Origin of the sequence: Paenibacillus sp. GYB004 (assembly GCF_036577605.1) — a bacterium.
Classification (GTDB): domain Bacteria; phylum Bacillota; class Bacilli; order Paenibacillales; family NBRC-103111; genus Paenibacillus_AB; species Paenibacillus_AB oceani.
On record NZ_JARBDB010000011.1, the window covers coordinates 57,672 to 115,342 of the forward strand.

General features: G+C 53.1%; 43 protein-coding genes (2 of these 43 cut by a window edge). 35 read left to right on the forward strand and 8 right to left on the reverse strand.

All coding sequences use genetic code 11. The annotated features are described in order from the left end of the window. Nucleotides 1-531, forward strand: the 3' portion of a protein-coding gene (locus PV433_RS06330) for an Lsa family ABC-F type ribosomal protection protein (RefSeq protein ID WP_332071338.1). 948 nt of this gene lie to the left of the window's left edge; only the last 531 of its 1,479 coding nucleotides appear in the window; the start codon falls outside the window, past its left edge; the stop codon is at nt 529-531. Between the two features lie 60 nt (nt 532-591). Next, nucleotides 592-1,443 (forward strand): phosphotransferase family protein, encoded by an 852-nt coding sequence (locus tag PV433_RS06335; RefSeq protein WP_332071339.1) that lies wholly within the window; start codon nt 592-594, stop codon nt 1,441-1,443. Nucleotides 1,444-1,807: 364 nt separating this feature from the next. Here PV433_RS06335 and PV433_RS06340 read toward each other — a convergent pair whose 3' ends face one another. Continuing rightward, nucleotides 1,808-2,626 (reverse strand): AraC family transcriptional regulator, encoded by an 819-nt coding sequence (locus PV433_RS06340; protein ID WP_332071340.1) that lies wholly within the window; start codon nt 2,624-2,626, stop codon nt 1,808-1,810. Between the two features lie 145 nt (nt 2,627-2,771). Here PV433_RS06340 and PV433_RS06345 point away from each other — a divergent pair, with 145 nt between their 5' ends. From PV433_RS06345 to PV433_RS06435, 19 genes are all read left to right on the forward strand, one after another. Continuing rightward, the gene (locus PV433_RS06345; protein WP_332071341.1) at nt 2,772-4,040 is read left to right on the forward strand and encodes a sialidase family protein; all 1,269 of its coding nucleotides are present in this window, start codon (nt 2,772-2,774) and stop codon (nt 4,038-4,040) included. 62 nt (nt 4,041-4,102) lie between these two features. Continuing rightward, nucleotides 4,103-5,401, forward strand: coding sequence for an ABC transporter substrate-binding protein (locus PV433_RS06350; protein WP_332071342.1), 1,299 nt, complete (start codon nt 4,103-4,105; stop codon nt 5,399-5,401). A gap of 79 nt (nt 5,402-5,480) precedes the next feature. Next, a complete protein-coding gene (locus tag PV433_RS06355) occupies nt 5,481-7,253 on the forward strand; it encodes a glycosyl hydrolase family 28-related protein (protein WP_332071343.1) in 1,773 nt (590 codons plus the stop codon). A gap of 79 nt (nt 7,254-7,332) precedes the next feature. Beyond that, nucleotides 7,333-9,573 carry an FAD-dependent oxidoreductase gene (locus PV433_RS06360; protein WP_332071344.1) on the forward strand — a complete coding sequence of 747 codons (2,241 nt, stop codon included), beginning with the start codon at nt 7,333-7,335 and terminating at the stop codon, nt 9,571-9,573. 476 nt (nt 9,574-10,049) lie between these two features. Continuing rightward, on the forward strand, nt 10,050-11,438 hold the full coding sequence (locus PV433_RS06365) for an extracellular solute-binding protein (protein WP_332071345.1): 1,389 nt from the start codon (nt 10,050-10,052) through the stop codon (nt 11,436-11,438). Between the two features lie 11 nt (nt 11,439-11,449). Next, nucleotides 11,450-12,778 carry an ABC transporter substrate-binding protein gene (locus tag PV433_RS06370; RefSeq protein ID WP_332071346.1) on the forward strand — a complete coding sequence of 443 codons (1,329 nt, stop codon included), beginning with the start codon at nt 11,450-11,452 and terminating at the stop codon, nt 12,776-12,778. A 70-nt stretch (nt 12,779-12,848) separates the two neighbouring features. Next, nucleotides 12,849-13,847 (forward strand): zinc-dependent alcohol dehydrogenase, encoded by a 999-nt coding sequence (locus PV433_RS06375; RefSeq protein WP_332071347.1) that lies wholly within the window; start codon nt 12,849-12,851, stop codon nt 13,845-13,847. Between the two features lie 47 nt (nt 13,848-13,894). Further along, on the forward strand, nt 13,895-18,622 hold the full coding sequence (locus PV433_RS06380) for a carboxypeptidase regulatory-like domain-containing protein (RefSeq protein ID WP_332071348.1): 4,728 nt from the start codon (nt 13,895-13,897) through the stop codon (nt 18,620-18,622). A gap of 161 nt (nt 18,623-18,783) precedes the next feature. Next, entirely contained in the window at nt 18,784-19,182 is a 399-nt protein-coding gene (locus PV433_RS06385; RefSeq protein WP_332071349.1) for a hypothetical protein, read from the forward strand. Nucleotides 19,183-20,361: 1,179 nt separating this feature from the next. Next, complete coding sequence (locus tag PV433_RS06390; protein WP_332071350.1) at nt 20,362-21,183, forward strand: AAC(3) family N-acetyltransferase; 822 nt, start codon at nt 20,362-20,364, stop codon at nt 21,181-21,183. Nucleotides 21,184-21,198: 15 nt separating this feature from the next. Beyond that, the gene (locus tag PV433_RS06395; RefSeq protein WP_190926806.1) at nt 21,199-22,098 is read left to right on the forward strand and encodes an amidohydrolase family protein; all 900 of its coding nucleotides are present in this window, start codon (nt 21,199-21,201) and stop codon (nt 22,096-22,098) included. Between the two features lie 557 nt (nt 22,099-22,655). Beyond that, entirely contained in the window at nt 22,656-24,704 is a 2,049-nt protein-coding gene (locus tag PV433_RS06400; protein ID WP_332071351.1) for a helix-turn-helix domain-containing protein, read from the forward strand. 215 nt (nt 24,705-24,919) lie between these two features. Then, nucleotides 24,920-26,263: an ABC transporter substrate-binding protein gene (locus PV433_RS06405; protein ID WP_332071352.1), complete on the forward strand. Its 1,344-nt coding sequence runs from the start codon at nt 24,920-24,922 to the stop codon at nt 26,261-26,263. Nucleotides 26,264-26,322: 59 nt separating this feature from the next. After that, a complete protein-coding gene (locus PV433_RS06410; RefSeq protein WP_332071353.1) occupies nt 26,323-27,897 on the forward strand; it encodes a hypothetical protein in 1,575 nt (524 codons plus the stop codon). A gap of 90 nt (nt 27,898-27,987) precedes the next feature. Then, a complete protein-coding gene (locus PV433_RS06415; protein WP_332071354.1) occupies nt 27,988-28,998 on the forward strand; it encodes a Gfo/Idh/MocA family protein in 1,011 nt (336 codons plus the stop codon). 192 nt (nt 28,999-29,190) lie between these two features. Then, nucleotides 29,191-30,138 carry an aldo/keto reductase gene (locus tag PV433_RS06420; protein WP_332071355.1) on the forward strand — a complete coding sequence of 316 codons (948 nt, stop codon included), beginning with the start codon at nt 29,191-29,193 and terminating at the stop codon, nt 30,136-30,138. 707 nt (nt 30,139-30,845) lie between these two features. Beyond that, nucleotides 30,846-31,676 (forward strand): class I SAM-dependent methyltransferase, encoded by an 831-nt coding sequence (locus PV433_RS06425; protein ID WP_332071356.1) that lies wholly within the window; start codon nt 30,846-30,848, stop codon nt 31,674-31,676. 241 nt (nt 31,677-31,917) lie between these two features. After that, the gene (locus tag PV433_RS06430) at nt 31,918-32,304 is read left to right on the forward strand and encodes a hypothetical protein (RefSeq protein WP_332071357.1); all 387 of its coding nucleotides are present in this window, start codon (nt 31,918-31,920) and stop codon (nt 32,302-32,304) included. A gap of 394 nt (nt 32,305-32,698) precedes the next feature. After that, on the forward strand, nt 32,699-34,420 hold the full coding sequence (locus PV433_RS06435; RefSeq protein ID WP_332071358.1) for a hypothetical protein: 1,722 nt from the start codon (nt 32,699-32,701) through the stop codon (nt 34,418-34,420). 101 nt (nt 34,421-34,521) lie between these two features. On the opposite strand, the gene PV433_RS06440 is transcribed toward PV433_RS06435, so the two are convergent. Next, nucleotides 34,522-35,337, reverse strand: a complete 816-nt coding sequence (locus PV433_RS06440; protein WP_332071359.1) for a helix-turn-helix domain-containing protein — start codon at nt 35,335-35,337, stop codon at nt 34,522-34,524. 187 nt (nt 35,338-35,524) lie between these two features. Here PV433_RS06440 and PV433_RS06445 point away from each other — a divergent pair, with 187 nt between their 5' ends. The 6 genes from PV433_RS06445 (at nt 35,525) to PV433_RS06470 (ending at nt 47,094) form a co-directional block, all read left to right on the forward strand. Then, on the forward strand, nt 35,525-36,676 hold the full coding sequence (locus PV433_RS06445) for an amidohydrolase family protein (protein WP_332071360.1): 1,152 nt from the start codon (nt 35,525-35,527) through the stop codon (nt 36,674-36,676). Beyond that, nucleotides 36,673-37,029 (forward strand): Rieske (2Fe-2S) protein, encoded by a 357-nt coding sequence (locus PV433_RS06450; protein WP_332071361.1) that lies wholly within the window; start codon nt 36,673-36,675, stop codon nt 37,027-37,029. The genes PV433_RS06445 and PV433_RS06450 overlap by 4 nt, the downstream gene beginning before the upstream one ends. Nucleotides 37,030-37,092: 63 nt before the next feature. Further along, complete coding sequence (locus tag PV433_RS06455; RefSeq protein ID WP_332071639.1) at nt 37,093-38,064, forward strand: Gfo/Idh/MocA family protein; 972 nt, start codon at nt 37,093-37,095, stop codon at nt 38,062-38,064. A gap of 1,270 nt (nt 38,065-39,334) precedes the next feature. Then, the gene (locus PV433_RS06460; RefSeq protein WP_332071362.1) at nt 39,335-40,909 is read left to right on the forward strand and encodes an extracellular solute-binding protein; all 1,575 of its coding nucleotides are present in this window, start codon (nt 39,335-39,337) and stop codon (nt 40,907-40,909) included. Between the two features lie 388 nt (nt 40,910-41,297). Beyond that, the gene (locus PV433_RS06465) at nt 41,298-45,974 is read left to right on the forward strand and encodes an Ig-like domain-containing protein (RefSeq protein ID WP_332071363.1); all 4,677 of its coding nucleotides are present in this window, start codon (nt 41,298-41,300) and stop codon (nt 45,972-45,974) included. A gap of 163 nt (nt 45,975-46,137) precedes the next feature. Next, on the forward strand, nt 46,138-47,094 hold the full coding sequence (locus PV433_RS06470; RefSeq protein ID WP_332071364.1) for an alpha/beta hydrolase: 957 nt from the start codon (nt 46,138-46,140) through the stop codon (nt 47,092-47,094). Nucleotides 47,095-47,308: 214 nt separating this feature from the next. Here the strand turns inward: PV433_RS06470 and PV433_RS06475 are convergent, their stop codons facing one another. Together PV433_RS06475 and PV433_RS06480 are read right to left on the reverse strand one after the other, a co-directional pair. Further along, a complete protein-coding gene (locus tag PV433_RS06475; RefSeq protein WP_332071365.1) occupies nt 47,309-47,533 on the reverse strand; it encodes a hypothetical protein in 225 nt (74 codons plus the stop codon). 93 nt (nt 47,534-47,626) lie between these two features. Next, nucleotides 47,627-47,848, reverse strand: a complete 222-nt coding sequence (locus PV433_RS06480) for a DUF2905 domain-containing protein (protein ID WP_332071366.1) — start codon at nt 47,846-47,848, stop codon at nt 47,627-47,629. A 120-nt stretch (nt 47,849-47,968) separates the two neighbouring features. On the opposite strand from PV433_RS06480, the gene PV433_RS06485 reads away from it, so the two are divergent. Continuing rightward, nucleotides 47,969-49,639, forward strand: a complete 1,671-nt coding sequence (locus tag PV433_RS06485; RefSeq protein WP_332071367.1) for a ribonuclease J — start codon at nt 47,969-47,971, stop codon at nt 49,637-49,639. 104 nt (nt 49,640-49,743) lie between these two features. Here the strand turns inward: PV433_RS06485 and PV433_RS06490 are convergent, their stop codons facing one another. Next, nucleotides 49,744-49,971 carry a hypothetical protein gene (locus PV433_RS06490; RefSeq protein ID WP_332071368.1) on the reverse strand — a complete coding sequence of 76 codons (228 nt, stop codon included), beginning with the start codon at nt 49,969-49,971 and terminating at the stop codon, nt 49,744-49,746. A 189-nt stretch (nt 49,972-50,160) separates the two neighbouring features. Here PV433_RS06490 and PV433_RS06495 point away from each other — a divergent pair, with 189 nt between their 5' ends. Both PV433_RS06495 and PV433_RS06500 read left to right on the forward strand, forming a co-directional pair. Then, complete coding sequence (locus PV433_RS06495) at nt 50,161-50,334, forward strand: hypothetical protein (protein WP_332071369.1); 174 nt, start codon at nt 50,161-50,163, stop codon at nt 50,332-50,334. 401 nt (nt 50,335-50,735) lie between these two features. After that, nucleotides 50,736-51,959 carry an MFS transporter gene (locus PV433_RS06500; protein WP_332071370.1) on the forward strand — a complete coding sequence of 408 codons (1,224 nt, stop codon included), beginning with the start codon at nt 50,736-50,738 and terminating at the stop codon, nt 51,957-51,959. Nucleotides 51,960-52,079: 120 nt separating this feature from the next. Here the strand turns inward: PV433_RS06500 and PV433_RS06505 are convergent, their stop codons facing one another. After that, nucleotides 52,080-53,420: an ABC transporter substrate-binding protein gene (locus PV433_RS06505; protein WP_332071371.1), complete on the reverse strand. Its 1,341-nt coding sequence runs from the start codon at nt 53,418-53,420 to the stop codon at nt 52,080-52,082. 208 nt (nt 53,421-53,628) lie between these two features. Beyond that, nucleotides 53,629-54,450 carry an AraC family transcriptional regulator gene (locus PV433_RS06510; RefSeq protein ID WP_332071372.1) on the reverse strand — a complete coding sequence of 274 codons (822 nt, stop codon included), beginning with the start codon at nt 54,448-54,450 and terminating at the stop codon, nt 53,629-53,631. Between the two features lie 304 nt (nt 54,451-54,754). Here PV433_RS06510 and PV433_RS06515 point away from each other — a divergent pair, with 304 nt between their 5' ends. From PV433_RS06515 to PV433_RS06535, 5 genes are all read left to right on the forward strand, one after another. Continuing rightward, the gene (locus PV433_RS06515; RefSeq protein WP_332071373.1) at nt 54,755-55,012 is read left to right on the forward strand and encodes a hypothetical protein; all 258 of its coding nucleotides are present in this window, start codon (nt 54,755-54,757) and stop codon (nt 55,010-55,012) included. A 249-nt stretch (nt 55,013-55,261) separates the two neighbouring features. Then, on the forward strand, nt 55,262-56,137 hold the full coding sequence (locus PV433_RS06520) for an aminoglycoside phosphotransferase family protein (protein ID WP_332071374.1): 876 nt from the start codon (nt 55,262-55,264) through the stop codon (nt 56,135-56,137). Nucleotides 56,138-56,159: 22 nt separating this feature from the next. Further along, complete coding sequence (locus PV433_RS06525; RefSeq protein ID WP_332071375.1) at nt 56,160-56,297, forward strand: hypothetical protein; 138 nt, start codon at nt 56,160-56,162, stop codon at nt 56,295-56,297. Beyond that, a complete protein-coding gene (locus PV433_RS06530) occupies nt 56,281-56,580 on the forward strand; it encodes a hypothetical protein (RefSeq protein WP_332071376.1) in 300 nt (99 codons plus the stop codon). The genes PV433_RS06525 and PV433_RS06530 overlap by 17 nt, the downstream gene beginning before the upstream one ends. Nucleotides 56,581-56,690: 110 nt before the next feature. Beyond that, nucleotides 56,691-57,248, forward strand: a complete 558-nt coding sequence (locus tag PV433_RS06535; RefSeq protein ID WP_332071377.1) for an adenylate kinase — start codon at nt 56,691-56,693, stop codon at nt 57,246-57,248. 228 nt (nt 57,249-57,476) lie between these two features. Here PV433_RS06535 and PV433_RS06540 read toward each other — a convergent pair whose 3' ends face one another. Then, nucleotides 57,477-57,671, reverse strand: partial view of a hypothetical protein gene (locus PV433_RS06540; RefSeq protein ID WP_332071378.1) — the end only. The gene runs 1,002 nt beyond the window's last position; only the last 195 of its 1,197 coding nucleotides appear in the window; its start codon lies off the right edge, out of view; the stop codon is at nt 57,477-57,479.

A 57,671-nucleotide genomic window follows, 5' to 3' on the forward strand; every position in this document is an offset into this window, starting at 1 on the left:
ATCTATTACGGTGAGAGGCAGGTTTGTCCGGAGACCAGCTTTACGATCGGGCAGGGGGATCGAATCGCGCTGGCGGGGAAAAACGGCTCCGGCAAATCAAGCTTGATCAAGCTGATTTGCGGTGAGGAGCTGAGCTATACGGGCACGTTCCGGAAAGGAAGCCAGCTGAAAATCTCTTACGTCTCCCAGGATACCTCGCATTTGCAAGGAACTTTATCGGATTATGCGAGAGAGCATGAGATTGACGAAAGCTTGTTTAAATCGATTTTAAGGAAACTGGATTTCTCCAGAGCCCAATTCGAGAAGGATATCTCCACGTATAGCGGCGGCCAGAAGAAAAAGGTGCTGATTGCCAAAAGTCTTTGTGAGAAAGTGCATTTGCACGTCTGGGATGAGCCGCTCAATTACATTGACGTTATTTCGCGAATGCAGATCGAGGAGCTGCTGCTCGAACATTCGCCGACGATCCTATTTGTGGAGCATGACAGCGAATTTTGCGACCATATTGCTACGAAAGTCGTCGAGCTGTAAGACTGCTCGGCCGGCAGGAATTCCGCGGTACTCTTAAGTCTGAAGACAGTGGGGAAAAGGATGAACGAGCAGTGGCTTGATCGAAAGCTGGACTTTGTGAAAGCCGAAATCGGAGATTTGCCGTATCGGGAGCTCAAGGTCATTACGACGGGCTGCGAGAAAGATGTGGTTATTTTGGATCGACAAACGGTTCTTTCGTTTTTTCGCGACGGTCTGCGGACAGAGACCTACGACGCAAGACAAGAGCTGATTCGCCGGTTAGCCGTGCAGTCGGAGGCGATTTTACCGGTGTGCCGGTATCGGTCGCAGGCGAATCATTTCACCGTGGAAACCTATGTCCCGGGAGAACGGATTACGCCTCGGCTTGTGGAGGAAAATCCGGAAGAGGGGCGGCGGATCGGCCGCGCGATGGGAAACTTTTTAAGACAGCTTCACCGTATGCCTGTACAAGGGCTCGGTCTGCGAAGCGGATTTGCGCAGGATGTGTCGAGGGATATGGTGTCCGGGCTGAAGCTGCTGGAGACCCGGTTGTCTGCTTCCGAGATTCGGCAGGTGACGGTATTTCTGAACGAGTACTATGAGAGCGCGGCGACGGTGGAGACCTGTGTTGTGCATGGAGATTTCCATTTCGATAACATCTTGTGGGATTCGGGTGCTGGCCGCCTGGGAGTATTGGACTTTGGCGAGGCGGGCGTGGAAGACCCGGCGCTGGATTTGATGTATATGCGTTATTATCGGGAGGAGTTCCGGCATGCGGTGTTTGAGGCATACGGTTCGGAGGATAGCGGGTTGTATGACAGGAGTCAAATGTATGACCGGATCTACGGTTTGTACGATATGATCGAGAACATCCGGAACGACCCCAGGAAGCCTGACTTCCATAAAGGGTATGCGAGGTTTTTTGAACGTTAAAGAGTGTTCAGCAATCGTGGAAAGACTTCGCTTAGAAGCATTACATGCCGAAGGCCTTGATTACTACGGATAAATAAGGCTCATCTTCGCCTACCCGCTCCTGCCTGACTGGTTACTCTTCTCGCTTCTTATGGTACCGAACTTACACTTCTGAATTAAAAACCGTCCGGCAGAATGCCGGACGGTCCATTGACGTGCAAACCCATTTGTGAGCACCTGGAACAAAGTGGTTACTCGCACTATAGCCGCTCGCCCATAGTCGCGCTAAGCCAGCAGAACCCCGCACCCCGCACCCCGGCACCCCGGAATCCCGCACGCATCACCCGCACCCCGGGATACGGGAACTCACCCCCCCGATGCCGCGTCAGATTTGATGGACGCTGCGGTACATGGAGGGACTCATCTCGAATTTTTTGGAGAAGACGCGGCTTAAGTAAAACCCGTTCTCGTATCCGCACAATTCGGCGATCTGGTCGAGCGGGTAGCTCGTTTCCAGGAGCATTTGCCGAACCTTGTCCAGCCTCAGATTCACGACGAAATCCGTAGGCGTTTTGCCAAATTGCGATTTAAACCTGCGGGTAAATTGCACGGGAGACAGCTCAAGCTCGGCAGACAGCGCTTTCATGCTGAACCGGCTATCGTATGCGCGCGTCTCCAACAGCCACACTGCCTGTTGCATAAGCGCATCTTCCGGCTTTTCCAGCTTCCGGGACGCTTCCGTTTCGAGGCAATATTGGAGCCACATGTCGTTCAGCAGCAAGTTTTGCCGGCGGCGATGGAGCTTGTCCCGTTTCGGCCAAAGCTCAAGCAAATATTGATAAGTCGACGATAACCGCCGACTGTCGCGAAGCGTAACCTTCCCTTGCGGGAGCAGCGTCAGTCTCGAAGTTTCCTCGATCGTCTGCCGCGAATCCGGCAAATTCCAGTGAAAATGAATGACGAAAAACGATAGCGTGCGCACCACTTCCCGCCATAACGGCACGCCAGGCGGGCAGATGACGAGATCTCCGCTCGTAGCGCTTCCGCCGTGATCGCCGATCCGGAAGTCGAAAATTCCTTCGCACACGGCAAACATCACCCAGGCGGGGTAGACGTCCGTGTCAATTAAAAAACGTTCCTTCCGGTCCCAATACAACACATGAACGAGCTGGGGAACCACATCGGCCGGACCATACGGCTCCATGCGACGGCCTCCCTTGAAATGAAATGGAGTATATGGTCGATGATAAACAATTGCATGGGAAAAGTAAATTGAATTTACTAGGCTAGACATATCCCTTTAACGCGCGGTAGAGGGACGAACCGAAGACAAAGGAGGCGCGGTGAACTTGGCAGAACGGGTCGGAGAGTTGGCTCGCGAATATGTAACGGTGTACGAATCGCCGGACCCCGGGAACGTGTATGTGTACAGCCCGGGAATCGCGGTGCTGCCGAACGGCAGACTGGTTGCTACGCTCGACATGAGCGGGCCCGGCATCGATGGAATCCCCGGCGAGAAGCGCCGCATCGAGGGAGGCAAGCTGTGGCTCGGCAAAGTGTTCGTCTCCGATGACAAGGGCCGCACTTGGCAGTACCGGACGGACTTTCCTTTCATGCACGCCAGACCGTTTACCGCTGGGAGAAGCTTGTACGTGCTGGGGCATTGCCACGATTTGGCGGTCATCCGATCCGATGACGGCGGCGATACGTGGACCGAACCGGTGCTGCTGACGCAAGGGCAGATGTGGCATCAGGCGCCGGCGAATGTGATCTACGCCAAAGGAAACGTGTACCTGGTCATGGAGCGGAATGTGCGATCGGACGGAGCGGGCTGGCCGGTCTCCGATCTGGCTCCGGTGCTGCTGCGGGGACGGGCGGATGCGGACTTGACCGACCGTAGCAACTGGACGTTCGCCTCCGAGCTGGCGTTCCGCGAGGCGGTGCCGGAGGAGGAACTGGACTATTTCGGAGTACCGTTCTACAAGGTGGAGCCGGGAACGTCCGCTCTGGTCGCTCCCGGACGCAAGTGCGCCCGCATGGGCTGGCTGGAGACGAATGTAGTCCGGTTTGACGATCCGGACCATTATTTCCATGACCCGGAAGGGAATACGTTTCATCTGTGGATGCGCTCCCATACGGGAGGCACCGGATATGCGGCGATTGCGAAAGCGGTAGAGCTCGAGGATGGCACGATCGAAACGAAACTCGAACAAGCCCCTTCGGGAAAAACGTTCGCCTTGATCCCATGCCCGGGCGGTCATCTGAAGTTCCATATCACGTTCGACGAACGCTGCGGCCTGTACTGGCTGCTCAGCTCGCAGGCGACGGACAGCATGACGAGGGCGGAGCGGCTGCCCGAAGACCGGTACGGTCTCGGCAAAAACGAGCGGCACCGGCTGCAGCTGCATTTCTCGCGAAACTGCGTGGACTGGTGTTTTGCCGGACTTGTAGCGGTCGGGGATGCGCCGAGGCAGGCCCGGCACTATGCGAGTATGGCGATCGACGGCGAGGATCTGGTTATCTTGAGTCGTTCCGGAGACGGGCGGGCGAAGGACGCGCACAACGGCAATTTGATTACTTTTCATCGAATCGAGAATTTTCGCCGCTTGATCTATTGATCTGCTCATCTGCTAATCTGTGAAACTGCTATTCATTAAACGATACAAAGGGGGGGCCGTCCATGCGAAGGACTGCCGTATATGTGGCTGTTGCAAGCATGATGGTGTTGTGGGGTTGTTCGGGCAGCGAGCCGCGTTCATCGGCCGGCGAGGAAGCGGGCAAGGAGGAGATCGTCCGGCAGGAGCCGGTTACGCTGTCGTTTTATTCGAAGCTGACGCCTGCCGAATTCGAAAGTTATATTGCCCGGCATGTCAGAGTCAAGTTTCCGCATGTGACGCTTGAGCAAGTGGAGCAAAAAAGCGCCACGATCCAGGATCTGATTACGGTCGGGAATGTGCCGGACATTATATGGGAAGGCAGCACCAATCTGCAGACGCTGACTCCGCTGAAGGTGATGGCGGATTTGCGGCCGCTTGCGGAGAAGCACAAGTTCGACTTTGGCCGGTACAGGGACGGGATCGTGGATAATATCCGGTCGTATTCGGAGAACGGGCAGCTGTATTTCCTGCCGTTTAATGTATTTGAATTCGCCTTGCACTACAACAAAGACGTGTTCAACAAATTCGGAGTTCCGTTCCCGAAAGACCATATGACGTGGGACGAGGTGATCGCTCTGGCGGGCAAAATGAACCGTCAGGACAACGGCATCCAGTATGTCGGGATGAGACCGCCGCTGAGCACGAACCGGACGCAAATGCAGCTATCCTTGCCTTATGTGGATGCGAAGACGGGCAAGGCCGCGATCCAGACCGAAGGCTGGAAACGGTTGTTCGACACGATCCGGAACATGTATCCGGGCCCGTCTACCGTGCGATCCTTCTTCGATTACAGGGATGAATTTCTTAAGCAGCGTACGGTCGGCATGATGCCGGACATTTTACAACTGCAGAATTCGGATATGGCCGCCTTCGAAAAGGAAGGGCTCGAATGGGACGTCGTGACGTACCCGGCTTTTGCGGACAAACCGAAGGTGGGGGCCGGATTGTTCTCCGACGGCATGGTCCTGTCGGCCGGCTCCAAGCACCTCGATCTGGCGTTCCAGATCATCTCGTTCCTCAGCACCGATCCCGAGGTGCAGTTGAACGCGACCCGGGACGGCCGCGTAACGGCGCTTAAGGACCCGCAACTATTAGCGCGTGCCTTCGAGAACAATCCGGCGGCGGCGGGGAAAAATCTGAAGCCGCTTAGCGAGATGCGTTACCCGGCCTCTTTCCCGATGTCCGATTACGATCGCAAAGGATTAAGCGTCGTCGAATCCAAGCTGAAAAATTATGTCGCCGGCAAAGGCGATGTCAACACGATGCTCCGCGAAGCGGAGGAACAGCTTGAGAAGGCGATCGCCGAGCAGAAAAGCCAATAGCCGGCACAGACGGGGCCGTCTGCGTGGGGACGGGAGCGCGCGCAGACGAAGCCGAACCTATCCGAAAGCGGGGATATGCATGGATATACGCGAGACAAGGACGGAAGCGAACGATTCGCCTCTTAGCCGGCCGTCTTCGCCGATGAGCCGGAGGAAGATGCTCTCGGCGCTCGGCTTGACGGGAGCGGCGTTATTAACTGCGGGGATGCTGACGAACGAGTCCAAGGGCGAGTCGGTGCACGATTCGGTGTACGGCGGAGACGGCGGCTTGGACCCGGCATGCTGTTCGTATACGACGATTGCCGGGCTCCGGGCGATGACGGGTCCGGTCGGAGAGCCGTACTGTTATGTGACCGACAGCGGTTGCGAAGGACCGTTTTTCTACGACGGGTCCGATACGGCTTCGCCCGACAACACGGGGCTTGTGATCGTCTCCGCATCGGGTGCCCGCTGGAAACGGATTCATCAGGGAGAGATCAGCATTGCCTGGTTCGGAGCGGTCGGAGACGGGGAGACGGATTGCACGGCCGCGATCCAAACCGCGCTAGACAGCGGACTGCCGGTATGGATGCCGCCCGGCACGTACGCGATCACCGGTACGCTGCGGGTGAAGGCGAACGGACAGCTGCTCCGGGGCGCCGGCCGCTTCGTAACGGTATTGAAAAACACGGCGAACGGCAGTCCGCTGCTGCACTTCGGCGACAATACGGACCCGAAGACGACGGGTTACGCGCTTTCTTGCGCTGCGCGGGACTTTACGCTCGAAGGGAACGCTTTATCGAGCGAAGGCGTAGCGTTTCTGGGGCCGCAGGACGATGTGGCGACCTGGGGCGGCGCATCCCGAGCCTGCTTGCTCGAAGGGGTCCGCGTGTCGGGGATCGGCAGCGGACCTGCGCTGCGGGTGTCCGCCTGGACGCCTACGGTAACGGGATGTGAATTCTGGAACAGCAAGCAGGGCATCCGGATCGGGCAGCAGGTGTATTCCGGGCGGTTTATAGCCAACTATATTAGCGGCCACGCCCAGGAAGGCATCTACTGCGACGTCCCTGCCAGCAAAGCGTCGGCGCTGCTCTTCTCGGGCAATGTGGTTCAGTGGTGCGGTAGTGCGGCGGGCATGATCGTGCTGTCGGGCGGCGGCGCCTGGACGTTCCAGAATACATACGTGGAAGTGCCGAACGCAGGCTGCAACGCGGTATGGAAGCTGTCCAATCCGGGCACGAACGTAACGATCGACGGCGTTCATTTCAGTTCGGGGACAGGGGAAAGCGCGATCGATGTCGTCTCTACTGACATCAGGCTGTGCACCGTCCGCGGGATGCAAATTTTCGGCAACGTCCGGCGCGGCGTCTACATTACCGGCACGCTGCCGATCACGACGATCGACAGCGTCCGGCAGCCGTCGGGAACGAGCAGCATCGCCTTGATCGACGATCAGTCGGTGCGCAAGATGACTTTCGTGAACAACGCCCCTACCGGAATCGAGATGGCAGCAGCCACGATCAAAAGCTTAACGTCGACGAATGCGATCACGACCGTAGATACGGCCACCGGTTTAACCCAATGGTTCGTGAAGGACGGGCGGGTATATTTCGGCGGCGATACGGCCGCTCCCAATATCGGCGTGTCGGGCATGTCGCTGAACGTCCGCGAAGGCACGGCGGAAGGATTTCTGCAAGCGGCGGGCGTGCTGCTTGGCGCGGACCAGATCGGGATACGGTACGGAACCGGCAGCCCGGAAGGCATCGTATCGGCTCCGGTGGGGTCGCTTTATTTGCGGGCGGACGGAGTGCCCGGGGCGACGCTTTACGTGAAGGAGAGCGGTACCGGAAGTACGGGCTGGACCGCGAAATGACGGATTAATTAAGCGGGGTAGCAAGGCAGCGGGATAGGAGAACGTCACCGGAACCAATCAAGGGGCATGGAGGACAGAGATGAGAGAAGAAACGATACGTTCGGATTTGACCGTGATCGGGGGAGGGCTGGCCGGGGTATGCGCCGCCGTGGCGGCTGCGCGTCTTGGAAGCCGGGTCGCGCTCGTACAGAACAGACCGGTGCTCGGAGGCAATTCCAGCAGCGAAGTTCGCGTATGGGTAAGCGGAGCTTCGGCCGGCGGCACGCACCGGTTCGCCCGGGAGACCGGAATCATCGGGGAAATGCTGCTGGAAAACCAATATCGCAATCCGCAGGGCAACCCGTATTACTGGGATCTCGTCGTTCTGGAGACGGTGCTGGCGGAGAAGAAAATCCGGCTGTTTCTCAATACGGATGTGCACGAGGTGGAGGCGGAAGGGACGGCCGAAGAGCGCCGTATCCGCTCCGTGACCGGATGGATGGCCGGTTCGGAGCGGAAACTGCGCTTCGAGAGCGAACTGTTCGCCGACTGCACCGGCGACGGGCTCGTCGGCTTTTTGGCGGGAGCGGAATACCGCATCGGCCGCGAGGCGAGGAGCGTGTACGGCGAAGCATGGGCGCCGGAGCAAGCCGACGATATTACGCTTGGGAGCACGATGCTGTTTTATACGAAAGACGCCGGGAAACCGGTGAAATATGTCGCTCCGTCGTTCGCCAAGAATATCGCCGAGACGCCGATTCCTTTGCGGCGTATAATCCGCACGGGCGATTCCGGCTGTCATTACTGGTGGATCGAATGGGGCGGGGAAGTGGATACGGTCCATGAGAACGAGCGCATCCGCGACGAGTTGTGGGCCGCCATATACGGGATCTGGGACTATATTAAAAACTCGGGCCGTTTCGAAGCGGATACGTTAACGCTGGAATGGGTCGGAGCGGTTCCGGGCAAGCGCGAATACCGCCGGTTCATCGGCGACTATGTGATGACGCAGAACGATATATTAAGCCAGGCTCCATTCGACGACCGGGTCGCGTTCGGAGGATGGTCGATCGATCTGCACCCTCCCCAAGGGATGTATGCGGAGGAGAGCGGGTCGAAACATTGGCATCCCGACGGAAACTACCATATCCCGTTCCGTTCGCTGTATTCGGTTAATGTATCGAATATGCTGATGGCCGGCCGCAATATTAGCGCTTCGCATGTCGCTTTCGGCACGACGCGGGTGATGGCGACGTGCGCGGCGATGGGGGAAGCGGCGGGAACGGCGGCCGCCCTGTGCGTCAGGAGCGGGACGACTCCGCGCGAGCTGTACCGCAGCCGGCTTCCGGAGCTGCAGCAGGCGCTGCTTCATCAGGATGCTTCGATCATCGGCTTGACGAACCGCGATCCGCGCAACTTGGCCCGGCGGGCTGTCGTGAACGCCTCCAGCACAAGGACGGTCTTAGCCGTGGAGCGGCCTGCAGAGCGCCTGCCGCTGGATACGGACATCGGTCTGCTCGTCCCGGTCGACCCGAAGCTCGGGGAGCTGGAACTGCTGCTGGATGCCGAGCGCCATACGACGCTCCATGTCGAGTTATGGGATACGGGCCGGAAGGAGAATTACGTTCCGTTCCGGAAAATTGGCGAGGCGTCGGTCGAAGTGCGCCAAGGGAAGCGGCAATGGACGACCGTTCCTTTGTCATGGGCTCCGGAAGAACCGCAGAACGGATTTATCGTCGTTAAGGCGAACCCGGCGCTGATGCTGTGGCAGTCGGATTCGCCGCTCACCGGTGTGCTCGTCTTCGGTAAAGTCGAGAGACCTGCGGACAGCAAGCCTGCGCAGCCGGTTCTCGAATGGAGAATGAAACGTTTTGTCCGCAAGCCGATCTGCTTCCGTATACACGGGGAGACGTTAGCTTACGCCCCGGGCAAGGCGGTGAGCGGAGTGATCCGGCCGTACGGCGGTCCGCAGCTATGGATGTCCGGACGGATGGCCGGCGGAAGCGGGGAATGGCTGGAGCTGCAATGGAACGAGCCGGTCACTGTCCGGGAGATCCATCTGACGTTTAACGACGATGTCAACGAATATTTGAACAACCTGCACTATCTCGTGACGCCGTTCGAGACGATTCCCGAATTGGCGGCCGATTATCGGCTGGAGGCATGGATCGCGGACGAATGGGTGGTGCTGCACCGGGAAACCGGGAACCGGAAAAGAAAGAGGGTGCACCTCGTGTCCCCGGTTGCCGCGTCCCGAATTCGTCTCGTTGTGGAGAAGACGAACGGAGGGGAGCGGGCGGAGCTGATCGACATCCGGGTGTACGATCACGAAACCGTCTAATCGGCTCAAGCCGTGTGGGGCGCCAAACCAATAACGGGGATGGAACCGGATACGGGTGATAGGTGCTGAGAATAAAGGGTGCCAGAGTGCCAGAGACTCTTATATGGTTGGGTAGCCTGTTACAAAAGCTTCATTTGAACGCTTTTCAAAATGAACGAAAAGACCGTTCCAGCCTGATGCATAACGGGCAGGAAACGGTCTTTTCGTAATTTCGCTACCCGTCCGCCGCATAATCCGGTTTATATATTTTAAATAAATATAAATCCCGGTTTACAAAATAATGGTTTTCAAACAGATATTGGGATGATATAATCGGACCAAGAACGGGAATGATGGGCGTGATGTTAACCGGTTTACTAAATGAAGTAATTATATAAACCGGATGACAGATCGTCGCTCGAGGAGGGATTGCCTATCGGGAGCCGAATAAGTAGGGGATAACATCGCATTTGCGATTGCAGGGAGAGAGCCGCCGGATGAGAGGAAGACCGACGAACGAACAGTTCCGCCACATGCTGGAGCATATGGTCCAAACGATAAAAAACGAAATCGTGGAAGGCTTGTACGAGCCGGGGACCGATTTGCCTTCTGAGAAAGCGCTTGCAGTCCGCTTCGGAATCAGCAATCTGTCCGTACGCAAAGGGCTGGAGATTCTCGCGGGCGAGGGATGGATCGAGAAAATTCCGAATGTGGGCAACCGCGTCCTCCGCAGAAGGCCGCCGGTCGTCCTGACGCTGGGCCTGAACGAAACAACGGTGCGCAATATGGCGCTGAACGAGCTTCTGAAAGACTTTGAGCGGCTGTACTCCTGGATTACGGTGCACGTAAAAGCTTACTCGGCGTCTAAGGAGTACGAACGTGCGGAGCCGAATGCATTTGACGTGTTCACTTTGAGCAACATGCAGTTTCAGCAATTGTGCGAGCAGGGAGGCACCGGTATTCTGGACCCGATCGAAGACCATCCGGACCTGTATCCGTTTCTGAACGAACTGTTCTCGCACGAAGGCCGCGCGGTTCTGCAGCCGATCATCTTTACTCCGGTCGTTTTGTGTTACAACAAGCGGCATTTCCGGGAGCGGGGTTTGGCGGAGCCGACGGGCGGCTGGACCTGGGACGATTTGGTGCGGAACGCGGAGAAGCTGACGGAGGGCGAAAGGTACGGCTTTTGCTTTCATCTGCCGGACGTGAACCGCTGGCCGATCTTCCTGCTCCAGAGCGGGGAGCGCCGGCGACCGCAACGAAGCCCGGATGAACCGGACGACGCAGCCCGACTGATGGAGGGCATTCGCCTTTGCAAGGAAATCGTGCATAACCACAATGTCTTTCCGCGTTATATGTCAGAGAACAACGCCGATATTGAACGGATGTTTCTTGAGGGGAAATTGTCGATGGTGCTTACGAGTTATATGGCGCTGAACGATTGGAAGCAAGCCGAGGTCGAATACGATGTCGCACCGATGCCGTTTCTGCACGAGCCTCGCACGCTAACGGTCGCTACCGGAGCCGGTATCGCGTCCCACTCCGGACATAAGGAGGAGGCGAGGCTGCTCGTCGACTATTTGACCTCCGAACGGGCGCAAAGCTTGATCCGCAAACATACGTTAAGCATTCCTGCGCGGCAGCGAATCGAACCGTCCGGCTGGAGCGGGGAGATCGCGAACGTTCCCGGCCGGTATATGCTGTACCGGGAGCTGATCTTCTCGTACCGGACGCACCGCGATCTGCCGATTGCCGTATCGTCGATGGGCAAGCTGGCCCAGCTGTTGAAGTCGTATTGGGCGAACATGACTGCGGAAGAGGAACTGTACCGGGGCATCGGCGAACTTCTCGATCATCAGGGAGGCGAAAAGGAAAACGGAACATAGGGGGATATAAGATGGCATTCAGCAGGAAATGGAAGCTGGCGGCATGCGTACCGCTTGCTATGGCGGTATTAGCGGGCTGCGGTTCGGACCCGAAAGGAGCCGGCGATCCCGGCGGAGCGCCGGGGACGGGAAGCGGCGATAAACCGCCGGAGCCGTTCACGATGACGATTTACGCGGCGGGAGTGAAGCCGGAGGAATTCGATTCCCGGTTCAGAGGGGCGCTGGAAAAAAAGTTTCCGCATATCAAATTCGATTATCAGACGAGCGACAAGGGCAATTCGATTACGGAAAAGGTGGCGCGCGGCGAAGTCCCGGACATTATCCGGACGGATACGCCGACGATGAAGTCCGGTTACCTCGATCTTCAGCTTGGTTACGATCTGCGGGAGCTTGTAGCCAAGCACAAATACGACTTGAATCGCTTCGTGTCGGCCTTCATTCAGGATAATATCGACACAGGTCAGACAGGCGCGCTTTACGGATTGCCCGTGCCTCCATATTTTCCGGCCGTTCTGTATTACAATAAAGACTTGTTCGACAAATTCGGGGTTCCGTATCCGCGCGACGGCATGAGCTGGGACGAGGTGTACGATCTGGCCGTCAAAATGTCGCGCACCGACGGCGGCAAAGTGTATCGCGGCTTCAGCTCAAGCCTGATTGCACTGCTGCGCGACAATCCGTATTCGCTCCCCATCCTCGATCCGGAGAAGGACGGCTTGGCGGACCAGACGAAGTGGAAAGCGATATTCGATAACTTCAAGCGGTTCCACCAGATTCCGAACAATGCCGTCGAGAGTACGTTCGCGCTGGAAAATGCGGTGTTCACGAAGGGACAATCCGCGATGTATTTGGGACAGCACAGCATCTACTTCGTCGTCCCTCCCGAAGTGAACTGGGATATCGTCTCCGTGCCGACGCTTGCCGGAGCGCCGAAGCTGATGGGGCAGCGGAGCCCGGCCTACTGGTCGATTACGCAGCAGAGCAAGCATAAGGACGAGGCGTTCCAGGTTATTATGGAGATGCTTTCGGACGAGGTGCAGATGCAGGATTCGCGTAACGGCATTCCGACTACGCTGGTCAAAAAGGAGATTCGCGACGCGCTGGGGAAGGCTCATCCGATCTATTCCACGAAGAATATGAAAGCGCTAACATTATACGAGCCGACCACTCCTACCCCCAAACGGGGCAAAGACAAGGCGAGTGTACCCGGCAGCCTGCAGGAAACGATTATTTGGCAATCATTCGTCAAAACCGCGCAGGGCCAAGCCGACGTCAATTCGGTGCTGCGGGAAGCGGACGAAAGGCTGAAGCAGGAACTGGAAAAAGATAAGAACAAATAACGGCTGGTCAGACTGCCGGAGTGAAACGACATAGCGGCGCATAGCCGTCGGATAGAGGGAGAGAACAGCTGTGCAAAAGGCGACAATGACCATAGCGCGTTCAGGCAGAATCGTATTGGAGGAAAGGGAACTGCCGGTCCCCGGCGAGCATCAGGTGCTGATCCGGACCGAATGCTCCGCAATCAGCACCGGCACGGAAACGATGGTACTGCGGGGCAAAGCGGACGGAACGAGACTCGGCTATAATTCGGTCGGGATCGTCGTAGCCAAAGGAGCGGGTGTGGAAAATGTGGAGATCGGCCAGCGCGTAGCCTGTTATGGCGAAGGAGCGCATGCGGATTACCGGCTTGTGCCGAAATTTCTCGCCGTCCCTGTCCCCGATCACGTCGATCCTGAGGAAGCGGCTTTCGCCGGTCTCGGCGCCATAGCGATTCATGCGCTGCGTCAAGCGGGCATGCAGTTCGGGGAAACGGCCGTGATCGTCGGTCTGGGCATCCTCGGTCAGATTGGCGCGCAGATTGCCAGCGCCGCCGCTTACCGGGTCGTCGCGCTGGATCTGCTGGCGGCCAGGTGCGAACTGCTAAGAACGATACTTCCGGATGCGGCCGTGTACGAACGGGCGGAGGAAGTGCAGCCAGTCTTGAGTCATATTGCAGGAAACGGAGCGGATAGTGTGCTGTTGTTCGGCGGCGGCAAAGGAGACGGTCTGATCGACCGCGGAATCGGCTGGCTGCGCGACCGGGGCAATATCGTGATCGTGGGCGTGCCGGACACGACGTTTACGCGCAACGCTTTGTTCCATAAGGAGGCGCAAATCCGGATCTGCCGCGCCGGCGGTCCCGGAAGGTACGATGCGAGGTACGAGCAGGAAGGCTTTGATTATCCGGACGGATATGTCAGATGGACAGAAGGCAGAAATGTGGCTGAATTCGTCCGGCTATTGGCAGGAAGAAAGCTATCTTTAAAGCCGCTGATCCGGCATCGCTTCGATTTTCAGGATATCGATCAGGCGTACCGGTTATGCAAGGAGGCGCCGGAACAGACGATGGGCGTACTGATCCGGTATTAGAGGCGCGCTTCTTCCTGTACTACATGTTCCCGAAAGGAGCCTGAGGGATGAACAAGCTGGCGAAGGTGGGGATTATAGGCTGCTTGGTGACGACATTCGCAGGAGGGCATGAGCTGCATGGACCGGAACGCAGCGTGCGGGCGGAGTCTGTGTCCGTTCCGGCCCCGATCCCGTATTATACCGACAAATGGACGATCGTTCCCAAGTGGAGCGCCTCTCCCGCGATAGACGGCATCTTGGACGAGACGCTGTGGAACCAGTCTTCCGTGCTGGACGGTTTCGCAACCGCTTATTACGAGTATCCGCTTCCGCATCAGGTCGAGTACAAGGCAGCCTACGACGAAGACTACTTGTACATCGGCGGAATCATGGACAACGCCGAATCGGACACACTGGCGGATATCGAGATTGTGATAAGTCCGCAGATGGAAGGCGACACCCATTATGTCGCCCGTCTGACGGTAGACCCGAACGACCATTCGGTCACAGACACGACATGGAGTCCGCAGCGCGGCGATCATACGGCCAATCCCGGACGCACGATGTTAACCGGTGTGAATTACGAGATAACCGCGGCCGGGAGCGGCGTTACGGTAGAGGCAGCCATCCCGCTTGCCGCTATCGTTCCCGGCGGCGCCGCTACTGGCGACGAATGGCGGGTGAACATCATTCACGTCCATCGTTCGCTGACCCGGCCGCTTACCGCGTGGGTGCCGATCCGCCATTCCGATCATTGGGACCGCTTCGGCGAAGGAGGGCGGCTGTACGGTGGAGTCGTCAATCAAGGCCGGATGGGCAGCCTGTTTTTCGGACAATTTCCAGGCTCGCAAGCGTCGGGAGCGAGTGCCGCCGTACCTTGGATGCTGGAACAGGCCGAGCTTACTTACAACGGTTTTACCGGGAAAAGGCTCCGATTCAAGCTTCCTGGCCCTATTCTGAATGAGGACAAGTTTCGGCTGATGTGGAAAGGTCCGGATAGCGGCTGGCAGCAATTGGAGGAATTCGATCTAACGAAGTCGGGTGGAGTTTACGAACTCGACTTTGAGCATCCCGCGCCGCTAAAGGACGGGGCTTACCAATTGCGTCTTGTCGTGTCGCCTTCGGCTCAGGCGCAGCCTAGGGCGACGACGCTGCTGTTCGACCGCGAGAGTATGATCGCTTCGGGCTTGTCGATCGCACCGCGGATGCAAGGTTCCGATGAATCGCCGGTCGCAGTCGTTCCGTCCGCTCCGTCTGCGAGAGTGCAGCAAGCATTATCGCTTATTCCGGAGCAGCCGGGATACCGCTATGTCGGCTTGCCGGAAATGCCGGAGCTTTATCCCGATAATCTGTACACGTTGTCGGCTGACGGTCAGAGCCTGATCGCATCGAGGACGGGCACGGTGTATCCGAACGCTTCGTTTGCCGAAAACAAAGAGTATGTGACGACCAACGGCAAAGGCGAGACGGTACGTATTCCGTATTACGAAGATGGCGATGGCAAACAGTACTTCATTACCGGACATCTGTGGTATTTGCAGAAAAACAAGGCGCTTAGCGAGACGAAGGCGATCGCTCAGACCGATCCGCTTGGAGCGGCGCGATTGTTATACCGTTTCGCCCAAGCCTACGAAGGCTACAATCCGACGATCGATCAGGCGTGGAACTACCACTCGATCAGCCGCCCCGCGGGCCCTCCGTATTCGTATTGGGGCGGGATGTGGTACCGCTGGTACGGCTCCGATCTGTTGTACTTGACGTCGCTTTTCCAGGCTTATTCGCTGGTCAAGAAAACCGATGCGTTCGAAGTGCTCAGCGCCGAGGCCGGCGAAGACGTGGAAGCCAAGTTGCTCCGCGATATGTTCGGTCCGTCCTTGGACTATGTACTCGGCTATACCGTACATCTCGGCAATTTGTCCTATACGAACTGGAACGGCATGATTGAGGCGGGCAAAGCGCTAAACGAACCGGATTATATTCACTTTGTCGTGGCGCAGATGGAAGAGTTCATGTCGACTTTGTTTTTGTCCGACGGTTTCTGGCAAGAGGTGTCGTTGTCTTATCATATGGAATTGATAAGCGGCATCAAGCAGGCGGCCGACAAACTGAAGGGCTGGACCGACCCGGTTGGCTACGTCTCTCCCCGTACGGGAAAACGACTGGTAAACTTGGATATGGCCAGGGATTATCCGATTATCGGCAAAGCGCTGGAGTACCAGAAGCGGCTCGTTTATCCGGACGGCCATTATTATCCGATTCAGGATACTTGGGCGTATACGAAAGTTTCGGCACCCGGGGATACCGGCTCCACACTGCTGCCGGCAGCGGGGATCGGCCGGCTGTCCGGCGGCCAGGGACTCGATCAGACCCAGCTGTATATGAGCTTCCAGCCCAAATATCCGACCCATATCCATTACGACCCGTTGAATCTCGGGCTGTACGCATCGCGTCAGGAACTGCTGCCCGACTTGGGCTACACGTTCAATACGTTTTACCGCTGGTATACATTGTCCACGATGGCACATAACACCGTTGTCGTTAACAGCCGCAATGCGGTCGTCAGCGGAGATGCGGTCCACGGCGGCAATGTGGAAGCGTTCGTTCCGCAAGAGAGCGGGTTCAAGGCCATGCGCGCTTCCTATGAGAGCGCCTATCCGGTAACCGAGGAGTACAGGCGGGAGCCGTGGTTTGTACCGTTTGCGGACGGAGACGGCCAGCAAGGCTACGTGCTCGACCTGTTCCGCGTATCGGGAGGGAACCGGCACGAGTATACGCTGCAGGGCGACGCGAATCGGGATGCTTATTTTGACACCGGAATGACGCTGAACGACTATGGGCCTTACTTGCTGCCGCCCGGTACGACAGTGGTGCCCCCGGTCAGCAACAGCGACAGCGGGAGTGCGGAGGGGAACTACCCCGGATACATCTATGTGCGCGATGTGAAGCAAGCGGTGCTGCCTCACGACCGGTACGAGCTGACGCTAGTTACCGCCAAAGACGGCTCGCCCGGATCGAAGCTGAATATAACCGGACTGCTGGAGCCGGGAGTAAACGAGCTGTACTTGGGGCGCTCGCCGTCGCTGAAGTCGGCCAGGCTGGAAGGCCGGAATATGGACAATAACGACGAGGCGGTCAAGTATACGCTGCCGAAGCTGGTGTTGCGCCGCGACGGTACGAATTTGAAAAGCACGTTCATCACGCTGCTCGAGCCCTATGCCGGCAAGGCGACGCCGCGAATCGAGGCGATCGACAGGCTTCAGCCGGAACAGGCTCCGGAAGGAGCGGTCGCCGTTAAAGTCGCTTATGGCGGCACGACGGATTTGCTGCTGAGCAATCCGAACTATGCCGTACATCAGATGCCCCTGGTCGTTGGCGACGTGACTCTGTACGGAGAAATGGGACTGATCCGTCATGTCGACGGGCAAGTGCGGGAGATGAAGCTGACGGGCGGTACGCTCCTGAAAAAAGGGGATCGGGAGCTGAGCGGGGCGGGAACGGCGGCGGGGACCGTCGTCGGGACGCTTCGGCTGGCGGACGGAGACGACTATGACGGAATCCTGACGACCGCGAGCGTACCCGCATCGGCGGCAGGCCGCTACGTCATCGTCGAACACCCCGACGGAAGCAAGCGCGGGTTCCTGGTACGCGAGGTCCGTCCACACGGAAACCGGACGCTGCTTGTATTCGATCGGGAAGATCCGGGCTTCGTCGTGCGCGGGGACGGAAGCTCGGCGCAAACTTCGTTTCCGATGAAGCAATGGACCGGACTCCATACGTTCTTCATAAGCAATGTCGAACGGGCCGAATGGCCTGCCGGCGATCCGCCCGCAGTTTCACGCTCAGGGACCGTGATCGGGGCGGTTTACGACCCGTTTGGTCAGCCTGTACCTAGAGCGCGGGTCAATCTGACCGGAAATCAGGGACTATCCTCCAATACGGGTGCCGGCGGTACGTACTCGCTTTCCGGCGTGCCGGAAGGATGGCAGCGGGTTACGGCGACCAGTCCGGGGCATGTTCTTACCGTTTCCGATACGGTCTATGTCGCCGCCGGACAAACGACAGCGATCCCGCTTTCCTTTACAAAGTTATTGCCGCCAACCGTGACCCAGGTCACCTATGTCGGAACGCTCGCAGGCAGCCAAGTGACGGCAATAAGCTCGGCTTCGGGTTATGTGTATCTTGTACCTTCGGCGACTGAGCCGACTCCATCCGCTTTGGAAGCGGCTGCGGTTACGGTAGGCGGAGCGGTGTACGGAACACGATCGGCGGCAGTCGCCGGCGTGCCCGCTTATCTGGAAACGACAGGGATGCAGGAGGGCTTGTATTCGATCTATGCGGTAGACGAACAACATCAAGTATCGTCAGGAGTTCCTGTCATCCTGATATCGGGTTATCTCCCCACTGTGGAAGATGCACACCCGTTGGCGCAATATTCGGGCGTGTGGACGACATTGGAGTCATCGTTAATGTCCGGCGGCAGCTCCAGGCAGACCCGAATCGCCGGCGGTTCCGTCGACATACCGTTTTACGGCACACGTGCGAAGGTGCTCAGTCTGGTCGGCGGTTCCCGCGGCAAAGCGGATGTGTACGTGGACGGCCTGTACCGGGGGAACATCGATACGTACAGTCCGAACGTCAAATACCGGCACGAAATATTCGATACCGGTTCTTTGCCCGAAGGCGTTCACGTCATTCGCATCGTGGCTACCGGCGAGAAACGTCCCGAATCGACGAACACGTTCGTTAATTTCGATTCGCTTCAGGTGACGGGCTCCGCTGCTATAGGAGCCGACTAACGGCTCTTTATAAGGAAGAAACCAGATCCGTATTGCGATTCCGATTATTCTATATCGCCCTAAACCGCATATAGTGGGTGATGGGAAGCGGGCCGAATGGAAGCTTCACGGCCCGCCCCATAACTGAAATGAAGGAGTGGATTGGTCTGAGAAGGAAAGGTTTGCGGTATGCGGCGGTTTGGCTGCTCGTCATTGGAATGGTGGCTGGGCTGTCGGGTCAAGCGATGGCATGGGGAGGAACGTACATATACGCGCCGACCGGCACGATCTCGTCACCGGGCATGTACAGCGGCAGTATGCATTGGGTTCAAGACGCCGCGACCTCGCACTTTGTCGTGACGGTACTCGATACGTCCACCAGTATGGTCATTTACTCGACTCCGTTTATCGCCCAGAGCGCGCCAGTCGGTGCTACGCTAGGCAGCTACTCGATTCCGGCGGAAGACTTGTGGACCATCCCGACCGGCATTACATACGAGCTGTCGGTCTCCACGTGGAGCGGGCATCCTCTAATCGGGATGACGCTGATCGGCTTGGACAAAACGAGCGTCGTTTTTTAATGCGGACCCGGACCTGGCCTTTTCAGAACAGAACGATACACAAAGAAGATTCGAACGGGTAGCTGAACGGGATTTTGTCGTTGGATGGATGCCTGTGCGGACGCCGAACACTTTAAGAAAACGCCCTGTACGGGGCGTTTTCTTCTTAAGTATCCAGAATATTCAGGTTTTTCATCATACTAAAGCAGACAAGGGGCCCCTTCCTTATCAAGTCGGCAAGTGCTGCAAGTCGTTCATCGTGGGCGGTCGTGCGGATCTTTTTTTGCCTTTCTTCATTTCAGAGGAAAACCGAATATGAGCGGTTTGTGAGGTTGTCGATTCAATGTGTAGAAGTGATAGCAGGCCGTTCCAAGTGAAAAGTTACCTTCTTCTGCTCAAACAGGTTGTCCGGAATCCCTTGATTGAATAAGGATTGTAAGGTAGGGGATTCCAGACAAAACTCGCCAGAAGGTAATCTTTTCCCTTTCCACTTGGTTGTCCATATTGAATCGACAGGCTCGTTTGTATCTGTTATTTTGTCCGAAACCTGCTTGGATGGGGAAATAGGAGCGGTTAGGAACTGCTACTATCCGCGAACGGGTGCAGACCCGGACGGTTGACCGAAATAAGGGGTGCAAACCGCCTCTATTGGTTTCGGCCTTGCGAAAAGGCCGTAAATAGCGTGTGCCAAAAGCTCTTATTTTGTTTAGAGCCCGCACGCGGAGACGGTTTTGGCGAAGGCGAACACAACCTGCGCACAAAAATGAGGGTAACGAGCTTCAGCTAAAGTCGAGTCGTTACCCCAAAACCTGACCAAACAAGCGGCTGGAGCCGGGGTGACGCATTTCATTCCACACGCCAAAGTAGTGGGTTGCACGCAAAGGACCGCCCCCGGATGTACGATATTATCCCCTTTAAAGTAGACAGTGTTTAGAGTCGACACTAAAGGATTTGCCGGACGGTTTATTCATAAATCTATCAGGCGTGTACGTTAAGGGATAACCTCCCGGCGGAGGGGCGAAAGTTTATTTCCGGCAAGGAAGAAATCATATTGCTTCCCGTTTAAACGTGGTGTATGATGTTGCTGTGCATTATATATAATACATAAAATAGTGTTTGAGCTATGATCTCATCTTCCGAATTGATCCGGGAAAGGAGAGCGAAGCTTCCATCCTACGATCCGCGAGCGGGGGCGAATCCATGTTGCTGATTGTAACCAAAGATCAGGTTGTTTCCGCATTCCGAGAACTGGGGGCGCGTCCCGCCGACATGCTGCTCATTCACTCTTCCCTGAAAAGCTTCGGCCGCGTCGAGGGCGGTCCGCTAACCGTGATCGACGCGGCCAAAGAAACGGTGACCGCAGACGGAACCGTCGTGTTCCCGACGCTGGTACAGCGGGATTTTCAGAACGCTTACCTGAACTGGGACGTGAACCGTTCGCCCTCCGACGTCGGTCTCCTTACCGAGACGTTCCGTCTGCTTCCGGACAGCATCCGCAGCGATCAGGCTACCCATTCGGTAGCGGCCTGGGGCAGCCGGGCAGCGGAGATTACGTCCGAGCATACGGCGTACGGTCCTCGAATGGGCGTATTCGGAGACTATTGCTTCTCCTATTCGTCACCCTGGCAGAAGATGTATCTGAGTAAAGCGCTTATTGTATTTATCGGCATCAGCATGGTGTACAACACCTTCAAGCATTTCGCAGAGTATGTGCTGATGGAGCACTACTACGGCGGCATCCCGGATCCCGCTTTAAAGTGTGACGCCATGTCCGCGGTCGCGCGGCATAACGTGCCGGGCGTATGGCCGTTTCACGATGCCGCCAAAACGCAGCAAGCGCTGGAAGAACTCGGTCTTGTAGCCCGTACAACATGCGGAAACTCGGAAATGATGGCCATTCGGGCGGATCAGTACGTGGACACCGTATTGCGTCTGTTCAAGGATAACCCGGCCGCCTGGTTCGATGCCGATACAACGGCGTGGGTCCGGACTTGCACCCGTGAAAGTTCCAATACTCGATAAAGAGGAGCGATAACGATGTTTATCGATATCCATGCGCACGCATACCGGAAGCCGGTACCGTTCGTCGTACAATTTTGCACAGCGGAACAGCTGCTTGAACGTTACGACGAGCTGGGAATCGAGAAGGGCGTGCTGCTGCCGATCGTCAGCCCGGAGATTTACATTCCGCAGGCGAACGAGGACATTCTCGATATGGCCGAGAAATACCCGGACCGGTTTATTCCTTACTGCAATGTCGATCCGCGTGCGCTGACCAATTCGGCGGAGGCTCCGCTAGACCGTATCCTGTCCTACTATAAGGACCGGGGATGCAAAGGAGTCGGCGAGATTATGCTGAACGTGCCGCTGATGAATCCGCTTGTGCAAAACTTGTTTCGTCACGCGGAGCGTGTCGGTCTTCCTGTCGTCTTCGACGGCTCCGATCAGGTCGGCGGCTCGTTCGGCTTGTACGACGATCCGGGCTTGCCGCAGCTGGAGCATACGCTGCAGCGGTTCCCGAATCTGATTATGTTCGGTCACGGGCCGTTGTTCTGGGCCGAGATCGGACGTCTGGAGACGCCCGGGGAGCGGGCGATCATTTTTGATCTGAAGGGCGGCCAGGTCGGGCGTCTTCCCGAAGGACCGATCAAGGAAGAAGGAGTCGTGCCGAAGCTGTTCCGCAGGTATCCGAATTTGTACGGCGACTTGTCGGACTACACCGCCTGCAATGCGATATCACGCGATCCGGAGTACGGTCCGAAGTTTTTGACGGAGTTTCAGGACCGGTTGTTTTTCGGTACGGATATATGCTTTCCGACGATGCCGGTTCAGCTCGTGGATGTGCTGATCAACTGGCGGGATACGAAAAAAATCAGCGAAACGGTGTTTAATAAAATCGCCCGCGAAAATGCGGTCAAATTTTTCGGGTTGTCCTGAGTTCATCCCTATGCAAAGTCCGGTAGACAGATCGAGCCGCTTCCGGTGAACTCCGGTTGCTTGTTGAAGCGAAACGGCCCGGAAGCGCCATACCTGAACCTTCGTGGGAAGAGAAGCCGCTTCCACGGCATGTCGATGATGCAGCGCAGGAGGAGTGTTCCAGAGCCGAATATTCCTCCGGCAAGGTCCGACAGTGAGCGTACGAGTGATGCAAAACTCTTGCAACTTAGTAGGGGATCATTCGACACGACTAAGAGGTCATACCATATTACTAATTGAGTAAATGAAATGTATTGGATTCAAGGAGATGAGCATACGGACGGAAACAGTCTCAACACACCGATCCGGCAATACGATAACAATCCGGCCGATCTATTATGTAAAGGGCGGAGAGCAAGACTCGTACGAGATTCAAATACAGTTCTGCGGATACGATTGTGGAGGAGCGTGGTTCTTTCGGCTCTTTTTTTGTTTGGAATTTTGTTCGGCAGGAGCCGCGGCAGGATTGTATATTCGTTTCGCGAATACAAATAAGCAAACATAACAAGGGGGAATCGGTGTTGAAACGGGATGCCCGCTCCTATTTGTACCGGGTGGCCATCGTGCTCGTCGTGGTGTCCGTCATACCCGCTCTTCTTTCAAGCGCTTACAATACGAACTTGATTATGAAGCAAACCGTCCAATTGGTCGATTCGAAAAACGAGACCGAGCTGATCCGCACCGGAACGCTGATGGAACGGACGCTGCAGCAAATTATAGACTTCGCCAGCGCTACGGCGGCTGATACGCGATTCGCCAACTTGCAGACGGCGACAGATCAGTGGAAAGCATGGTCCGAACTCAACAAGCTTCTGTACGCCAATCCATTTATTGTGGAATACATGCTGTATAACGGCCGCGACCAGTCGCTGCTTATATCGAATTACGGGATCGAACGGAATGCGCAGCGGAGCAGCGTCCCCTGGATCGTCACGCAAGCCCCCAAGCTCCCTTTGTACCAGTTCGAGCTCAAGGACGGACGTTCGCAGCAAGGCAAGCCATTCGTTTCCATCGTTCAGAAGCTCCCCGGGCAGCAAGGGGAACCGAACTACTTTATATTTAATGTGGATCTGGATAAAATATACAATTCCTTCTTGAGCGAGCTGAACGTCAATACGGAGCTGAACAACTACTACTTGACCGATGCGGGCGGAACGATCATGTACCACCGGGATAAGGAACACATAGGCAAACCGATGTCGGGTATGAAACATGACGACTCGAATATCCGGATCAACCGGCATAAGCTCGGCGCTTTCAATTGGGAATTAGTCGGCGAAGTCCATACAGAGCTGCTGTACAAGGACGTTACCGTCCTCAAAAACAAAGTGTTAACCGTCGTCTTCGCGATTATCGCCCTCGCGGCCTTGTTCATTGTGATCGGCGCTCGGGAGCTGTATAAGCCGTTCCGCAGCATCGTCTCCCGGTTCGCGGAGAGCGAGGAGCTGCTCAGAAAATCGCAGCTGCGCCGCCTGATTCTAGGGGAGACTGCCCTAAATCCTCATACGGAGAGGCTGATACGTGATACGTCGTCCCGCCTCGTCGTTGCTCTTATTACTCCAACCCCGCAAGAAGACGGCGAGAAGTCCGCGGAAGCAACGGCGACGCTTATGCAACATCTGGAGAACCGCTTGACCGCATCGTTCCGGGCCGAACTGTTCCGGGAACCGAACGGGGACGGCTTAGCGCTGATTCAATTGGAGCACGGGGATGCGAACCGGTTCGTAACCGAGCTGCTGCTCGCCCTCGACGCCAAGCAGATGGAGTCGACCGTGATCAGCATCGGCGGCATCCACTCCCTGGACAATATTCATAAATCTTATATCGAAGCGATGTATGCCTATAATATCGGCCGGATCTATGCGACGGACAGCCGGCTGTACTGCTACAACAAGCTGCCGATGGACTACGAGGCTCCATTAAAAGCTCCTGCCATCGAGGAGCTGGAGCTGGCGATCCGGCAGCAGAACGAGCGGAGTTTCACGGAGACGCTGAACGTCCTGTTCTCCGAACAGTTGACCGTCGTAGAGTACAATCTCAACTTTTATCAAGTCGTCTCGCTGCTGCTCCGTCTGTTCGGCCAGAACAGTCTCTCGTTTCTGAACGAGCTGAACCGGCTTATTACGGATAAGGGTATTATGAACGTTACCGCAGCCAAGCAGTTCGTCTTCGCCAAATTCCACAGCTACCGCGACTATGCCGAGGAGACGAAAGATTATGCCGGCAAAATCCGGGATTATGTCGCCAACCACTACACGGTTAACTTCTCTCTGGACGAGATGGCGGAACATCTCGGCATTACGAAGCAGCATCTGATTACTGTTTGCAAGAAGAGATACAACCGGACCCCAGTCGAATATTTGAACGAATACCGAATCGAGGAAGCAAAGCGGCTGCTGTCCGACACCCGGACGAAAATCGCCGACATCGGCACCCGTTCCGGCTTCAACAGCAACAGCTACTTCGCCAAAGTGTTCAAGCAGTACACCGGTATTACGGCTTCCGAGTACCGGGAGCTCCTATTCGACCGCAAAAGGGAGCAGGAGCCGCAAACCGCCGACAATTAGCCGATACGCTATCATGTCCGCCGACCGCATAGCTGTCGGCATTTTTTACGTTGTATTACAATATTCAACTCGTTGTAACGAGCCCGGAAGCGATATAATTCAACGATTTTAATATATTGTGATTGAACGGCGGGCCCCCTTTGGAGTAGGTTGAGGATATTCCGGCGCCCGGGGCTGGGATCGGAGAGAATAATGGAAATAGGGAGGTTTTTTTCATGAGGGGACGGTTAAAAACGGTACCGTTATCGCTGCTCGCTGTTGCACTGCTTGCCGGCTGCGGCAGCGGCGGGGCAACCGGCGGTGACAAGACCGACAACGGCAATGAGGACAAGGGCAAAGCGGCGGAAGGAAAAAACAAGGAGCCCGTCGAAGTTGTATTTTATGCCCAAAACGGCATGACGCCGGCCGATTTCGACAATCGGTACGGCAACAGCCTGAGAAAGAAGTTTCCCGAGTATACGATCAAGTACATCCAAAACACGGGAAAAGGGATGGACGTCGCCAGCATGCTCGCCGCCGGTACGCACTACGATGTTTATTTCGCCAATGTCGGTTACTTCGAGGACGAATTCATCTCCTATAATCTGCAATTCGACATGTCCGATCTGATCAAGCAGCACAAGGTCGATCTCAACCGGTACGACCCGTCGGTCATTAGCGGCGTCAGAGCTTCAAGCTACGGCATATATGCGCTTCCCGTCGTAACCGATTCGATAGGCATCATGTACAACAAAGATATTCTCGATAAGTTCAGCGTCCCTTATCCGAAAGACGGCATAACCTGGGGGGAACTCTACGATCTGTCGCGCAAGCTGACAAGAACCGAGGGCGAGAAAAGCTATATCGGCTATGCGCCGTTTGTTAATTACATGTTATATATGAATCCGCTTTCTATTCCGCTTGTCGATGAAAAGACGGGCACGCCCACCATCAACCGGGACGAACGATGGAAGAAATTTTACCAGACCTTGCTCATCGCTCCGACCGAAGTGCCCGGCGTTCAGGATTACTTGAAGAAGCACGACGTGCTGAACGGCTTTTTCATTGACCAACAGGTTGCGATGCTCGGCGGCATTACCGCTTTTGCGGCCAACAGCCGCGGCGACCAATTGAGCAAATTCAACTGGGACTGGGTAGCCATGCCTCCGTTCCAGGATTTGCCGGGCGTAGGGGGTCAGCCCTATACCCAATATTTCGGCATTACAAGGATGGCGAAAACCAAAAATACGGCGGATGCCGCGATGGAAATGCTGAAGCATCTCAGTTCGGACGAGTTCCAGACGGAAATCGCCAGAAAGGGCTTTATGCCGGTCCTGAAAAATATGGACGTCAGGAAAGAATTCGGACAGGATACGAAGTATAAGGATAAAAATTGGGGCTCCTATTTCTATAATAAACTGGCGGAGGTCCCGTATAAGAGCGTGTACGAAATCCCGATCTCCAATCTGTATGTGGCTAATATGAATCAGGTTATGAAAGGCGAGATCGATTTGAATACCGCTTTGCGGCTGTCGGAAGAAACCGCGGCGAAGAAGCTTCAGGAGCTTAAAGCCAAGTAGACACAACCGCAGACGCTTGATGGTCGCAGCGTCTTTCGGAGCAGAGGAGGCTTGAAACGATGAGATTGCGCCTATGGATCAGATCCGCGCTTGCCGCTATGCTCCCGGTTCTCGCCATCGCTGCGTCCGCCTGCGATTCGCCCGTTACGGAGCGGGACGGATCATCGAACGAAGGGCAACCGCACAATCCGGGTACCCCAATCGTCGGGCTGAACTGCAATCCGTCTTTCGACCGGAAAACGGCCGAGGAGAGACGGGTTCACGACTTGATTCTGGAAAAAACAGGCGCCGATGTCCGGATCGTCTTCTCGGACGGAGGGGCCGGCGGACCGTGCAAGTCGAAGCGGAATAGGATGCTCTCCTCCGGCGAGCAGTTGGATTTCGCCGAACTGTCTATATCCGAAGCGGTGCAGGCGTTTAACGAAGGCCTCATTTTACCGCTCAACGACTTGCTCGACCAATATGGTCTGAATTTGAAAAAAAACGTTGTTCCTGAAGCGTTCAAAAGAGCTACCTACGATGGAAACATACTTGGCATCCCGATCGAGAACGGGCTCCTTACGCTTAATGCGCTGCAAATCAGGGCGGACTGGCTAGCAAAGCTGCAGCTTCCAGTTCCGAATACCGTAGACGAATACGAACGTGTGTTGCAAGCGTTCAAGGAACGCGACCCGGACGGGAACGGAATGCCCGATACGGTTCCGCTGACCGTCGCTTCGGGCGGTGCGCTTGGCATGCTGGAAAGCGTATTCGGTCCGAGCTTCCTTCCGCAGGCGATTGGCTGGTGGCAAGACGCCGACGGCAGACTGAAGCCCCCCGAGCTTCATCCCGGCTACAAAGCGTTTTTGGCCCGGCTAGTCGACTGGAACGAGAAAGGATACTTGTGGTCGGATATGCTCTTGTCGTCGGCAGCCAAGCAGCAGGAGCTGATCGCCGGCAACAAGGCGGGCTCGGTAGCTGCCACGTATTCGGGGACGATCGTGAACGCAGGCGAGATCCTGAGGAAGTCGGTGCCGGACTACAGCTACATTCCCGTCGTACTGGAGGGCGCACACGGTATCAATCGGTTGCCTGCCGCCCCGATCACTTATTCGGTATGGGTCATTTTCAAGAAAAACGCCGATCCAGAAACCGTCATGAAATATTTCGACTATCAGGGAACGTACGAAGGGAATATGCTGACCTACTTCGGCATCGAGGGCGACAATTACACGACATCGCCGGGAGGCATGGTCGAATTAATCGCTGAGGACAAAACCGACCTGGCCAAAGCGAACTATTACGCCAAATATAAAACCGTATTCATCAACTGGCCGGGTAAGCCGGTATGGCCGGTCAACGCCTGGGTATCCGGGGAGTACAACCTGAAGAGGGAGCAGATGAACCGGTTGCCCCGGTTCGAACCTGTCGACTCGGGCGTGTTTTACGACACGACCCAATGGGAGTCGTTCCCGAAGCTGGACGACCTGAACGCTTATCTAAGCGAGCAGAAGGTCAGAGTGTACAACGGCGAAATTCCAGTCGACAGCTGGGACGGTATCGTGAGTCGCTGGCTCGATATGGGCGGCCGGCAGTTGATCGACGATCGCAACAAGCAGTACGCGGCTGAAGCCGTCCGGCAGAGCATCCGATGAGAAGTCGGCATTGCCGGAAAAGGCTACGGCTGCAAGGCGGAGCTAAGAGGTATGACCATCTTATAGGGTAAAACATGATAAGGAGCGGCCATGAACAAATATCGTGCAGCCGTAATCGGACTGGGCTTTATTGGACTGAAGGCGGACATCCCGCGGAAACATTTGCCGCAAAGCCATGCGCTGGCTTACCGGATGAACCCCGATATAGAATTGTCAGCCGCCGTGGGCGTTCGTCAGGAGCAAGGCGATCAGCTTGCCCTTGTAGCTCCGGAAACGAAATATTACATGGATCTGGGAGCGATGCTGGACGAGCAGCAGCTCGATGTGATAAGCATCTGCACCCCGGAGCACGTTCGTTTCGAGCTGCTTCAGACCGTGATGTCCCGGTCGGCTGCACCCGTACTGTTTTTGGAAAAACCGGTCGCGACCAGCGTTGCGGAAGCAGAGGAGATTGCGGCGCTCGCGAAGCGCCACCGGCGAACCGTCGTAGTTAATCTGTCGCGAAGATGGAGCGACGGGGCGCGCCAAATTCGGCAAGCCGTGCAGTCCGAAGAGTTCGGCAAGCTGACCAACATACATCTGCGGTATACGAGAGGCGTGCACAACATCGGCTCCCATCTGTTTGATCTCGTTCGGTATGCAGCCGGAGAGATCGATCGCGTTCAGGTCGTCAGGCAAGTCCCGACGAACATGGACAATAGGGGCGATCCGACGTTTTCCTTTCTCTTTTCGCTCACGAGCGGCGTTCCCGGGTATGCAGAGGCATTCGATGACCGGAATTTTCTCATGTTCGAGATGGATTTGTTTTTTGAAAAAGGCAAGATCGAGCTGCTTCGGACCGGCGATGAAATCCGCTTTTATTCCGCAGCCGGGCATGCAACGATCCAAGGCTACCATCTGACGCTGAAGCGGGAGGAGCAAAACTTGCTCGCTCGCACGAGCAATATGCAAAAAGCGGTAGAACATATCGTCGACATTTTGCGAACCGGCGCCGAACCGGTCAGTACGCTGGAGGATGGTATCTATCCGCTGTATGTAGCGGATGCCTTGATTCGTTCACATCGGGACCAAGGGTCCGTACAGTCGGTAAGAGGAACGTGAAGCCGGATCGACTTGCAAGATCATTCCAATGTAAGGGAGAGAGATACAAATGTCAGAAATCATAAGACCGGCAATCGCCGCGAACTGTTTTGGGACTTGGAAGCAGGCAGAAGAGAGAGCTCCAGGTAGAAAATGAGGGCGCTGATGAGGGGCTTGCTTAAACCTGGACGTGGAGGATGGAGGAAAAGGGATATGGAAACCGGCGTACAACCGATGCGGAAGGCGGAGTTTCAGCAGGTATCCAAGCTGATGCCGGGCACGGCGCAGCTCGGCATTTCCGGCTACGGAATCGCCAACCGGACGCAGAACGTTGAAGCCGACGCGCTGCTGGACCGATGTGGGGAGCTCGGAATCAACTGCTTCGACACGGCTTTGGAATACGGCGATGCCGAGCTCAAGCTGGGACGTTATTTCGATGGGAAGCCCGCGCCGTTTCTCGTGTCGAAGGTAAAGGCCGATCTGGAGCTGGACCGGGCCGGATTGGAGAAGCAGCTGACAGAGCGGGTCGAAACGATACTGGAACGGCTTCGGGTAAGGACGCTTCCGGCGCTGATGATTCACGATCCAATTCTGTTGCAAGTTTACGGAAGCATGGTAACCGAGATATTAACGAAACTGCGCCGGGATCAGTTGATCGGGAGGGCCGGGGTGTCGTTCGGAGCGAATTCGGACGTACAATATGCGTACTGCGGGCATTTGCTGCGGGAAGACATCTATGAGGTGATCCAGCTGCCGCTCCATCTGTGGGACCGGAGGGCCGTCGAGTGCGGGGCTTTATCCCGGTTTCGTGCAGACGGCAAGTGGGTAGTCGCCCGCAGCGTCTTTCTGCAAGGTTTGTTTTTTCGCCAGGCTGACGACTTGCCGGAACCGCTACGATCGATGGCTCGGGGGGCGCTAGGGCAATTGGCCGAGATCGCGGAGGAGGAAGGGATAGCGATCGCCGAGCTGGCGATGCGTTACGTTCGCGATACGGACGGCGTGAACGGAATTGTCGTCGGCGCAGAGCGTCCGGAGCAGTTGGATGACAACGTCAGGCTGATTTCCGGGAAGCCGTTGTCGGAGAAGACGAGGAACAAGATCGAGAGCGAATTCCGCGGTTTGCCGGAGATGCTAATAACGCCGGCGCTGTGGAACAAGTAACGTGTGATCTCTTTACTCCAAGCGTTTAGAGATACCCAAAATAATTCGTTGTGAAGCCGCTTATTCAGCGGCTTTTTTTAACACTTACGCAAGGTCATTCATCGAGGTTACGGCTTCGTTTAGAAGTTTTTCTTATTGGTAGGGTATTTCCTCGTGTTAGCGGTGAGCGGTCCAGCTTGGTTTACGATAGTGTGGCGGCCGTATGCTGGAAGGGAGCCTGTGGTGTGGATGGACCTCGGATCAAGCAGATTTTTGAACCACGATCCATCCGGGGCCGCCATAGCGGGGCGTCATCGGTCAGCCGGATTGGACTTGGAAGTGTGCGGTTGGAAAAACTGTTCGCACACAGCGGAAGTTTGGTTTCCTCTATTTGTGAATTATACGCAGCTTTCGTACGAGAGCGGAAGTTTGGTTTCCTTTATTATGGATTTTTTAGCGGGGAGAAGCGATTCTATTGGAAATAACGGAACTGAATGTTCCGCTATTCGCGGATATCCTGCATCGAGCAGCAGATAACGGAAGTGAAACTTCCGGAAGAAGCTCCCGCGACCTATAGTGGCGTGTGTCCACATAAATCCACCTCAAGGATTGTATGATTCCACAAAATCATTTACCATTAATGGCAAATGGTGAGTGGTTGTGAGGTTTCGAAAGTTACATTTCGTCTATAGAGGATGTTGCATCACTAATAAAGGAGAGTGTAACGCGTGAGCGAACATAAGATCGAGATGATCGTATTCCCAAATCCGATGCAGCATCCCGAATGGGTCCCACCACATAGCCCGGAATGGTACTCGAATCTGGATCATGAACTGGGAGAATACAAATATCCTTGGAAGTCCGAGTTTGACGAACCGACTGCCGAGATAATCTTCGCACAAAAAATATCATCCTATTTGACGAGCGACTCCCGGATTCTTGATGTTGGCTGCGGACACGGTGAATTTACATGCCAATTTGCGACTCAAGCCCGAGAGGTTGTTGGAATTGATAGAAGAGAGGGTTTTGTTGCGAAAGCGAACCAAATCAAGCCGGCGGATTCGGTCCATTTTATGACAGTTGATGTGAACAACGGTTTGCCGTTTCCTGACGATTCCTTCGATTTGGTCTATACCAAAAAAGGGCCGTGGTTGTTTCAAAGTGACGGGAACCGAGAAGGGAACCGGGTCATTAAACCGGGAGGAATTGCTCTTTTATTCCTTCATGGCGGAACGGATGGAGGACTTCGAGAGCTTTTTCCGGGGCTTTACACGCCCTTTACGCACAACCTTTACGATATGCAGCCTCTTGTCAGCACGCTCAAACTTAAAGAAAACCATTTGAATCTGACCGAGATTCAAATGATTGAAGAAACCGAATATTTGTCTACCCCCGAAGACGTTCTAATGAAGAAATGTTTCGGTCAAAATGCGAAGTTAAAGGAGTTCGTGTGGCGGGAGTGTCTGCCCGGCGTTGAGGAAATATTCAGAAAGAACGCAACAGCGAGAGGATTAAAAGTAACAAACTACTATCGGATCGTTACGGCGAGGGTTGAATGATAAAGATCGGACCGGCGCCTAAGAGTAGTGTTGCAAACCGCGATAGGTTACCCGGAAGCAGGTTGGACAACGGTTTTAGGTGAGTTTGTTTAAAGTCGATCTTTCACCCCAAGCGAATCCGCGTACTTTGATAAAATGGAAAGAAACGTGCAGCAACCGGGAGATGGTTTCGCTATGACTTTAGACTCGCACTATGTTTTAGATGAAGAAGTAGAGATCACCAAAGCAAATCCGAGAGAATTTGCCATCCATTACACCACGTATCGGGAAATTCCGATCCCTATTAGCCCTTGTTATCGTTGTATTGTCCGGTTGCGACGAAGCTGTTCAAGACACTTATTCGTACATCCCTGCATTCATGTATGCTGATGTCGAAGGAAAATATTATATTGCCTCGCTTGGAGCGACAGAGCAGTCCGACATCGAGTTCCAGCGTCTGTTTGACGACAACATGGACGTTATTACCGGATATTATGAAAATAAGACTCCGGAGGACAAGGAGCTGAACAGGCTGCAGATTAAAAGTTTGCCGGTTTATCTTATTTTCGATACCAAACAGGAAGTTCTGCGTACGGACAGTCTAATAGAGGTGACTCAATTTCTATCTAAGAAAAAATCGATACACTGATTTGAGATTATAAATAAAGTCATACGGATTATTCGAAGCCAGTATCTGCCGATATCACGACTTATCCGGTTTTTAAAGATTCGAGATGGGGTCCTCAGCCGTATCCGACCTATTTCTATATTACGAATATGAGCAAGCACAAGGAACAGGCGTTTCAAGCGATCTCTTAGTTCACGTCCGAGGATTTTCAGTTGAAACAATCACAAGAGGGTAAATTTCTTACCACTCTCGTAGACAAAACGGTCAAACAATCGTCCGGTAAGGATCTGCCCTTGTTCCATGGCTGACGGAGTGAGAGGATTGTACAAAAAATATAAAGATTTATTCATGGCAGTGCAATCGCTTCCTTTATTAAAATGAACGGAATAAGGAACCGCTCATTGGAGGAGACTGCATGAATAAACTGGCAAATATAGGCGTATTGCTTGATAACGAAGCCGCGCAAGCACGATGGGCCCAATCGGAAAACGTATTTGAAGGATTTGTTGTCGAAGTTTTGGAGCACGCGGGAATCCCCTTCCGCTTCCTACAATCGGCGGATGAGGTTGGTTCATGCGATGTCGTTATTGTAGGGCTTGAACCTTTAGCTGCCGATTTATCCGCTCAGGAATCCCTGTGGAACTATTCGGAAAACGGCGGCTTGCTGATTTCGTTCGCCGGATTAAATCGCTTCGCCGAACGATTGGGCTGCGAGATGGGTCCGACAACCGGTCCCGGCTACGCGTCGCTTCCGGATTACCTGGGAGACTCGCGACCGCTTCGTTATCTCGAATCCACGTCATGGGACGTTGTCCGAACTTCAGCTTCGGACACCCCCCTTGATACATCGTCCTTCGGCGTTCTTCGGTCATGTACTTCGTCGAAATGTAAAGGATTAGGCGCCGTGATGCAAAGTTTCCTTGTTGGCCGCGGTGCTCTCCATCGCTGGTCTGTAAATCTGCCTGCCACATGGGTAGGCTTGCAACAAGGGACAAAACCGGTCACCCAGGACGGTTTCCCCGCTCCGGACGGAACGGCATCGATCGATGACCGCTTGTTAAAAGCTGATGACAGCTTCGAGTTGAATTGGGATATGGACCGGGTTAAAACGACGACCGGCGCCGCTTATTTCCCTCATCCTTATTCCGACCTTTGGAAAGAAGCCTTCATTAGTCATTTACTGCGGGAAACGGTAAAGCTGCAACTAACCTTGCCGTTCGTCGGATATTGGCCAAATGGAATCGAGCATGTAGCCATGATCTCTCATGATAGCGATCGAAACGTCGACGAGTCCGCCGTTACGACCCTTGACGTCTTGAAGGAGTGTAATGTGCGCAGTACCTGGTGCATGTTGGAACCGGGCTACAGTGCTCCTATCTATGAAAGGTTGCTTGCGGAAGGTCATGAGCTGGCTCTCCATTATAACGCAATGGAGGATCAGAACGGCAAGTGGGACGAGCAGGAATTGGCGCGCCAGACCGATTGGCTGAAGCGGGCCGCCGGACTGGAGCATTGCATATCCAACAAGAATCATTACACCCGATTCGAAGGATGGGGCGAATTGTTCCGTTGGTGCGAGCGTCAAGGAATACAAGCCGATCAGACTCGAGGACCTAGCAAAAAGGGCAATGTTGGCTACTTGTTCGGAACGTGCCATCCTTACTTTCCGATTGCTTATTCAGACGAAAAAAATCGTTTCTACGATGTGCTGGAAATGGGTTTCTTAATCCAGGATCATCTGGACCATTCCTTGATTGACGACGGCATTGTTCTTGCCTCGTTCCTTGAGGAAACAATGAAGGTGAAGGGGCTCGCTCATTTCTTGTTCCACCCAGTTCATATACATAATCACTCCCATGTTAGAGAAACACTGCGTAAAGTGATACAAATGGCCAGCGACTACGATTTCGTTTTTATGACGGGCGAGGAAATTAATCATTGGGAGCGAGCACGGCGCAGCATTCGTATTTTGGGAGTTAACGCTTCCGGGGATGCGGAGTTTGCAAGCGCATCTGCCGACAGTCAACTTCAGGAAGCTGTTATATGGATTCCAGTTGCAGACAATCAAAATCCGCTAACAGCCAACACCGAGTACAGATTTGGCGTTGCCTGCAGGAAGCAGGTCATATTTTTTTAAATTTGCTTTCTAGCCGCAGCTTTGATCGTATGCGTCTAAGGGACCGTTTATTCAGCCTTACATTGCTGAATGAATCGGTCCCTTTCATTTTTCGGATCGTTCTATATTTTTTTCATGACGGAGGAAGGAGGGGTTCCCGTAATTTTTTTGAATAACCGACTAAAATAATAAATATCTTTAAAGCCCAGCCGGTCGGCTACTTCGGTAATGTTGTATTCCCCACTTCGCAGTAAATCGATCGCTTTGCCAATCTTGATTCGGTTTTGGTATTGAATCGCCGTAAATCCTGTCGTTTTTTTGAATATCAGGCATAAATAGGATGAGCTGATACCAATTTCACGGCTCAACTCCTCAATTGAATAAAATGTCTCTTCGCTTGCTTCCATAAGTCCAATCAGCATTTCCACCATCCGCAGGTGAGACGTTTTTTGCTCCTTCGAATCGACAATTAATAAATGCAAAATGTCCATAATGCGACTGCGGCACCGAATCAAATAACCGGGTTGTTTTCCCGCCCAAGCCCGAATAAGCTCTTGAAACAAGAAAGCGATCCGCGTTTGATCCAGATTTTTGAATACATGATTTAATTGATCGAGTGCAGCTTTATCCGTCTCTCCCCCGAACTGAAGCTGGAACACAACAACGATATGTCTCCATTGATCCGATTCTTCCATGACTCTGCTGCGGGGCAAGTATCTTGGGAAAAACAATACATGCCCTTTGGAGATGGTGTACTGCTGGTCGGAAATACTGTAGTTTGTCAATCCTTGAGTAGTCAGAGAGAGCACATATTCGTTCCTATTGACCGGAGCTGGAGTAGAATAGACTTCCACAGATTTTTTCGATTGCACTTCAACGACGTATTCCAGCTTAGTAACAGTAAGGTCAAATTCGGACACAGCATGGAGCAGTTTCATAGTCCTATTCCTCCAAAAAGATTCTACATTTTGAGTAGAAGATCGTACAAATAGAATATAGGATAATTCATGGAATGGCAGTTCTTATCAACGATATAATATCGGTGTCGCGACAAAACATCAATCTAATTATCCAATCAACAGGAATAATGAATGGCATGAGTTACAAATAGGAGGAATTATGACAATGAATGACACACCTGTCCTGATCGATACGGATGTTCATAACCAAATTGGCTCCTTGCTGCCGTATTTGCCAAAAGCGTGGCATGATCGATATCGCGATGTAGGCCTGCCCTATGGCGCACAGTATTATTCGTCCATTGGTACAAACCGCAAGGATGCGGTTACGGACAAAGGGGGGGCTCCAGGTAGCGACCCACAGTTTCTAATCAGCGATCATATGGATCGTTACGGTATAGACTACGCCATTCTCACCGGATCTGGTGTTCTGGGCCTTTCACTGGATCCGGATCCGGACTATGGGAATGTACTGGCTGCTGCTTGCAACGATCGTATGGTCGACACATGGTTGAATGTCAGCCCACGATTTAGGGGTTCCATCTTCGTAAACGCCTCTGATCCAGTGGCGGCGGCTGCAGAGATTCGACGACTCGCATCCAATCCGAGTATGGTTCAAGTGCTTATGGCAAGCGCGGCGCGCATGCCTTATGGACAACGTTTCTATCATCCGATCTACGACGCAGCGCAAGAGTGCGGCTTGCCCGTAGCGGTTCATCCCGGCACAGAGGGGAAAGGAATCTCGGGAGCACCAACACCATCAGGTTACCCTACCCGATATATGGAATGGCATAATATTTTGCCGACCAACTATATGACCCATGTAAACAGCCTCGTATGTGAAGGGGTATTTGAGAAATTTCCGAAACTGAAATTTGTTGCTATCGAAGGAGGGATTTCTTGGCTTCCGCACCTGATGTGGAGAATGGATAAAAACTATAAGGCTCTGCGAGAATCGACGCCGTGGCTGAAACGTTTCCCGTCTGAGTACATCAAGGACCATATCCGGCTGACAACGCAGCCAATCGAAGAACCGGACAATCCAGAGCATTTATTGCAAATATTGCACATGATCGAGGCAGAGAAAACAGTCATGTTCTCATCGGACTATCCGCACTGGGATAATGACAATCCGAGAATGGCTCTTCCGCGGATGCCGAAAGAAATGAAGCAGCGTATTTTAGCGGGAACCGCAGCAGAACTGTATGGGCTGCATACGAGACCCGAAAGGAAGGACGATCTTTCCATTGACTTGGCCGAAAAAATAGCCAAGGAGTCGGAGCATTCACCCGAAAATGCTTGGGGAGAAGATGAATGAGCAGGCACTGGGTAGGAAAAAAAGCCGATATACAGGAAATGAAAAAGAAGATTTTTAAAATCGAAGGTATAGAGTTCGGTTTGTACAACGTTCGGGGAAACTGGTATGCGTGGAGCAACTTTTGCCCTCATCAGGGGGCGGCTATATGCAAAGGTCCTGTTTGCGGGACACGACTTCCTTCACTTGTGTACGAGTACAAATATGGAATGGAAGATCAGATTTTGCGTTGCCCTTGGCACGGCTGGGAGTTCGATCTGACGAATGGACAATTATTGGTCGATTCAACGACGAAATTAAGGGGATACCCTGTGGAAATCGAAGATGAGGACTTGTTTGTCGTACTTCCTAAATAATGAAACGGATAATCGCTAGAGCAAAAAACGGTTTGCTAGGGGAGGGAGGGCGCATGCCCTCTAATCGCACACGACCATGCCCGGGTGCTGCGATTGGATACGCGCGCGGAATTGGCGGGCATAGCAGACATTGACTACAAAAAGGCGCAATCATTAGCCTCCGATTCAGGAGCTGCCGCATATACGGACTACAAGACGATGGTTAATGAGCTACAGCCGGATATCGCTATCATTACGCTACCTCATTATTTGCATAAGACGGCGGCGATCGATTGCATGGAGCGTGGCTGCCATGTGCTGATGGAAAAGCCGATGGCGCTTAATACTGATGAATGTGTGGAAATGAACATAGCGGCGGACAAGCACGGCGTCTATCTCGCCGTCGGTCAACTGCAGCATCATTATGCTGCGAACCGCAAGGCGAAGGCGATTATCGCCTCTGGCCAGTTGGGAAAGCTTGTGTCCATATTCGAGCGTAGACATCATCCGTACTTTTTGCCGCAGCGTCCGGACTGGTTTCTGGATAAGTCGAAATCCGGCGGCGGTGTCGTGATCAACCTCGGCAGCCACTGTATCGATAAATTGCAATGGATTGGCGGATCGCCAATTATGAAAGTAATGGCTCATCTGACGTATTACGGGACGCGAGGCAATGTCGAGGGAGGCGGCAGCTTGTTGATGCAGACAGCGGCCGGCGTATCGGCGATGATCTCCTTATGCGGGTATAACAATGTGACGGTCAACGAGACCGAGTTTATAGGAACGGAAGGACAGCTCAAGCTGGTTGGCTCGCATTCGCTCTGGATCGCTGGTGAAGATCGTACGTATACGCAGGTCGATCTGGGCGAGACGGTGGATGTATTTGAGGCGCAATGGAGCGCGTTTTTGGACGATATCGAGCGGGGTGGGCCAACCGATAATTCCGGCGAATATGGGCAATCGGTATGTGCGGTCATCGATGCGATCTACCGTTCGGATGCAACCGGGACGGAGCAGGACGTTATCTCCGTCCCATCTCCTGTCCCGATCGTGTAATATGCCGTATAGCGAAAGCATCTGGATGAATCCGCTTGGTTCCTTACATGCAGCCCGTCCCGGGAAATCTCGGTCGAGGCTTACTGTTGTAAGCGGGTGGTGTTTACTGATAGTAGAAGATTGTACAAACAAAATATAGAATATTTCATGGAATGCAAGTTTAAACAATGGTAAAATATCGTTGTCGCGACGAAGTGTCAGTATTTATTTGTATTCACTTAGCTTGAAACTATAAAGCATAAATGTTGAATGTAGCAAGTTTGGTTTGAAGTAAAATACTTGAGGTGTGTAGCCAGGGCAACGATTTTAGCAATCTGCATCCTAGTGTGACTAACGATATAGGTTGTATGATTTTGCCCAATGACAGACTCAAGAGCTCAATTTAATGCGCTGTAAAATCTGTTCTGTAACAGCAAAGGCCCAATTCATCGATACGAAAGCAGACATTTGGCTGGCGAAATTCGACAAGTTTATAGAGAAGATGAAGTAAGGCTGTTAATCTGGACTTTTCCGAATAAGGGGCGCAAGTATATCGACAATAAAGCGGGGGCAAGGTAGGATTTTTCTTGCTCAACAGACAGCTTGGAGACCTGGCACTGGAACAAATTGAGTCGATTTATCCGCAACATTCGATTAGAACCGTTTATCTACAATATAGGAATAAATCGAGAACTTACGCGTGCTTTTTCCTGAACTCAAGTTTTTGCGGCCAAATTTCCAGATAAATAGTCTATACGTCAAAACTCTTGAACTTTTGCCAGTCCGAGGTATCCTGCTGAACTACGGTCAGGAGGGGAAGAATAAGAACTAAAAACCAAACTGCTATTCAAGGAAAGATCGACGCTAGCTGGCCCAAATACAGCTAAATTATTGAGCATATTCCGAAAAAGAACGTTCAACCACAAAGTTAAGCAAATAGTAGGTCGTTCTGCAAAACAGATATATTCGCAAATATTAAAACATTGCGTTTCAGTTGCGGCAAGGCTATCCCATACGCTATGCTAATGCTGTAAAACCCCCTTTCCGGATTTTCCTTGGAAGGGGGTTTTAACATTCAATCTAATTTTTAACGTGGTCATAACAAATATAAATTAATGATTATTATCTTTAGCACCTTTAAGTAGAAGATTATACAAATAGAATTGAGGATTATGCATGGATTGACAATCCTAAGCAGCGATATAATAACGCTGTCGCGACAAAACAATAGTATAAATTTATCTAATAGGAGTATTTGGTTTCGAAAAAATATAAAAGGATGAATGAGCAGATGAACAAAAAAGAAGGTTCTACAAAGTGGAAAGCGTTTACCGCACTAACGATCGCCGCTGCCGTCCTAAGTGCTTGTGGCTCAGATGGTGGAACTTCAAAACCTACAAATGCACGACAAAATGAAAAGCTTGATCTACGTATAATGGTTGAAGCTCCTGCCAATGCTCAGCTTCCAGCAGATAAAGACGACTTTGTAAAAAAAACAATTGAAGAGAAATTCAATGTAAAGCTTGATGTTGAGTATATGCAAGCAGGCCAGGATTATGTTAATAAGCTGAATGCACAGCTTGCTGCTCAACAACCGCCAGATATGTGGCGTGATTTAAATGGAGATGGCGGACAAAAATATGCACTGGATGGCGTTCTGGGTGAGATCGGAGATTTCATCAATCCCTCTAAAATGCCTAACTATTTCAAACATTGGGTAGATGAGGTTACATTTCAGCGTTATCAAATTCTAGGAAAAGTAATGCGTACTCCTGCACCATATAGTAAAGAATTATACCGCGTATGGTATATACGTAAAGATTGGCTTGACAAGCTAAACCTCGCGATGCCAAGAACATACGATGAATATTTAAATGTACTGAGAGCGTTTACATTTAATGATCCTGATGGAAATGGCAAAAAAGATACGTACGGGTTCACTACCGCTGCAGGGGGCGACGGGATTGGACTAGAATGGCCAGAATACTGGAAGGCAGGCCTCGTCTTTGCTACCAGTCTTCAAAACGGCAAGATTTTAGATATGCAAACAGATCCGAGTGTTGAGCAAGTTTTAAATGACATAGCCAAAGTCATTTCTGAAGGTGTTGTAGATCCCGAGTGGTTCCTGAATAAATCGCCACAACATATAGACAGAGCAGCACAAGGAAAAGCTGGAGTAATAATGGGTACAACGAAAGATTTCGCGTATGACTCGAATCCTCAGAGTATCCAGTCTAAAACTAAAGCATTGTTTCCAAACGCAAACTGGGTTCCGTTCACCCCCTTCGGTAACCAACCGATTGCGACTGGTGTTGCTCCGGGATCCCCAATTCTATTCCACCAGAACATAGTCAAGAAATCACCTGAGAAGGTTACCCGCATTGTAGAAATTCTTGATTGGTTAGCCAGCGAGGAGGGCTTCCTTCTAACACATTACGGAGTGGAGAACGAACATTATACCAGGAACGGTAAAACAATTACTCTCAATCTCGATGCTTTCAAAAAAGACATCACTGACAAAGGCGACTTCTTAACCATCTGGGACTTCTTTACCCCGCCAACTCCATCAGTTTTCGGCTTGAATGTCATTAATACGAATGAAACTGCCCGTGACCGTGAAATCGCAAAAACCGTTGCAAATATTCCATCGGCTCCTTATTTAGGAACGAGTCTGATTCCGCCTTCTGGCTTTGATTTAGGTACTTTCCGTAAGCGTCAACGCGAATTGCAAGCGAAAGCGATCTTTGATGATAAGTCAGGGAAGAAATGGCCTGAATATCGTGAAGAACTAATGACTAAATATAATGGAAACGCCCTCTTCGAAGCGTACAATGCGCAAGTTAAGGCAGCAGGCTTAACTAAGTAGACACTATAGAAGTAATGTCCGGTTGCGACGATTTCAAGAGTTACTTTGAATATGCTTGAGTTATTGTACTCCGATGTTGAGGGAAAATACTATGTAGCGTTGCTGAGAGCAATCCAGTTCGGATTATCAAAGTTCACCCTGTGCCGGGCGAAAGCCTTAAGCACGGGGTTTTTGTATGGCTTTGCGGCCCGATATGAAATTCGGTTTATTGCAAAAAGAACAGATAATAGCCAGACCGAGGTGGTTTCCGTATAGTGGAAATGGCGAAAAGCTCGCTACTAAACCGGCAAAGGAGGTATATGTCGTATTGAAAGCGCCTACAGCGTTGAGGACGGCGCATGAAGAGCGGTTTAAGGAGTATTCAATCAACGGTCTGGGAGGAACAGGAATGAAAAAAACGATGAGCTGCATGCTGACTGTCTTTATGCTATTTAGTATCTTATCGATTCAGCCTTCAGCAGCCTATGCCGAGGTTACCGGGCAAACATCCGCAACAGTCAACCTGCTGACCAATCCGGGCTTCGAGCAAACGGCGGCCAATTCGGCGTGGACGGGAGGAATCGCAGCGGCCGATTGGACCCGGTATGTGTTCAGCGGAACGCCTGCCTTTGCCGTAGACAACTCCGTTGCCCGTACCGGCGGCAAATCGGTAAAGATCGAGGCGGGCTCCACCGCCCGGGGAACGATTTTCCAGCAGATCAATTCGGTGATGAAAGGCAAAACCTACAAAATCAGCGGTTGGATGAAAACGGAGAATGTCTCGAATAAAGCTTTGGTCCGTTTTCAGATCGGCCGGACTTCAGGAGGAAACGTCCTGGTCAACATGGCTGAGGCGAAAGGAACGACGGATTGGACTTATTTCGAGCAAAAAACGACGATTCCGGACAATGCGACCGTACCTTCGTGGCTGAAGATCGAAGCTTTTTTGGAAAACAGTACCGGCAAGGTGTGGTTCGACGATTTTGAGGTGCAAGAGTGGAACGGGGTACAGGGCGTAACGCTCGAGCCGGCCATCCATTCGCTGCAAATCGGACAAACGATCATGTTAACGCCGGAATTGTACCCGGCCGACGCAACGAACCGCAGCGTAACGTGGACCTCGTCCGATCCGGCGGTCGCGGAAGTTGATGCAGCCGGTACGGTTACCGCCAAAACGGCCGGTCACACAATCATTACGGTCCGAACCGAGGAAGGCGGCTTCACGGATACGGCCGTAGTCGGCGTCGGCGCGCCAGACGGGTTGAGCGTCGCTCCTTATACGGGAACCGTTCAGGAGGACGGAGAGCTGAGCGGCCGGTTGATTGCTACGAGCCAAGGCGGCGGCACCGCCGTGACCTTCCGCACAGCGATCGAACCGACTAACGGAAAGCTGACCGTATTTCCGGACGGACGATTTCTTTATTACCCGAATCCCGACTATGCAGGAACGGATGAATTTGCCTTCATGGCCTCCAGCGGTCAAGGAGGTCCCCGGTTCGGGATCGCTTCCCTCCAGATTACCCCGGTGAACGATGAACCGAAATTGGACCTGAAGTGGTCGTCGACCGGGAAAAACACGGCTCTGAACGACAAGCTGCAGCAAGCTTCCGACAAGGACGGCGACGCCATCGTATGGCAGAAAGTAACGGAGCCGCAGCATGGAGCTTTGCAGGTGAATCCGGACGGTACATACCTCTACACGCCCGACACGGACTTTGTCGGATATGACGGGTTCCGCGTCGCTGCGTTGGACGGCAAGGGCGGCCGAGTGGAAGGACGGGTGCAAATCGCGGTTATTCCGGGTATCGCAGATTTGTCCGCCCAGTTCCGCAACCGGCCGGAGTATGGACAGCATCCGCGGCTTTTGGCGGACCGCGAAGATTTCCGGCAGGCGAGGGAGCTGATCGTCACCGATGTATATATGAAGGAATGGTATGAACGGCTGAAACAGGAGGCCGAGCCGGTCCTGCAAACGGCGCCTCTCCCTTATGCGTCGGCCGGGGCGAACAATTACGCCATTCGCGACCGTTTGCTGAGAACCGGATTGATGTACCAGCTCAGCTTGGACAGCCGTTACGCGGACCGGACGATCCAGGAGCTGGAAGCGCTTGCCGGTTATGCGGACTGGGGAGCCCGCACGAACAATATATTGGCTCTCGCCGAGCTGTCGCATGCGGTCGCTCTGGCTTACGACTGGGTTTACGAGGCGATGACGCCCGCTGAACGAACAGTTATTGCGGACGCCATCCGCGTCAAATCGCTGAATGTCGCGCTGGACTGGTATCGGGGCGTATTTACGCATAACGGAGAGTTCAACAATATTAACCTGGTTGACAACGGCAACTTTGGGTTGACCGCGCTGGCCATTATGGACGAATCGGCGCAGAATGAAGCTGCCGCTGCCGAAGTTTTGCAAGGAATGTACAAGAAGCTTCAGCAGGCGCTGCGCCATTACACGCCGGACGGGGCGTGGCCGGAAGGGCCGGCTTACTGGCATTATGGCGGACAGTATTTGAGTTATATGATCGCAGCGATGAACAACGTGATGGGAACGGACTACGGACTTTCCGGACTTGCCGGCTTCGAGGAGTCGGGGGCGTTTCCGTATCATCTGCTTGGCGAAGGCGGATATTTCGACTTTTTTGACGGGGGAATATCGCTGGCACAGCCGGAGTCGCTCTGGTTCGCCGACTTTTTCGGCAAACCGGAGTATGCCTGGCACATCGGGGACCTCTCCCGGCACAAAGGCGTCTACCACCCGCTGTATCTGGTCTTGTACAAGCCGGGCTTATTCGATCAAAAGCCGACGGAGCTCGATCAGTTTTACTCGGCGATCGAATCAAGCTCCATGCGCAGCGCTTGGGACGATCCGGAAGCTTTGTTTGCGTCGATGAAAGGGGTCAACGAGACGCTGAAAAGCCATCACGATCTCGATGCGGGCACCTTTGTGTTCGACGCGCTGGGCATCCGTTGGGCGATGGATTCCGGCAACGAAAACTACAATTTACCCGGATTTTGGGATTATAAGTACCAACGCTGGACGTATTACCGTAAAAAGACCGAAGGTCACAACACGATCGTCGTGAATCCGGTACAAAATCCGGTCGTGCAGCAGGACCCGCTGGAAACCGCGCTTCGCATTCGCGAGGAATCCAAGCCGCGCGGCGCACTAGGCATTTTGGATATGACCCCTGTATATAAAAACGATGCCGTCAGCATGAGGCGCGGCATGATGTTGACCGGAGACCGGACCCAACTGATCGTTCAGGACGAAATGAAGCTGAAAACAGCGTCCGAGCTTTACTGGTTCATGCATACGAAAGCTTCCATCGAGATTATCGAGAACGGCCGTGCGGCGGTATTAAGCCAAGGTGATAAGCGATTGTACGCGAAGCTGATCGAGGCGCCGGATGGAGCTTTCTTCTCGGTGATGGATGCGGTTGCGCTGCCTACTTCGCCCGATCCTGCGGAGCAGTCGATCAATTTCGGCGTCCGCAAGCTGACGGTCCATATGACGGACGTCCGGGAAGGCAATTTAGCGGTATGGCTGGTTCCGTTATATGAAGGCGAGCCGCTCCCGTCCTCCGTGCCTGCCTATACGCCGCTATCGGCTTGGTCGATACCGGACGGAGACCCCGTTCCGAGACCGGCCAGACCGGAGCTGGATACGTTAACCGTCGACGGGCAGCCGCTCGCGGGCTTTAAGCCGAAAGGGACTTATTATGAAGTGTCCGTACCGTTCGAATCGGCAGCGGTGCCGGTAGTCGGCGCTTCTTCGGTTCATCCGTTCACGGTTGTACAGAGCGGGAGCGTGCCGGGGGAAGCCAAAGTACACGTCCGGACTATAGACAACCCGAACCTGGGTAATGTGTACACCGTCCGCTTCAAAAGACTGCCGCTGATCGGACAGCCGCCGGGGATGAGCCCGTATCCGGTCGTAGCGGTAGAAGCCAGCTCGGTGCCGGAAGCCGCCCAAGGCAATACGCCGGATAAAACGATCGACGGCAACCTAGATACCCGCTGGTCGGCCCCCGGCAAACAATGGATCCAATACGACCTTGGCGCCGTGAAGCCAGTGGGCGCCGTGTCCATCGCGATCTTTAACGGAACGACGAGGAGCGCTTACTTCGATATCCAGTCGTCTGCCGACGGACAACAATGGACGACGGTATTCAGCGGCGAAAGCTCCGGGACGACGGTCCAGCCTGAGACCTTTCTGCTGCCAGGGGTTGAGGCCCGATATATTCGGATTGTCGGCAGCGGCAACTCCGCCAATAACTATAACAGTATTACGGAAGTCGCGATATACAGCCCTCCTTCCGTTACCGGGATCGAGTTGGACAAATCCTCCTTGCAATTTACTTTGATAGGCGAGCAGGCGAAATTGACAGCCCGGGTCCTTCCGGATGGAGCGGTGAGCGGGAACGTGAGCTGGACGTCTTCCGACTCGGCGGTAGCCGTAGTAGATGCTCAAGGGAATGTAACAGCGAGCGGTGAAGGAACGGCGACGATTACGGCCGTAACCAAGGAGGGCGGTTATAGCGCATCGGCTTCGGTGATCTCGGATGTATACGGTCCCTCGATTACTTTCCAGATGCCGTCCGTCGTCAGGCAGACCGAGACGGTTACGCTTTCGGTTTATGCGACCGATTCCGTCACGGGACTGTCTTCGCTGACCGTAACGCTGGACGGCGTAACGAAGCAGCCGACGTTTATAGTGTCACCGCTCGAGCTGGTCGTGGGCGAGCACCGGGTTTTGGCTACGGCTGTGGACGGCGCGGGTCATGTAACGGTTCGGGAATTCGTTCTGACCGTGGAGACGGATTCGGCTCAGCTGATCCGGACGCTTGAGATCGGCTTTGCCCATGGCTGGCTCAAAAACCGCGGCATCCTGCAAAGTCTGACGGTAAAAGCGGGGGGAGCGGCCGAAGCCGGAGACGACTCCCGCAAACTGGAGCAAGCGCTGAAGCCGCTCGAGAACGAGATCCGTGCGCAGCACGGCAAAGGCATCGAAGCTTCCTTTGCAGATTTGTTGTTGCACAATATTTCCTACATTCGCAGCCAGCTCACGGATCCATCCGAGTAAACGAACAGCAGCTTGGCTTACCGCCCCGATTCCTAGTGGAGTCGGGGCGGCTTCGTTTGGCCGCGTAACGCTTCGATGGAACCACATATGACGGGCCGTCCTCTGGAGTATATAATAGAAGACAAAGATGACGTAGGGAGACCGATCAGGGAGTGATGCTCGGATGAAAAAATCACAATTTCAAATGCCGGACCAATCGACGCATGTATACAAATGGGAACCGGATGTTGACGAAACGACGCAGTCTGTACAGGGTGTCATTCAAATCGTGCACGGGTCATGCGAACATGCGGACCGGTATGACGGATTCGCCCGTTTTCTAGCCGGTCATGGATGGATCGTTTACGCAGGCGACCTGAGCGGACATGGACATTCCGTCTCGACTCAGGAGGACTTGGGGTATTTCGGCGAACAGGACGGCTGGAGCGGTTTGGTCAGGGAACAGCACGAGGTTACGAAGCAAATCAGGGAGGAGCACCCCGGATTGCCTATAGTGATGTTCGGACATAGTATGGGCTCGTTCGTAGCCCGGGATTACGCGATCCGATACGGCTCCGGGCTTGCCGGTCTTATTCTAAGCGGGACAGCTCATCACTCCAGGGGGGCCTTGCATGCGGGGCGGTTATTGGCCAATCAGGTGATTCGGTCGAAAGGAATTCGGCATCGGAGCAGTCTGTTGTACAACTTGACTTACAACTCGTTTAATAAACGGTTTGAACCGAACCGGACGGGACAAGACTGGTTAACCCGCGATCCGGCGATCGTCGATACGTTTATTCAAGACGAGCTGTGCGGGTTTGTATTCACTGCCGGAGGGTTCCGCGATATGTTCGAAGGCTTGATTAACATTACTAATCCCGGCCAAATAGCCCAAACACCGAAGGAGCTGCCGGTTTTCCTGCTGTCGGGTGCGGATGATCCTGTCGGGGGATTCGGCAAAATGGTCGAGAGGGCGTACAGCTCTTACCGGAAAGCGGGAATGCTCGATGTCAGGATGAAGCTGTATGAGGGGATGCGGCACGAGATCTTGAATGAGCTTGGCAAGGAGGAAGTGTACGAAGATATCTTGACGTGGATGTCGCAAACGGCATGCAAAAAAACGAACGGGGAGCGGATGTAACACCCAACACCCTGACCTTTCTGGTAAAATCCTTGCAAGTTCAAGCTGCAGCGAACTCGAATCCGATCGATGCCGGCGGCCCGGCAGCACGAATTGTCACGTCACCAATATAATCGAAAGGACCTCAACTTCCACGGTAAAATGGAGGCTGGGGTCCTTTTTCTCGAGGAAAATCTGTTCTAAGTTTAAAGACAGACTCTGCCCGTTTCCCCCATTACTTGCTGTCGTCCGCCGCAGGCGGCGGAGTCTCGGCTGATTCCGCCGCGCCTCTTTTCACAGAACCGGATTGGTCAGGTTCATCGGAAACAGTTACGCTGCCGCCCGCCAGCATGTGAATCCCGTCGCTCGTCCCCGAAGTATAGACGTCGGAAAGCTGCTCCTTCGTTAATTCATTCCCCTCTAACACGCTTTCGTTCCTTTCATCGCCGTTTCGGTTCATCGGTACGCGCCCTCCATTGCTTTTGATTGTACGGGCTTATTTTTGGCCAGGGCCGGCAATTTATGCAAGAACGGTTTTATTTGCGCTCCGGACTTATTTCATAAACTGCCTGGCGATGTAGGCGATTACGGACAGTACCACGCTGATTACGATACAGGTGACGACGGGAAAGTAAAATTTGAAGCTGCCTTTCTCGATCACGATGTCGCCGGGCAGCCGGCCCAGATTAATAAATCGGCCGAGAAACATCCAAAGCAGCCCAATCACGATCAGCACAATTCCGGCTCCCACAAGAAACTTCGGCACATGGTTCATCGGTTTTATTCTCCTTTGATTCCTTATTTGTCGTATTGCAGGCCGCTCATTCCGGTTAGAAAGGATAATCCATGGTCTCCCCATTCATAATATAGGCAACAACCTGAGGAGGGATTTTGTATGGAGCAGTCCGGAGAACGTTTATTGATCGCTGCGCTCGGAGGTGTTAACGAGATCGGTAAAAATATGTACGTCCTGCAATACGGCGACGATATCGTAGTCATTGATTGCGGATCGAAATTCCCGGATGAGAACTTGCTGGGCATCGATCTGATTATTCCGGATATCAGTTACTTGCTAAGCAATAAAGATAAGGTGAGGGGACTTGTTGTCACTCACGGGCACGAAGATCATATCGGCGGCATTCCTTACCTGCTGAAACAGCTGCAGCTGCCCGTATACGCTTCCCGCTTGACGCTCGGTTTGATCGAGATCAAGCTGAAGGAGCACGGATTGCTCCGGGAAACCGTATTGCAGCGGATCGATACGGACTCGGAAGTAACCTTTGGACCTATCAAGTGCAGTTTTTTTAATACGAATCACAGCATACCGGATTGTCTGGGAGTCGTATTCGATACGCCGGCAGGCGTCGTTGTCCATACCGGCGATTTTAAGTTCGATATGACGCCGGTTAATAACCAATATCCGGATTTGCACAAAATGGCCGATATCGGCAAACGCGGGGTCCTCGTGCTGCTTTCGGAGAGCACCAACGCCGAACGTCCGGGATTTACGCCCTCCGAACGACTGGTTGGCGAGCATCTCGCCGATGCGTTCGAGAAGGCGGACCGCCGGTTGTTTGTATCCACCTTTGCGTCCAATGTGCACCGGCTCCAACAGGTCGTCGACGCCGCGATCCAGACCGGCCGCTCGCTTGCTCTGCTGGGGAGAAGCATGGTTAACGTCGTAGCCGTCGCGCAAGAGCTCGGTTACCTTCATGTTCCCGAAGGGATGCTTGTCAGCCCCGAAGAAGCGGCCAAACTTCCTCCGGAGCGGATCGCCGTCCTCTGTACCGGCAGTCAAGGGGAGCCGATGGCCGCCCTATCGAGACTAGCCAGCTCCAACCATAAGCTGATGGAAATCCAGGCGGGAGATACTGTCATTATCGCAGCGAATCCGATTCCGGGCAACGAGCGCAATGTTGCGCGTATTGTCGACAATCTGTATACACTCGGGGCCAACGTCATTTACGGATCGAAGAGCGAATTGCTTCACGTATCGGGGCACGGCAGCCAGGAAGAGCTGAAGCTTATGCTTACTTTAATGAAACCCAAGTATTTCATCCCGATTCACGGGGAGTTCCGAATGCTGCATCAACATCGGATACTCGCCGAAGCGGTGGGGGTGCAGAGCAGCCGTATTTTCATCTTAAATAACGGAGATGTGGTCGAATCGGGCGAAGGTTATCTTCGCAAATCGGGACGCATCCCGGCAGGTCAAATTCTTGTAGACGGTCTCGGGATCGGGGATATCGGCAATATTGTACTGCGGGATCGGCGGCAGCTGTCCGCGGACGGTATCCTGATCACGGTCATCACGTTAAGCAAGACGGAGGGGAAGCTTATCTCCGAACCGGAAACGATATCCAGAGGTTTCGTCTACGTCCGCGACTCGGAATCGCTGTTCGAAGAAGTTAATCAGCAAGTAGCGACCATCGTCTCCAAAATGCATGAGGACAAAATCAACCAATGGAGCGTGATCAAGCAAACGATCAAAGATGCGTTGGGCAAGCTGCTTTACGCCCGCACGAAGAGAAGACCGATGATCCTGCCGATCATTATTGAAATATGAGCGAATGCGGCAACGGGGTGTGTATCAAATGAATGAAGCCCTTCGGATGAAGGGCTTCAAGCGCTATTTACAACTATGAATCGTAACAGGGCTGAGCCCGAACTTTACAGCCTTGCGAAGTATTGCTTAAGGTCTTCAATTAAGTCCGGCGGATACGGTTCCGTCCCGGTGCCGGTTGGAGTCCCGTTCTGGGGAGTTTCTCCAGCCGCTTGGTCGATCTGCTCGACGACGGAGGCGGCGACAAATTGTGCGTTCAGCCCGTAGTGCTTGAATATGGACAATAAGTCGTCCAGATTTTTATGGTTTTCGATAATTTCAGACAGTCTGCTCATGTTCTCACCTCGTTGTTTTATTTTTTGTAACCCTATTGTTTTTTATGATATCTAACTTTAACCAGCCGGACCACCCATGTAAAGGGAGGGGAGACCGCTGCCGCTTCCAAATGTATAACTGCAGCTGCGTTACAGATACTAAACCGGAAAGGGACTATGATCAAGTCATTTTTGCGAGGAGGAACTCACATGGCAAAGAGCAGACAGCATCAGGAAGCGCACGGAATCGGTCAAATCGAAAATCAATTGGCGCAGCAGACCGAAGCGGCTGAAGAGATTCAAGGAGGAAGCGAAGCGGATCGTAAAGTGATAGCTGCCAGCCGGGAACAGGATTCGGAAACCGAAGACGGCTTCGAAGCATAACTTCGCCCAGCAGGGCATGGGATAGCAGCCACTAACAACCAACATGACCGCCACTCTTAATGGCGGTTTTTTGTGCTGAATAGGGGCAATCAAACATGGTGCTGCACGGCAAAACAATCATGTTCGTTAATTTTCTATTGCCTTTTAACTTCACGAATTGTTATGATGGACTTATTCTTGCTGGAGGTGCTCCTTTTGACTCATTCGATCCGCTTATGGTAGTTAGAGGTACAACGCGAATCGGCCTACCCATTTTTTGGAATAAGGGTACGGGCTATTTTTGTTGCGCCTTTTTAGTTTGCCATAGCGAATGAAGGATGAGTTTTTTGTGCTGGTCTGCAACGAGCAAGCACTAAGAAACAAGCGTCTAACGACGCTTGATAAAAAGGAGTTCACTTCCTATGCAGCTTCCATGGAAAAAAACGTTTGCGATTATTTTCAGCGGACAAATCTTCTCGATCTTAACGTCCGCCATGGTCCAATTCGCGGTCATCTGGCACTTGACGGAAACGACAGGGTCGGCGACGGTGCTTATGATTGCCGGGCTGGCCGCCTTTTTGCCCCAAGCTCTGCTCGGGCCTTTCATCGGCGTATGGCTTGACCGGTGGAACCGGAAAATGACGATGATTGCCGCCGACAGCGCCATAGCGCTTTCGAGCCTGCTTCTGGGCGCTTATTTTCTGCTTGGGGAACCGAGCCTTCCGATCGTGTATGCGATCTTAACGATACGTTCTGCGGCGACCGCATTTCATGCGCCGGCATTCCAAGCGGCCATTCCGCTTATCGCGCCGGAGGAACAGTTGATGCGCGTGGCCGGCTGGAACCAGATGGTGTTTTCCTTCTCCAGCGTCATCGGCCCGGCTCTCGGTATCGCCGTGTATTCGGCTACCTCGCTTGGCATGGTGTTGTTTCTGGACGTTGCCGGTGCTTTGCTCGCCAATCTCATGCTGATGCTTGTCACGATCCGTCAGCCGAAACCGGGAGCCGGACGGTCGCCATCGTTCCGGGAGGAATTCAGGCTTGGCTGGATAGCCTTTAGGTCGGTAAAACCGGTCGTTATCCTAACGATCGCCACAGCTGTTTTCGGCATCGTCTTTATGCCGCTGGCTACGTTGTTTCCCCTCATGACGCTGTCGCACTTTGGCCGCGGAGGATATAGCGCGAGTGTCGTCGAAGCCGTATTCGGTATCGGAATGATTGTTGGCGGAGCGATGCTTTCCGTCACCGCTTCCAAGTTAAAGGACACGACCTATATGGCGGCCAGTTTGGTTACGATCGGGTTCACGTGTATCGCCAGCGGTACGGTTTCGAACGAGGCTTTTCTCTGGTTTGTCCTGTTATCGTTTTTTATGGGTGCGGCTGCGCCGCTGTACAATGGACCTTACATGGCGATGATCCAAAGGCAGTTCGAACCCGAGATGCTGGGCCGCGTCATCTCCTTGGTTACGAGTATCACCCTGCTTTCGTCGCCGATCGGGCTCGCGCTGGCCGGCCCGGTTGTCGATAAGTATGGGGTGCAGGCGTGGTTTTTGGGGTCCGGTATTGTAATTGTCTTAACCGGGGCGTTCATCTATATGAGATTTATCCGGATGAACCGGAACGAAGACGCTGCGGACAGCCGATGAAAGCTGGACGAAGTGTAACGCGATCAGTCGCTGCCTTTACTATGAACTGATAAAAAGCCCTTGTCCGCGTGCTGAACGGATCAAGGGCTTTTGCTTACTTCGGGGAGCTTCCAGCATTATTTATTTGGCCAGATCGGCTTCGATCGTCTTGTTCATCGATTCTTCGGCTTCCCGCAATGCCGTATTCGCATCCTGTTTCCCGGTCGTCACATTTACGAGAGCGCTGAATATTTTAGCGGCCGCCGAGCTGGTATAGGCGCTGACGTACGAGGGGGCGGCGAACCGGTCGGGCAGCATCGCTTTTGTATTTTTCCCCTTGTACATCTCGGACTCCTGCCCGAACGCTTTCCGGACGGCGTCGTTTTTCAGCAGACTGAGGAACAAGCCTTGCTTGGATTTTTCCATATGAAACGCCTCGCCGGACATGTAGGCTAACACCTCGAACGCTTCCTCCGGAACCTTGCTTGTCGCCGTAATGAAGAAGTAAAACGGATAAGCTTGCGGGCCGACTCCGGGCGCTTCCTGGAGCGTCGGGAACGCTGCCAGATCCCAGTTCATCCCCTGCAGTTCGGCAGCCGTATGCATCGTGCTGACCGGCATCCACATGGCCGCCCGTTTTTCCTTCGTGAACATATCGCGCTGTTTGCCGACCTGCATCTCCGCATTGGTCCAGTCGTAGCCGGGCAGCGTATAAAAACGCGATACGTTAGCCAGAAACCGGTTCCAGGCGTCGCCGGTCAACGTCGCTTTGCCGGATTTCGGATCGATCATATGCAGCGAAGTCTGGTTGCGCATCGCCAGATGGGAAGGAGAGATGACGGTTCCGTAGTATTGCACGCCGCCATCCTGCCGCGTCAGTTTACGGGACAGCTCGTAGGTTTCGTCCCAAGTCATCCCGTCCTTCGGGTATGGCACTCCGAATTTGTCGAAGAGGTCTTTGTTGTAGTAGATCGTGGCCGGCAGCGTGTACATCGGGATGCCGTACAGCTTGCCGCCGCCGATCTGCTTCAGCATGTCGACGCTCGTCGTCTCGAACCGGCTCAGATCGAAGCCGTGTTTCTGAATCATCGGCGTCATGTCGCGCTCCATCTTCGGCTTCAGCAGGAAGTTATAGATTTGACCGATAGACATGAACATAATGTCGACCTGGGTTCCGGTCGTAACGAGCTCGGTCACTTGATCCGCTTTGCCGTTGGTTTTGATAAACTTCGGTGTAATATGCGGAAACTTGGCCTTGATCGGTTCGCCAAACTCTTTCATGAAACGCTCCTCGTCCCAATCCGCACTCGGATGATAAAATACGAGATCGATCGGTTTGGGAGGTACGTTTGCGGCTGATCCAGACTTATTCGAGTTGGTGCTGCTGTCCGGCACTGTAGCGGATGAGCTGCCGCAGGCGCTCACAAGCGATGCGGCTACCATCGTCCCAATTAATAGAATCGTTTTGAACTTGCGCGTCACTGATATCGAATCCCCCTTGTACTCGTATTCACTGTGATGAACGGCATTGCTGTATACCCCGTATTTTTTGACTCCCTCCTCCATAAACCCGCGATATAAGCGTTTTCAAAAAAAATATACCACGGGAGCCGATACACGTCTTGCTACCAACGTGTCGATATCGCCGTGGCGTTTATCCGAAATTGCTATTTTTACCCGTTACCCGGTTTCAGACGAAGCTGCGGTATTGCTCGGGCGTTTTTCCGACGAGCTGTTTGAAATTGCGGGAGAAGTGGGCGACCTGCTTGAAGCCTACCTCAAGGCTCACCTCGGTGACCGTCCGTTTCTTGTTAAACATAAACAGCAGCTTCGCCTGACTGATTCTGCGCTTATTGATGTATTCGAACACCGTCATTCCCGTTAGTTCCTTAAAGATCTTCACCATATAAAATTTGCTCAGATGGATGCTGTCGGCGAGCCGGTCGAGCGTCAGCTCCTCCATGTAATGATTTTCGATATACGACAGAATATTGCGTACGTTGGACTCCTTGGTCAAAAGAGGCGCCGGCTCGGAAAGATCCGATTCGCCGCACTCCCAGATGAACAGGAGCAGTTCGCAAAACGCGTTGCGAAGACGGCTCAAGCCGAGCTGGCCGGGCTGATTTACAAACCGGTCGAGCTTCGACAGAATTTGTTCCGCCTCGGCTTTGCACTCCCCCTCGAGACGCCAGCGTTGATTACGGATCGTACGGAAGGGGAGCAGCAGATCGATCGCGCCGGGAGTCTGAATGAACGGCAGCGTGCTTGCCTCATCGAACCGGATCATCGTGCGCTCGCACGATTCCATGCCGATCGGGCCGTGCTGGCTCATGCCGTTCATGATGATCAGATCTCCGGGGGCCAGCTCATAAAACGTCTCGCCAATCAAGTAGGTACAGCCGCCGTCATGAACGTAATAAATCTCGTATTCGGGATGACTGTGAAATTTCGAGGGCATCTTGTAGTCCGAGCGGTAAGCAAATACATCGAGCCATGTACATCCGGGGGCCATTGGTAACGCACCTCACTCGCGGGTCAGCGTTTGCGCATAAAGACAGCGCTTGCATCTATTGTAAAAGATCGCCGGCAAACGGGCAACGGAAGCCTTCATTCGGAGCTGATTTCCAAGATCGGGTATGTTATTTGAAATCGGTCGAAAAAACTTTTCTCCGACTCGTGTTGGCGTATCCAATTGTTTAAGAGAGTGATTTCATAAACGGCAGATGTATGAAAAGGAAGAGATTTATCGTTTCATAGAAAGAAAGGTTGGCTGCATCGCCTTTCAATCGTTGCATAGTCAGAGGAGGAATCATCCCGTGCAAGTGTTTAAAAGCAAGCTGGAAATGCTCGAACCTCGCGGCAATGTTAAGATGTCGCACGATCCGGACGGGATCTGTATCACATGTCCGCGTGACGACGGCTCTGTGGTTGCACCCGGAACGTATTCGGTACCTGTAAGAATCGATCTGACCGCCAAAACCGATTCAACGAACATCCGATTAAAGTACGGCGACGGAGCCGCTATTCTGAATTGGGAATGCAACGATCACGAGCTGCGCGTTCACGCCGGTTGATGGGAAGTACAACAAATACGATCGAACACGTAAGTATGCCGAACAGCAAGATCCTGGATTCCGATCTGACGAATGTAGAAATATCGAATTGCAACATAAAAGGTTTGAAAATTAACGGGATTTTGATTGAGGAACTGATGAAGAAAAGTGCAAATTAATTTTTGCACGAACGCGAGAATACCCTTTTAGCAGAATGGGGAGTAACCGTTAGTAAGGTGTAAGGAGCGCAACAGTAAGTGAATATGGGGATTGGGCGCTCTTATACCCCGAAAAGTCGAAAACGTTCCGAACAATACCGTCTATAAAATGTGGGTGCAAAACAAACCTTACATTTTTAAAATATACAAGCAGCGAAACTGGCCGGAAGACAGGAAGCTTCTATTTGTCAATCGGCAGCTGATTGAACATAAGATTGGCTGCGCAACGATTATCGAGTTTGATCGGAGCGATCCTCAATTTCCTACCGGATATGTGATTGAGGAATGTATGCCCGGAAAAACTGCGGATCAAATCGCGTTTAACGAACAGGCAGGTTTAGCCTTTTACGAAAAGCTCGCGAAGCTGGTATCCCGCATCCACAAGATCCGTATTAAAAACTTCGGCTACATCGGGGGAGGAATAGCCGGGTACCCGTCCTTGACTGATTTTATTAGTGACGAGTTTGACGAGAGAGCGAAAAACTTGATCAACAAGCAATTATTCGATAAAACCAGCTTGCTCGAAATAAAGAACTTGGTTACCGACAGACTACGATTATGTGACGGCCACCCCTCCGTATTGTGTCATGGCGATTTATCGACGAAAAATGTAATCGTTGACGAGAAGGGAGAGCTTACTTTAATCGATTGGGACGACGCCATGTCGTACAACTGGATCGCCGACCTGTCGAGAATGACCTATTGGATGAAATTTAAGTACAACGCTGACGAATTTGAACGATATAGAGCTTGTTTTATGGAGCATTACACAACGGATTGCAGAAAAAGCGATTTTTATCAATTTGAAAACCTGTTTCATGTATGGATCGGATTGGATTTTTTGAATTACTACGCCAATCGGCCTCAGTATGAGGACACCATGCGGTTTTTCAAAAAAACCGTGAAACAACTGGAATCGAAAACATGATAGATGAAAAGGTGGTGACTTTATGAATTTGAGAATCGGCGAGAAGGAACTTGTCGTAAAGGTGGAGGAATTCGCCGGTAAACTTAGCGGCGAAGACGTTTTCTCAGGTGCTGTTCTTGTGGCCAGGCACGGCGAGTTCGACCGTGGAGGATTTACATAACTTTGACATTGCGGTTCAGAATAAGAAGTTATTAAGTTCTGAAATGACGGAGTTCGTTACCCGAGGATTGGTGGAAGTGGCCCCCACTCATAAATATGGGTATGGTTTTGCCGAACAAATGAGCAAAGGTGAACGGATTATCGGTCACAACGGAGGGTTCCCGGGCATTAATTCAACTCTTAAAATGTACATGCAAAGCGGAGATACACTCGCAATCCTGTCCAACTATGATAGAGGAGCCTCGATTATTGAAAAAGAATTTAACGAATGGTTATTAAACTAATGGAGAGAAAAGGTTGAACTATCAATTTAGAATCGCAGTAGGGCCGCGATTGAAGCTAAGCTTGTGAAATAGTAGAAGTTTGGAACAATTCTATTGACTGGGAGGTCCATATGCTTTATTTAATCGGTGGCGCTTCTAGAAGCGGGAAAACTACTAAGGCCAACAGAATTGTAAATGAAGCGGGAATTCCTTATTTTTCATTGGATTATTTAATGATGGGACTTGCAAATGGCGTGCCGGAACTAGGAGTTCATCCTACCGAAGGTGACTTTATCACAGGACAACGTATGTGGAAAATAGTAGATCCTATGCTGACCGCGAAGGTCGGAAACGGAATCGATTACACCGTAGAAGGGGTTCAACTGCTGCCGGCATTCGTTGCGGAGTTTCAACAAAAATTTGCGGGGGACGTGAGATGCTGTTTCATCGGTCAATCTGAGTTGGATGTGACAGCTGTTGAAGAGATGAAGCTTCACTCCAGCGCCACCGAAAATGACGGGTTCAAGGACCTGAGCCACATCGAAGCGCTGGCTGAAATGAAGAGGATTCGTGCAGACAGCGCGAGGTATAAAGAAGAGTGCGAAGTGCACAATCTTCCTTATTTCGAAAGCTCCTCGAATTTCAATCTTACATTGGATCAGGTTGTAGCTTATTTAATAAACAAATAGTAGAAGGTACTATTCGCCCAAAGGCGACATGGACGCTTCGCTTTTGTGAATATCGTGCTTCATTGAATGCCGTGCTTCATCGGACTGTGCTATCCTACGTGGACGAGCTTTGACTCCTTTTCTTTCGCACCGCGCGCAGTTCACAGCGCGCGGTGTTTTGCTGCATGACGGCGGTCGATCCATCGCAGCTACCCATGATTCCGTTAAATCAGTCTGCAGCCCATGCGATCAGGACATCAGCTTTTCCAACAATTCGATAGAGCCAAGCGTGAACGGTTCGCAAGCCGACTCCGTGAAGGGTGTCGTCTTCATTTCATAGCCCCCCAAGCCGTCGCGGAATGCTTCCGGGGTCGGCAGGTAGCCGGTATATCCATTGCCGAGGCAACTGAATAGCGTATGGGCAAAGGGCGATTTCGCCCCGAT

Excerpts from the sequence above, each read along its gene's own strand:
- PV433_RS06365 (WP_332071345.1), top strand. The coding sequence starts at position 10,050 with ATGAGAGGAAGACCGACGAACGAACAGTTCCGCCACATGCTGGAGCAT.
- PV433_RS06380 (WP_332071348.1), top strand. The coding sequence starts at position 13,895 with ATGAACAAGCTGGCGAAGGTGGGGATTATAGGCTGCTTGGTGACGACA.
- PV433_RS06460 (WP_332071362.1), top strand. The coding sequence starts at position 39,335 with ATGAACAAAAAAGAAGGTTCTACAAAGTGGAAAGCGTTTACCGCACTA.
- PV433_RS06350 (WP_332071342.1), top strand. The coding sequence starts at position 4,103 with ATGCGAAGGACTGCCGTATATGTGGCTGTTGCAAGCATGATGGTGTTG.
- PV433_RS06480 (WP_332071366.1), bottom strand. The coding sequence starts at position 47,848 with ATGAACCATGTGCCGAAGTTTCTTGTGGGAGCCGGAATTGTGCTGATC.
- PV433_RS06390 (WP_332071350.1), top strand. The coding sequence starts at position 20,362 with ATGTTGCTGATTGTAACCAAAGATCAGGTTGTTTCCGCATTCCGAGAA.
- PV433_RS06535 (WP_332071377.1), top strand. The coding sequence starts at position 56,691 with ATGCTTTATTTAATCGGTGGCGCTTCTAGAAGCGGGAAAACTACTAAG.
- PV433_RS06395 (WP_190926806.1), top strand. The coding sequence starts at position 21,199 with ATGTTTATCGATATCCATGCGCACGCATACCGGAAGCCGGTACCGTTC.
- PV433_RS06510 (WP_332071372.1), bottom strand. The coding sequence starts at position 54,450 with ATGGCCCCCGGATGTACATGGCTCGATGTATTTGCTTACCGCTCGGAC.
- PV433_RS06485 (WP_332071367.1), top strand. The coding sequence starts at position 47,969 with ATGGAGCAGTCCGGAGAACGTTTATTGATCGCTGCGCTCGGAGGTGTT.
- PV433_RS06465 (WP_332071363.1), top strand. The coding sequence starts at position 41,298 with ATGAAAAAAACGATGAGCTGCATGCTGACTGTCTTTATGCTATTTAGT.
- PV433_RS06435 (WP_332071358.1), top strand. The coding sequence starts at position 32,699 with ATGAATAAACTGGCAAATATAGGCGTATTGCTTGATAACGAAGCCGCG.
- PV433_RS06525 (WP_332071375.1), top strand. The coding sequence starts at position 56,160 with ATGAATTTGAGAATCGGCGAGAAGGAACTTGTCGTAAAGGTGGAGGAA.
- PV433_RS06355 (WP_332071343.1), top strand. The coding sequence starts at position 5,481 with ATGGATATACGCGAGACAAGGACGGAAGCGAACGATTCGCCTCTTAGC.
- PV433_RS06420 (WP_332071355.1), top strand. The coding sequence starts at position 29,191 with ATGGAAACCGGCGTACAACCGATGCGGAAGGCGGAGTTTCAGCAGGTA.
- PV433_RS06360 (WP_332071344.1), top strand. The coding sequence starts at position 7,333 with ATGAGAGAAGAAACGATACGTTCGGATTTGACCGTGATCGGGGGAGGG.
- PV433_RS06440 (WP_332071359.1), bottom strand. The coding sequence starts at position 35,337 with ATGAAACTGCTCCATGCTGTGTCCGAATTTGACCTTACTGTTACTAAG.
- PV433_RS06500 (WP_332071370.1), top strand. The coding sequence starts at position 50,736 with ATGCAGCTTCCATGGAAAAAAACGTTTGCGATTATTTTCAGCGGACAA.
- PV433_RS06490 (WP_332071368.1), bottom strand. The coding sequence starts at position 49,971 with ATGAGCAGACTGTCTGAAATTATCGAAAACCATAAAAATCTGGACGAC.
- PV433_RS06470 (WP_332071364.1), top strand. The coding sequence starts at position 46,138 with ATGAAAAAATCACAATTTCAAATGCCGGACCAATCGACGCATGTATAC.
- PV433_RS06495 (WP_332071369.1), top strand. The coding sequence starts at position 50,161 with ATGGCAAAGAGCAGACAGCATCAGGAAGCGCACGGAATCGGTCAAATC.
- PV433_RS06415 (WP_332071354.1), top strand. The coding sequence starts at position 27,988 with ATGAACAAATATCGTGCAGCCGTAATCGGACTGGGCTTTATTGGACTG.
- PV433_RS06370 (WP_332071346.1), top strand. The coding sequence starts at position 11,450 with ATGGCATTCAGCAGGAAATGGAAGCTGGCGGCATGCGTACCGCTTGCT.
- PV433_RS06410 (WP_332071353.1), top strand. The coding sequence starts at position 26,323 with ATGAGATTGCGCCTATGGATCAGATCCGCGCTTGCCGCTATGCTCCCG.
- PV433_RS06405 (WP_332071352.1), top strand. The coding sequence starts at position 24,920 with ATGAGGGGACGGTTAAAAACGGTACCGTTATCGCTGCTCGCTGTTGCA.
- PV433_RS06340 (WP_332071340.1), bottom strand. The coding sequence starts at position 2,626 with ATGGAGCCGTATGGTCCGGCCGATGTGGTTCCCCAGCTCGTTCATGTG.
- PV433_RS06450 (WP_332071361.1), top strand. The coding sequence starts at position 36,673 with ATGAGCAGGCACTGGGTAGGAAAAAAAGCCGATATACAGGAAATGAAA.
- PV433_RS06445 (WP_332071360.1), top strand. The coding sequence starts at position 35,525 with ATGAATGACACACCTGTCCTGATCGATACGGATGTTCATAACCAAATT.
- PV433_RS06335 (WP_332071339.1), top strand. The coding sequence starts at position 592 with ATGAACGAGCAGTGGCTTGATCGAAAGCTGGACTTTGTGAAAGCCGAA.
- PV433_RS06475 (WP_332071365.1), bottom strand. The coding sequence starts at position 47,533 with ATGAACCGAAACGGCGATGAAAGGAACGAAAGCGTGTTAGAGGGGAAT.